This is a genomic window from Aliiroseovarius sp. ABM4_368, from assembly GCF_056161205.1.
In genome coordinates this window covers 449511-505411 of record NZ_JBSWYR010000003.1, presented here as the reverse complement: position 1 = coordinate 505411, position 55901 = coordinate 449511, and the positions used below count along the sequence as shown (strand labels likewise).

The following is a 55901-nucleotide window of genomic DNA, read 5'->3' as shown; positions in this document are numbered from 1 at the left end:
TCGGATCACCGGTTTAGATGACGTTTCTGTGAGGCGTGCGTGAGGCTATAGATCCAGTGCAATCTCTCCATCCGGGTCTTTCGCACGGCTTTGGCATAGGATCATTGCACCTTCGCGCTGGGCGTTTGATAGAACGAAATCGCGGTGCTCGACCTCGCCTGATACAACGCCACATTTGCAAACGCCGCAGATCCCGTCCGAGCATTTGACGTCCACATGGAGCCCAGCCGCGTTCAGCGCATCTGCTGCCGTTTCTTCGGCCGAAACCGTGATCTGGCGACCGTCCTTCAGGCGCAGGGTGAAGGGGTGGTTTTCATAATCCGGCTGATCGGGCACATTGAAATATTCCAAGTGTCGCGCGTCCTCGGGGATGCCTTGACGTTCTGCTGCTTCCATCACCGACGACATGTAACGATCCGCGCCGCAGGCATAGACATGCGCGCCATTGGGGGCACCCGCCAGCACCGCGTCGAAGTCTGCGCGGGTGCCTTCGTCCGAGAAATGCAGATGCACGCGGTCCGCCCATGGCATCGCGGCCAAGTCGTCCAAATACCCTGCATCCGCACGACGGCTGGCGGAATAGTGCAAGGCGAAATCTGCACCAATTGCGTGCAGCCGATGGGCAAAGGCGATCATCGGCGTGACGCCAATACCGCCACCCATCAGGAAGGTCTTGGAAGAATCCTCGACCAGTTCGAAATGGTTTATGGGCTTTGCGACAAAGACCTTGCGACCCTCGGTGAAAATCCGGTGCATCAGGGCCGAGCCACCGCGCCCTTCGTCCTCGCGCAGCACCCCGATTTGATAGCGCATCCGATCTGACGGGTCGCCTGACAGCGAATACTGCCGCGGGAAATCGGGCGACACCAACACATCCAGATGCGCACCCGCTGTCCAAGCAGGTAACTCAGACCCATCAAGACTGCTGAGTTCGTATTTGGTGACGTCTGACGTCATCCGCTCGACTTTGGACAGTTGAAGTTGCAGGACGGGCGCGTCTTTGGGCACCGAATACGTGTGCAGCATGGATAGGTCGCCCTCGGACAGGCGGGCTTGGTACTCGGTCGCTGGGATCATCGCCTGATAGGCGGCAATCCCGGCCTCGCGATCCATCGGGAACGGATAGGGATACGGCGGCGGGGCTAAGGGGGCGGGATAAACCGCAAGGGTCTGATCTTCGTATTTCAGGTCCAAATCCCGCGATAAACCGCGCGTATTAACGGGTTCGTCAGTCGGGTGGTATCCGCCATCCTCGCCCAGCTTCAGATCCCACCACCATTTTTTGATCGGATTGATCTCGCCATTCCCGACGGCGTCGTCCAGTCGCGCCAGCACCGGAGCCGCGCCGGGCAGGTTCGAGGCCGCCCAGCGGAATGGTGTCTGCGCAAACAGCCCTTCAAGGTTCCACGGGCATGTCTTCATACAACGCCCGCACATCGCACCACCCGGTTGGGTCACGCGATAGGTGGTGCATTTCTGGCTGTCGGACTTCCAGATCTCGTAGCCGTTGAACATCAGCTTCGGTCCGGCGGTGATCGCCCCCGAAGGGCATTCCCGCGCGCATTTGTTGCAGGCTTCGCAGAACCGTTGCAGACCGAAATCAATCGGCTTGTCATGCGCCAAGGGCATGTCGGTTGTGACCACGCCCGATTTCAGCCGAGGTCCGAGATAGGGGTTCAGGATCACCTCGCCGATGCGGCTGACTTCGCCCAACCCAGCCAGCAACAGCAGCGGGGGTTGCAGCACCGTGCCGTCCATCACCGTATGCGCCTTCGCGGAATAGCCAAGATTGCGGATCTGCTGGGCGATGACGCCCCCAAGCAGGGAAAAGCGCAAGTAGGCGCGCATGGATTGGCTGACCGCGATCCAGTCGTCGCCGGATGCGCCCTCCATCGTTTCAAATCCCTGATCGACGATCATGGACAGCGCTTGGTCGTGGGGGGGGGTGATCTCTGCTCCGGTCGCGTCGTGGCTGTACCATGTCCAGTCGGGGCAGCGGCTGGTGCCTGCCGCGTCGATGCCAAGAAAATAGCTGGCGGCCTTTAGGGTTACGGCGTTTTCAGCTGGGTCCGAGGGGCGCGGACCATCAAGCGACGGTCCGTCTTGCAGCGGTGTAAACAGCCCAAGGGCGCGTCGCTGGGCATAGCTGGGCGCAGATTTACGGACGTAGAACCCTCCTGATGCGCTTTCCTGCAAAGGTTTGCCCATGTCTCCGAATTGCGCGCGGGCGAACATGTCGGCGCGTTTGGGGACGCGGGCAACGTTGGCTTCGTCAATATAAGTTGTGGGGGTGTCGACACGTTTCAACCGTTCGAACGGGTGTGGGCCCATTACATAGTCACGCTTGGCATAGGGATCGCCATTCAGCCCGGATTTGACGCTGTCTTTGCCCAGCCACCAGCGCAGGCCGGTTAGGTTGGGCTGGTCAGCTTTTGGGGCAAGGGGGCGGTCGGTGGTCAGTTCCATCGCGGTCGTGACGACGGCCAAACCGAACCTGTCCCCAAGCCACGGGGTCTTGATGCCGTCGGGCGTGGCCCATGTCAGCCCGGCCTGCACAGAAAGGCGTTCAAGAGAGACATCCGAAGATGTTCCCGTATGCGCCTTGGCGTCGAACCCAAGCAGACGCAGATAATTGGCGATAACCACGGCCGTTTCGGTCGACAGCAAGCAAGCCCGCTGATCCTGCGCGTCCATGATCCAGCTTGCGCCGGGTTCGTCCGGGCGAGGATCGCGGTGGTGTTCATACAGGAACACAATCGCATGGCTGTGGTCGGTGACGGCACGTTCACCAGCGGCGAGGCTATCCTTCAGCTCGGCCATCAAGACGTCGATCCCAGCGGCCAGCGTTTTGACCTCGCGGGTGGTCAGGTCTTCGACCAGCTCCGTGATGCCGGGGTTTGAAATGGGGACATCGCGCCGTGATCCGTCGTCAATCCGTGTGATGCCAACCATTGAGGCATCAAGGTAATAGCCAAACGCCTTTAGATGCCGCGCACGGTCCTGTGGATCGTCAGGAATTGTCGAAACGCTCGGGTTCACAAAGCCGTCGCGGATCGCGTCCATCGCGGCTTGAAACGGGGCCATCGCGTTCACAAGGCTTTCAGGATGGTCGGGGCGGTTGAACGGCACGGGCTGTTCAAGAGCGAGATGCTCAAGCCCCGAGGGCCTGTCCGCGCGGGCCAAACGTTCAAGTGGGTAAGGTCCAAGATCAACAGATCGATTGCGGGTCGAGAATATGCGCATGTCCGTCTTTCAATGGGCCAGCAGCCGGAGGATGCAATCCGGTCGTGTCAGAGGTTGTCGTCAGCTTAGCCGCAAGGGCTCAGCCTTGCGCATAGATGAACATGTCTGGACAGGCGGCGCTAGAAGAAATTGGATTCAATATCCGTTCCGGGCGCGAAAACGGCGAACCTCGCTGTCCGAGGGCGTTTGGCCCGTGAAAAGCTCGACATACAATGGTACGCGGTCGATGCGACCAATAGGATCTTCTTTGATCTCCATCGCGATATATCCAACCTGCGTATAAAGGATCGCCATCGTGCGGACCTCGGCGCTTTCGGGGGAATAGTCGAAGCGTTCAAACATGGCTTTGATCGCGGCTTTGCGCTGGGCGTCGGCGTCATCAAGCCGGGCTTTCAGCGCCGCATCATGATCGGCCCAATTGCGGATGGCCCGGTCCAATTGCGCGTCGAACAGATCGGTCTGAAACCAGCAATCCTGAAGGTTGAACATCGCCTCGCATATGGTTTCTGCATAAAGCGCACATTGGGCGACCAGATTGCCGGTATTCTTATCCTCCCACCGTTTGATCATCGCGTCCAGCAGTGCCTCGCGGTCGCGGAAGTGGTGGTAAAACCCGGTCCGCGTCAGGCCTAGGCGCTGCGCCAGCGGCATGATTTTCACCCCGTCCACACCAACCGTGACCAACAGCTCAAGCGCTGCATCAAGCCACATGCGTTCCGAGGCGCGAGGGCGCTGTATGTCGTTTTTAGTCATAAGCCCGCATCATAGGTGACTTGACATATGTGTCAAATCAGTCGTCACCTATGTCAAGTAAGCGACTCATGACCAAGGAGGATGTGATGGGCGAGCTAAGCACAGGACGGCGGCGCAGCCGTGGTAAGCGGCAGGCACGAGACGGCTCGCCCGGCCAAAACCCGCATCTGGAACGGCCCTATATCAAACGCGGCATTCCCACCTATGACATTCTGGGCGAAGAGGCGCTGAGCCAGATCGAGGCCACCGCCGACCGTATTATGGCCGAGATCGGCATCGAGTTTCGTGATGATCCTGAGACCGTCGAAATGTTCCGCAAAGCAGGCGGCGAGGTCACGCAGCTGGACGGCACTCGCTGGAACATCAAGTTCGCGCCGGGCATGATCCGCGAGATCCTGAAGGCCGCTCCCAGTGTTTTTACCCAGCACGCCCGCAACCCGGATAATAATGTCCAGATCGGAGGGGAAAACGTGGTCTTTGCGCCATCCTATGGCAGCCCCTTTGTCATGGATCTGGATAAAGGCCGCCGCTATGGCACGCTTGAGGATTTCCAGAATTTCGTGAAGCTGGGACAGTCCAGCCCGTGGCTGCACCATTCTGGCGGGACGGTGTGCGAACCCACAGACGTCCCGGTGAATAAGCGCCATCTGGATATGGTCTATGCCCATATGCGCTATTCCGACCGCCCGTTCCTTGGCTCGATCACCGCGTCCGAGCGCGCCGCCGATAGTGTCGAGATGTGCCGCGTGCTGTTCGGAGCGGAGTTCGTCGATCAGAACTGCGTCATCATGGGCAATTTCAACACCACCAGCCCCTTGGTGCTGGACGGCGTTACCACGCAGGGCATTCGCGAATATGCCCGCGCGGGGCAGGGCTCCATTCATTTGCCGTTCCTTCTGGGCGGCGCAGTGTCGCCCCTGACAATGGCCGGGTCCATCGCGCAATGTCTGGCGGAAAGCATGGTGTCATGTGCCGTTGCACAATTGGAACGCCCCGGCGCTCCTGTGGTGTTGGCAAGTTTCCTAAGCTCTATGTCTCTGCGCTCGGGCTCGCCTACTTTTGGGACGGCCGAGCCCGCGGTGGGCAGTCTGGTCTATGGCCAACTCGCGCGCCGGCTGAACCTGCCATTGCGCTGTGCGGGCAACTTCTCGACCTCGAAACTGCCGGATGCGCAGGCGATGCAGCAGGCGATGATGTCGATGATGTCTGCGGTGCAGTGCGGGGCGAATTTCCTGCTGCACTCGGCGGGGTTCTTGGATGGGCTTTTGTCCATGTCCTATGAGAAATTCATGCTAGATCTGGACCTGTGTGGCGCGCTGCATTCCTATTACGACGGGGTTGTAGTGAACGAGGACACGATGGGCTTTGACGCCTTGGCTGAACAAGGGCCGGGCGAGCATCTGTTTTCGACCGCGCACACGATGCGGCACTACAAAACGGCCTATTACGACAGCGCACTGGACGACAATCAACCGTGGGAGACATGGGACGAACAGGGCGAGATTGACATGGCGACCCGTGCGAACCAGCGCTGGAAGGCGCAGCTTGCCGCCTATGAAGCACCAGGGATGGATCTAAGCGTCGATGAAGCGCTGAAGGATTTCGTGGCGCGTAAAAAGGCGTCGATGGAGGATGCTTGGTACTGAGGGCAGAGGGGGCATTGTCCCCGCGTCTTCGACGCTCCCCCAAGGTATTTAAGACAAGAAAATGAGGGTGCAGTTGCCCTAAGCCGAGAAGGATGGATGATGTCAAGCGATCCACTTTTGCAGCCGTATCAATTGGGGCATCTGACCCTAAGAAACCGGATCATGACCACAAGTCACGAGCCCGCCTACCCCGAGGATGGGATGCCGAAAGAGCGCTATGCGGCCTATCACGCCGAGCGCGCCAAGGCGGGTATCGCGATGGCGATGACGGCAGGATCGGCTGCAGTGTCGAAAGACAGCCCGCCGGTTTTTAACAACATCCTTGCCTATAAGGACGAGGTTGTTCCGTGGATTCGACAGCTGACGGATGCGGTGCACGAACATGGTGCGGCCTGCATGATCCAGCTGACCCATTTGGGGCGACGCACGGGGTGGAACAAAGGCGACTGGTTGCCGCCGGTGTGCTCGACCCCGCACCGCGAACCCGCCCACCGTGCCTTCCCGAAAATGGCCGAGGATTGGGATATCTCGCGGATTATCTCGGACTTTGCGGACGCGGCCGAACGGATGAAAGAGGGTGGCATGGACGGGGTCGAGGTAATGACCCACGGGCACCTGTTGGATCAGTTCATTTCGCCCCTGACCAACCGGTTGGACGGCCCCTATGGTGGCGATCTGGCCGGGCGGATGAAGCTGACGATGGATATTATCGAGGCTGTGCGCGCACGCGTGGGGCGCGAGTTTATCGTGGGTGTACGCTTTGCCCCGGACGAGGTTGAGACGGGCGGCATTGATCCAGAAATGGGGTTAGAGATCGCTCGGATGCTGCGTGATTGCAGCCAGGTGGATTACTTGAATATCAACCGGGGCCGCATTCATACGGATCCCGCGATGACGGACATGATCCCCATTCAGGGCGCACCGGCCTCGCCGCACTTGGATTTTGCCGGGCGGGTCCGCAAAGAGATCGGGATGCCCACGTTCCATGCGGCCCGTATTCCAGACGTGGCGACGGCGCGCCACGCGGTGGCCTCGGGTCAGCTGGATATGGTTGGCATGACGCGGGCGCATATGGCCGATCCACATATCGTGAAGAAGATTATCGAAGGCCGTGAAGAAGACATTCGCCCATGCGTCGGTGCCACATATTGTCTGGACCGGATCTATCAGGCGGGTGATGCGCTGTGTGTTCACAACGCGGCCACCGGGCGCGAACTGACCATGCCGCACGAAATCAGCCCGGCAGAGAGCCCGCGCAAGGTCGTCATCGTGGGCGCTGGACCGGGGGGGCTGGAAGCGGCACGTGTGGCGGCTGAGCGCGGCCATGACGTGACAGTCTTTGAGGCGCAACCAGACCCCGGTGGACAAGTTCGCCTGACGGCACAAACCCCACGTCGGCGCGAGATGATTGGCATCATCGATTGGCGCATGGCGCAATGCGCGGCGCGTGATGTGACGTTTCATTTCAACACATGGGCTGAGGCGGACGACGTTACTGCCCTGAACCCGGATGTGGTGATCATCGCCACAGGTGGGATGCCGAACCTTGAGCTCTTTGAGACCAAGGGCGAGCAAGATCTGGCCGTCAGCGCCTGGGACGTGATTGCGGGCGATGTAAAGTGCGCGGGTGACGTGCTAATCTATGACGAAAGCGGCGACCACCCGGCGTTGCAGGCGGCCGAGATCGCGGCAGAGGCTGGCGCAAGTGTCGAAGTGATGACGCCCGATCGCGTTTTCGCCCCAGACATCATGGCCATGAACCTGGTGCCCTATATGCGGTCACTTCAACCCAAGGGCGTGCGGTTCACTGTGACCGAACGCCTGAAAGATATCGCGCGCGACGGTAATCGACTGACGGTCACGCTGGGCACGGATTACTCGGACTTCACCCGTCAGGCGACATACGACCAAGTGGTGGTGAACTATGGTACCATGCCGATGGATGATCTGTATTTCGATCTGAAAGAGCACTCATCGAACCGGGGCGAGGTCGATCACGACGCGCTGATCGAAGGGCAGCCGCAAACCATCCGCACCAATCCCGAGGGGCAGTTCCAACTGTTTCGCATCGGAGACGCCGTGACGGCACGCAATACACATGCCGCAATTTATGACGCGCTTCGGTTGGTGAAAGACTTGTAGGATTAAGCCTGCTGCGTGCGTTCGATATACGCGCGCAGCTCTTCCGCTTCGTGGCGGGCGTCGCGCAGGCCGTCCATGGCGGCGCGCAACTCGGCTTCGGTCTGGTGCAGCTGGTTGGCCATTTCAGCCTCGCGCGATTGCAGATAGGTGATTGCCTCGTCGCGGGTTTCTTCTGCGTCGTGAAGCGCTTGCGCCATCTTGTCTAGCTCACTCATTTCGCTGCCTTGTACCTGCACAAAGCGGTGGATCAACCAGTGGGCAAACCAGCCAAGCACGAAGGCCACAAAAAGAATAATGGCGGTGACGATGATAAACTCGGTTCTGTTCATCGGGGTGGTCCTTCGGTGTCTATCAGCGTTCCGGGCGCGGGGCAGGGCGCTTGTCGGTATCTTGGGGGGTCAAAATCTCGGGGCCACTATAGGGAAGCGGATCCGGTTCTTCACTTGATTCGGTGGAAGCGGCGGTAGGCGCGTCCTCGGCAGGGGTGACTGCGTCGGGGGGTGCTGCGTCGGTCTCGTCCTCGGCATCTTCGGGTTCTGCGGGTGCTTCAGGTGTTTCGGCGGCATCCGCCTCGGTTCCTGCATCGGGCGCATCTGTTGTGGTATCTGCCGCATCCTCGGTTGGCGTTCCTTCTGCTTCTTCGGCAGTCTCGTCGGGAACGGCGGCCCCATCGTCATCCTGCGTCACGCCATTCAGCAGGCGGAACTCGATCCGGCGGTTGGCTTCACGGCCCTCGTCGGTACCGTTATCGGCAATTGGGTTTTCTTCGCCATACCCTACCGCTGACAAGTTCGAGGTCAGGATCCGGCGCGACAGAAGTGCGGACAGAACGGCCTGTGCGCGGTTTTGCGACAGGGCAAGATTCATTTCCTCGCGGCCTTGGCTGTCGGTGAAGCCAGCGATCTCCATCCGCACGTCCGAACATTGGCGCATGATCTCGGCGATTTTGTCGATGGTATCTGCGGCAGAGGCTTCGATATTGGCCGAGCCCGGCGCGAAAGTGATTTTCTTTTCGGCCAAAACTGCGTTGATGTCTGCGGCACATTGTTCTGGGCTGGGCAGGTTTAGGGTCGGGTTCAAGCGTTCTTCATAGGTGACGTTGACCTGAAAGTTTTCGGACTCGCCCAGTTTGTCGCCCAACAGGCGCGAAATCTCGGCACTGGCTTCCGGGTCGCCGGTGTTGCCGCGAATGTCCACGATGTCAGGCTGCACCACGATCACGCCATTTGCGACCAGCGACAGAGCCTCGAGCGCGGCCAGAACGCGGGTGGGCCAGTCTCCGGGCAGATCAGGGTCAAGACGCGTGGCCGGATAGACCGATTGCGAGCCGAACTTGGCGCGCGCGAAGCTTTCCGCAGCGCTGCGCAGGGCTTCGTCCGACAGGCGGCCACGCAGTTGCACCTGACCTTCGGGGCTAAGTGTCGCGACAAATTCGGGTGTGGCGTTGCCTTCGCCGGTGCCGTCGATTTTGACAGGTTCAGGCAGGGTAGAATGCAGCGAATAGAGGTCGGGCAAGTTGCTTTCCAGCTCGCCCACCACGCGGTCGAAGGTGGCTTGCGGGGTGGTGTCTTGGGCGATCAATGTGACGTCTGCATCCGAGAACGTGACCGATCCACCGCCAAGAGCTGCAACGGCGTTGATGCCCATCACGGCGGCCTCGGCCCAATCGGGGGACGGAACGCCCAAACCAATGATGCAGTTTGCCACGCCCTCAAGCCCAGCCTCGGTCGCAGCCGAGATAATGCGGGCGCGTCCGATGGTGTCATGGGCGGAACATGCGTCAAACCGCGCGCCGCTGTCATCAATCTTGAAGCGCAGGGTGAAGGGGGTAATCACCGGGCGCGGGGCGGAAATGTCAATGGACAGAAGGATCGAGCGCGGCGCCTTGCGTTTCAGGCTGCGCGCCCATTCTTGCTGCTCTTCAGCGCTGTCAGCTACTGCGGTGATCGCCACCTTGTCCGCATCCATCGAGATCTTCGAGCGCGGAAGCTGCGCGAGCGCATAAAGCGCGAAGTCCAGTGTGCTATCCCAGTTGGCGGGAACCGGATAGTCCGCGACCTCGAGCAGGTCGGTCACATGGGTGTTGCCCGCAATGTCGCCCACTTCTTCGATCAAACTGTCGCGGTCGGACTCGGCCGGGATCAAGCCGATCATCGAGATGCCGGCGTTGTTGCGCAGCACCTCAATCGAAAAGCGCGGCGGCTGGACGGCCTCGGCGGCGGGGATGGTCATGTTGTCAATGACACGGGCGGCGTCGACCTCGGTTCCCGCAATAGAAAGCGCGCGAAACCGCACGGCTTCACTGGGCGCTGCTCCGGACAGGACAACTTGCAATCCGTCGGATTGAACCTCGACCCATTCGTGCCCACGCAGGGTCAGCGCATCATGCACCGCGTCTTCCGAGCTGCTTTCGATGACATTGACCGAAAGGATGGCCGCAAATAGGGCCAGAAAAGCGCCGACCACAAGCGAGGCCGGGACCAGAAGAATTTGCGATGGGCGCATACGAAATTGGTTCCGTTATCTCTTTGGTTTCATGCTTATTATGAGGTCACGGGACGGGGTGCAATCAAACGATTTGGCTGGCGGCAAGAAACAGCACAAAAATAAGCCCCGCGTCGCGGTTGGAACGAAACAGCATCAGGCAGTTTTCAGGGCTGTCCGTGTCGAGTTTTCGCATCTGCCACGCAAGGTGCCAGCCCATGAACCAAGCGCCACCCAATGCAATGACCAGTGACAGCACATTCGCGCCGGGAATAAGCGCTAGAATGACTGCCAACGCTGCCAGTGCGACTGTCGCAAGCAGAAACATTCGAAGCCATTTTCGGCTGTTGTCTCCAAACAGCCGGGCGGTGGATTTTACCCCGATCAGCGCATCGTCTTCCGTGTCCTGATAGGCATAGATCGTGTCGTAAAACAGGGTCCAAGCAATCCCGGCGACATAAAGCGCGATGGGGGCCGCGCCAAGCGACCCGGTATGCGCAACCCACCCGACCAATGCGCCCCAGTTGAAGGCGATGCCAAGGAAGACCTGCGGCCACCATGTAAAGCGTTTGGCGAAAGGATAAACCGCGACCGGGGCCAGCGACAGAACGCCCAGAAGGATCGTAGCCCAGTTGAAGGTCAACAGGATGCCAAAGGAAATCAGCGCCTGTAGGCCCATCCAGATCGCAGCCTGTTTGGAGGTCACCTGACCCGATGGGATCGGGCGGCTTTTGGTGCGCTCGACTTGCGCATCGATGTCACGGTCGGTGATGTCGTTCCACGTGCAGCCCGCCCCGCGCATCAGGAATGATCCGATGGCGCAACCCAGCATGATCCAGGCATCATACCAGCCAAAGCGCCCTGTGCTGGCGGTGGCCAGAAGCAGCCCCCACCAGCAGGGGATCAACAGAAGCCATGTTCCAATGGGCCGGTCTGCGCGGCTGAGGCGCAGATAAGGCCGCGACCACGCCGGTGCACGGTGATCCACCCAATTGCCCCTATAGGCATCAGAAACCTGCCCCTTAGGGTCTGGCAAATCGGCGTTGGGGGTCATAGGTTTCCCTCATGAAACAGGCAAAAGTCAGGCTCTATGTAGATCACCCCTTGGGTCAGGGGCAAACCGTTTCGCTGGATCGCGATCAGGCGCACTATCTTTTTGGGGTGATGCGGCTGGGCGAAGGCGATGTTGTTGCCCTGTTTAACGGGCGCGAGGGCGAGTTTCCCGCCCGCGTGATCGAGGCGGGCAAACGCCGGGGCGTGTTGGAGTGCCTTGAGCAATCCCGCTCTTTGCACATGCCGCCCGACCTGTGGCTGTGCTTTGCCCCAATCAAGAAGGCGCGGACTGATTTTATTGTCGAGAAAGCTGCCGAAATGGGCGCCGCCCTGATCCAGCCCATGTCGACCGAGTTCACCAACTCAGAACGCATCCGTCGCGACCGTCTGCAAGCCCATGCCATCGAAGCCGCCGAACAATGCGGCGGCACCTATGTGCCCGAGGTCGTGGACCTGATGCGCATGGACAAGCTGCTGGACGCTTGGCCCGATGATCGTCAAATCATGTTCTGTGACGAGGCTTTGGTGGGTGCAGCTGAAACCCTTTCCGCCGCCAGCGGCCACCGCTGGGCCATCTTCATCGGCCCTGAAGGTGGGTTTTCAGATCGCGAACGCGCGCGGCTGCACGCCATGGAGAACGCCCACCCCGTCAGCCTCGGTCCCCGCATCCTGCGCGCCGACACCGCAGCTGTCGCTGCCATGACCATGTGGCAGCAAGTGCTGGGGGATTGGGGATGATACGTCCCGAGCTTCAACTGGAGCTTACCCGCTATCGCGAGGCGCTGATCGGGGCTGTCGTCATCCTTCTCGGCCTTTGGTGGGCTTGGGGGTCTCTTGGGTGGATTAAATGGATGGGGCTTGCGCTGGCATTCATGGGTGCGTTGGTCCTGATGTCGGGATTGCGCCGCGCGCGCATTTACTCGGCCCATGGGGGCGTGGGTGTGGTGCAGATTGATGAACGCCAAGTGACCTATCTGGCACCCATTGGCGGCGGCTTTGCCTCGCTTGACGATGTGGTGCGGATCGAGATCGGGCGCGATCTGGCGGGCCTTCCCGTATGGCGGTTTCAGCAATTGGGTGCTGTTCTGACCATCCCCGCCCGCGCCGAAGGGGCCGAAGCGATCTTTGACGCTCTAACCGCGCTGTCCGGCGCCAATATCGATGCCGCGATCCGGGCGGTGAACGCCCCACCCAATGACACTGTCGTGATATGGTCGCGCGCCGTCGCAAAGCTGCATTGACACTGGCCGCCGCTTGCCCCACGACTGAAGCCCCTTAAGGGCGTTTTCTATAGGAGCCGAACATGTCCATTCCTCAGTCCGGTGGTGGTCCGATCACCCATCACGATCAGCTGGCGCAGTTTCTGGAAAGTGGCTGCAAACCGCGCGAGACATGGAAGATCGGCACCGAGCACGAGAAGTTCGGCTATTGCAAAGACACACTGAAGCCGTTGCCCTATGACGGGCCGCGCTCGATCCTGAAGATGCTGGAAGGGCTGCGTGATCGGTACAATTGGACCGAGGTGCGTGAAGCGGGCAACCTGATCGGGTTGGAACGCGAGGGCGCGAATATCTCTCTGGAACCCGGTGGGCAGTTCGAACTGTCGGGCGCGCCCTTGGACAACATCCACCAAACCTGTGACGAGGTGAACGAACACCTGCGGGAGGTGCAGGACATCGCGGACGAGATGGGCGCGAGGTTCATTGGTCTGGGTGCCGCCCCTGAGTGGACGCATGACCAAATGCCGGTGATGCCCAAGGGGCGTTACAAGCTGATGACCGATTATATGGACAAGGTCGGCACGCACGGAAAACAGATGATGTACCGGACCTGCACGGTGCAGGTGAACCTCGACTTCGCGGACGAGGCCGACATGGTTCAGAAGTTCCGTGTGGCACTGGCGTTGCAGCCGGTGGCGACCGCGTTGTTTGCAAATTCGCCCTTCTTCGAAGGCAAGCCCAACGGTCACAAAAGCTGGCGCTCGCGCATCTGGCGGGATTTGGACGGCGCACGCACCGGCATGCTGCCCTTTGTGTTCGAAGATGGCATGGGGTTCGAGCGTTACGTACAATACGCGCTCGATGTACCAATGTATTTCGTCTATCGCGACGGGCAATATATCGACGCGCTGGGTCAGTCTTTCCGCGACTTCATGCAGGGTAAATTGCCCGCGCTGCCGGGCGAGACCCCTACGCTGAGCGACTGGGCCGACCACCTGACCACGATCTTCCCCGAAGCGCGGATCAAGCAATATATGGAAATGCGCGGCGCTGATGGCGGCCCGTGGCGTCGCCTTTGCGCGTTGCCTGCACTCTGGGTCGGGTTGATGTACGACCAGACAAGCCTCGATGCCGCGTGGGATCTGGCAAAAGGCTGGGACGCGGAAACCCGCGAGGCACTGCGCGTTGCGGCATCGGTCGAAGGGTTGCAGGCCGAGGTAAACGGCATTCGCATGATCGACCTTGCGCGCGATGTGGTGAAGATCGCCGAAACTGGCCTGAAAGCCCGCGCCCGCGTCGGCAGCGGCGGTATGGTGCCCGACGAAACCCATTTCCTGAACGCACTGCAAGAAAGCGTCGAAGAAGGCCGTTCGCCGGCGTGTGAATTGCTGGGCAAGTATCAAGGCGAATGGGACGGGGATCTGTCGCGGATCTATGACGAGTATAGTTACTAGGCGCGATATCCGAAGGCGGTGAAGGCATCGCAACGGAAGCCATTGTGTCGGCAAACAGATTTCGGATCCGGCGGGGTGTGTCTGACGGATTGCGATGAATTACCGTTTGCTGTTTTGGGTTCAGTCGTGACAAGGCTCACATCAGATGTTAGCGATACCTTCCAGACCGACCGGGAGGCCAGCATGACACATATTCTTGCCATTGATCAGGGCACTACATCATCTCGCGCGATCTTGTTTGATGGGGATATGTGCCCCTCGCGTACTGCGCAGAAGGAATTTACGCAGCACTTCCCGGCCTCGGGTTGGGTCGAGCATGACCCGGAGGAAATTTGGGAAACTGTCTGCGCCACCTGCCTTGAGGTCGCCGAAGGGCAGGACATCGCAGCCATCGGCATCACCAACCAACGCGAGACCACATTGGTCTGGGATCGGACGACGGGGGCACCTGTTTATAACGCGATCGTCTGGCAGGACCGCCGGACTGCACAGACTTGTACCGAGCTGAAAAGCGCTGGGCATGAGGCGTTGGTGACGGAACGCACGGGCCTGTTGCTGGACCCGTATTTCTCGGCCACGAAACTGGCGTGGGTCTTGGATAATGTGGACGGCGCACGAGCGAAAGCCGATGCCGGAGAGCTGGCCTTTGGCACCGTGGATACCTTCCTGATCTGGCGGTTGACGGATGGCGCGTCGCATGTGACTGACGCGACCAACGCTGCACGCACGATGTTGTATAACATCAAGCGGGGGGAATGGGACGCGGATATTTGCGCGTTTTTGAACATCCCGATGAGCATGTTGCCCGAGGTGCGCGATTGTGCGTCCGAGTTCGGTGTAACAGATCTGTTGGGTGCGCCGGTCCCTATATTGGGCGTGGCGGGGGATCAACAGGCGGCCACCATCGGGCAGGCGTGTTTCCAGCCGGGGATGCTGAAATCTACCTATGGCACGGGCTGTTTTGCGCTCTTGAACACAGGCGACGCACCGGTGGCGTCGAAAAACCGTCTGCTGACGACGATTGCGTATCAACTGGATGGCAAGCCGACCTATGCACTGGAAGGCTCGATCTTTATCGCGGGCGCGGCGGTCCAATGGCTGCGCGACGGGCTGGGCATCATCGACAACGCGGCCGAGACGACAGCATTGGCGGATGCTGCCGACCCCGAGCAAGAGGTGATCTTGGTCCCGGCCTTCACAGGCATGGGCGCGCCTTATTGGGATGCCGAGTGTCGGGGGGCGGTGTTCGGCCTGACACGCGGATCCGGCCCGAAAGAATTCGCCCGTGCCGCGCTTGAAGCCGTGGGCTTTCAGACCCGCGATCTGCTTGAGGCCATGCAGGCCGATATGGGCAATACGGGCGACACCGTGCTGCGCGTTGATGGTGGCATGGCCGCGTCCGACTGGGCGATGCAATTTCTGGCCGATATCAACGGGGCGGCTGTGGACCGTCCGACCGTTCTGGAAACCACCGCGCTGGGGGCGGCGTGGTTGGCGGGCATGAAGGCTGGGATATATCCCGACCAAGTCGGCTTTGCCGAGACTTGGGCGCTGGAACGCAGTTTTGCGCCGCAGATGGCTGATGCCACGCGCACCCGCCGCTATGCGGGTTGGAAAGACGCCGTGTCGCGGACCCTTAGTCGCCCTTGACCTCAGAACGGTAAATCCCTTCGGGCAGGTTCAGCGCGGCCGTCAGGTCGCGTAACTGCGCTGGCGACAGCGTGATCTTATGTACCTGATCGGTGCGTGGATCCCATTGCTCCAACGTCACGCAGCCAGCAAAAGCGTTGATGATCACATCCTCGTTCAGATGAGGGGCGTCGGTATTTTCCCCCTCGTCCACAAGGGTGACGACGGTCGAGTCAAATTCGTGTTCGATGGTAAACATGTCTTAAGTTTATCCGCTTGGACGACAAAGACCAGAGCGATCTGGCGAAGCCGTGTCGCGGCAGCTATACATTTTCCATGGGCAAGACAGACATGCAGCAATTCAGTGGGTTCCTGACGGACCGGGGATCAAAATACGCGGTCTCGGGTGGGAAGGTCGGCAGCCGTGCGGATGTGAAGGCGTTTCTAAAGACTCTGACCCGCGACAAACGCTATGCCAAGGCGACGCACAACACTTGGGCTGCCATCTTGCCGGAAGAAGGCGGCGTAAAGGGCGATGACGGCGAGGCCGGTGCAGGCATGGTCATTCTGCGGATGCTGGAACGCGAGGGCGTTAAGGGACATATCATCGTGGTAACCCGCTGGTTCGGTGGCACCAAGCTGGGCGGCGATAGGTTTCGTCGGGTGCAGGACGCCGTGCAGCACTATTTGCAGAATGCAGAACTAGGGGGCGATGGGTGCTGAAGGCGCAGCTGCATCGATTCTGGATGACCTGTGTCTGGTCATAGACGGGATGGCGCGCCGCATGGCGGACAGAAGCGTCGCTGCGGCAGTGGACAATCCTCTGCGTGATCTCGTGCATTCTGGCATTGTGGCTGGATCTAAGTCGTGGGGAAACTGCGCTGCTTTTTGCGCTTAGCCTGCTGGTCGTCGCATCTGAACTGATCAACACAGCAATCGAACGCACGCTCGATCTGGTCACAAGCGAGGAGCACGAGCTTGCGCGCGAAGCGAAGGATGCGGGCAGCGCCTTCGTCGCCGTGACAGCAATTACAGCCGGAGTTGCGTGGGCCGCGATTTTGATCGGGTGATCAGGCTTGGCCGTTCCCGGCTTCTTCTTCCAGATGCAGTTTCATGTCGATCAACACATGTTGAAGCGCCAGCGTTTCACGCAGAAGGCGCTTGGCTTCGTTGATCGTAATGATCCCGTCCTCGATGGATTGCTGGTATTCCGCCATCAACATCGCAAAACGCTGCGACAGGGCAATCACGTCGCTGTTCACCCCACCCTCGGGCGAGTTCTTGCGCTCGGCATCATAGGAAATGGTAATCCCCTGAAGCTCGGACAAGGCGCTGGTGATGTGGGGATAGCGTGCGGCCTCTTCCAATGCGGCGACGGCGTCGATCGGCATAAAGCGATCTGCGTGCTCTTCACTGTCAGAATAATAGCGCCCCAAAGTGGCTTTGGATTTGCCCGTAGCAGCACAGGCAGCTTCCAAACCGACGTCTTTGACAAGCGCCTCGGTATGCTTTTTCAGGTAACTTCCAACACCGGCCATATTCAATTCCTTTTGTCTTCCCCTCGCTTGTGGGGAATTCCACACCTCTTTTCCCATTATTTTTCCGCTAAGGGAATGGCTTATTTCATAACTGTAGCGAGTTATCTTTTGCTGTTTGCGAGTGGAAGAATTTTTACAAGTGCCCGATGCCACATGCATCGGATTGAAAAGCCCCGCGATGGGAACGTTGCGGGATGCAGGTGGGACGCCTGCATGAGAAAGCAGGACGTGATTGGCTTACGAGTGTGACGGTCATATCCATCCCCGGGCGAAAGCCCACTGACCGCGTGTTGTGTGTGCGACTGCTTTCTCCTTTTCTATGCCTTTGGCTGCCATCCCCCAAGGTTCCTGAAACGAGTGGTTGAACCCGCCCCTGTGGGCGCGTAATTCAAGGGTATGGCAAAGCTCTATTTTCACTATTCGACCATGAATGCGGGGAAATCGACCCTGCTTTTGCAGGCCAGTTACAATTATCACGAACGCGGGATGAAGACATATCTGATCACCGCCCAGTTCGATAATCGCGCTGGCGACGCGCGGATTGGCAGTCGGATCGGGATCGGGGCGAAGGCAGATACGTTTGCCGAGGGCGAGGATCTTTATGACAAGATCGCGCGGCGGCAGGCCGATGGTCCCTGTGCCTGCGTTTTCATTGACGAAGCGCAGTTTCTAAGCCGAGATCAAGTCTGGCAACTGGCCCGGGCGGTGGATGATCTGGGGGTGCCAGTGATGTGCTACGGGCTGCGCGTCGATTTTCAGGGCAACCTGTTTCCGGGATCCGCGGCGCTGTTGGCGCTGGCCGATGAAATGCGCGAAGTGCGTACGATCTGCCATTGCGGCAAGAAGGCGACAATGGTGGTTCGGCAGGACGATCAGGGACGCGTGCTGACGGATGGCGATCAGGTGCAGATCGGCGGGAACGAGACCTATGTTTCCCTCTGCCGCCGTCATTGGCGGGAAGAAACCGGGAACTGAGAGACCCGATTGTGCGCCTTCGGCGCGCTTGATGACCTGTCGCGATGCGACAGGTGGTGAAGGCATTGATTGGCAAAAGTAAGATCAGACCGGAGTCGGCAGCGGTTGGCCGTTGGCGAACGCCTCGATGTTGTCCATCGCCAACATTCCCATATCTGTACGCACTTCCAGCGTCGCGGTGCCCAGATGGGGCAGCAGGGTCACATCCTCGCGGTCGGTGAGCGCTTTGGGCACTTTGGGTTCGAACTCGTAGACGTCCAGCCCTGCGCCCGCGATCTGACCTTGTTCGAGGGCGTCAATCAGGGCGGCTTCGCTGACGACTTCTCCGCGTGCGATGTTTATCAGAAGCGCATGGGACGGCATGGCATCAAATGTGTTCTTGTCGATCAGGTGGAGGGTCTCGCCCCCGCCCGGAACGGCGACGACAAGGATGTCCGCGGTGTTTGCAACGGTCTCGATGCTGGGCAATTGCTGCGCGGGCAGGTCAGGCGTTTTTGGAGAGCGGTTGTAGAACACGACATTCATGCCGAAACCGAAATGGCAACGTTTGGCGATGGCTTCGCCAATACGGCCCATGCCGATAATGCCGACGGTTTTGCCCGAGACATGCATCCCTAACAGCTGCGTTGGGTGCCAGCCCTCCCACGCGCCTTTGCGCAACATCCGTTGACCTTCCCCGGCCCGACGCGCGGTCATCAAGATCAGCGTCATGGCGGTGTCGGCAGTGGCATCAGTGACGGCGCCGGGCGTGTTTGTTACCTGAAGCCCATGCGCCTTGGCTGCCTCCACGTCGATGTGGTTGTAGCCTACGCCGAAATTCGCGAGCAGACGAGCGCGGATCGTGTCAGTACTTTCGAAGATGTCAGCAGAGTAGAGATCGCCCAGCGTCGGCAGGACGACGTCATAGTCGCGAAGGCTTGCCATCATCTCGTCCCGGCTCATCGGGGTCGTGATGTCGCGCACCGTGGTGTCGAAGGCACCTCGGGCGCGGGACAGAACCGCGTCGGGCAGAGGGCGGGAGACGAAGAGTTTCATCAGCACATCCGCGCGCCGTTGGGGACATCGTGATCGGGGCTTAGCAGTACCACACCGTCATCGGCGTCATGCAGGCCCAGAACCAAAACTTCGCTGCGCATCGGGCCGATCTGGCGGGGTGGAAAGTTCACGACAGCGATGACCGATTTGCCGATAAGCGTGTCGGGTGTGTAATGCGCAGTGATTTGGGCCGAGCTTTTCTTCTCGCCGATCTCATCCCCGAAATCGACCCATAGCTTGATGGCGGGCTTGCGGGCTTCTGGGAAGGGTTCGGCACGCACGATTGTACCTTTTCGGACGTCAACTTTCATGAAGTCGTCGAATGTGATCTCAGCCATTGGCAAGCTCCTTGGAACGGTCGGCGGCGGCTTTCACCGCGCGGGTCAGAAGGTTGGGAAAACCGGTGGCTTCGTCCATCAGGACGGACAAAGCGGCGGCAGTGGTACCACCGGGGCTGGTGACATTGACGCGCAGCTGGGCGGGGTCGTCGTCAGCTTCTTCCGCAAGCGCACCTGCGCCGCCCACGGTGGCCTTAGCCAATTGCATGGCAAGGTCTTCGGACAGGCCTTGTTTGACGCCGGCGGCGGCCAACGCCTCGACCAAGTGGAACACATAGGCGGGGCCGGACCCTGACACGGCAGTAACGGCATCCATCTGGTGTTCGCCGTCCAGCCGGACCACTTGCCCAACAGCTGATAAAAGTGATTGAGCAAGATCCAGATCAGCGGCAGATGCTTGATCATTGCCGCAAATCGCCGTGATCCCGCGCCCGATGGCTGCGGGCGTGTTGGGCATGGCGCGGATGATCGGGGTCTGGTTGCCCAGCATGGTTTCATAGGTCGAAATAGGCGTGCCGGCAGCGACCGACAGGAATAGCGTTGTGCCGTTTCCAAGCGCTTTCAGCGACGGTAGTGCATCTGCCATCATCTGCGGCTTCACCGCGATCAGCACGATGGCGGGATTGTCGGGCAGGGTCGTGTTCAGGTTCAACCCGTCCAGAGATTGCAGCCAATCCGAAGGGTAGGGATCATTCACCCAGACCGAGCTGGCGGGCAGCCCATCCGACAGCCAGCCTTCCAGCATGGCCGATCCCATCTTGCCGCAACCCAACAGCACCAGCCCGCGCGATTTTACCTGATCCATCATCATGTTGCCCTGTCTCGTTTCCAGCTTGGGTGCGAGATTAGAGCGCAACGCGGGCGGCGCAAGCCGAAACCGCGCCCGAGGGCGCGGCCGGGGAGGTAAGCAATAAAGTTATGCGCGGCCGTAAGCCTCGGCGATGGCGACCTGAAGGGCGTCGTCAACGCTGCGATCCGTCCATGCGACCAGCTGGAAGGCTGGATAGAAGCGCTCGGATGCGGACACGGCCGAAGCGATCAGCCGGTCGATCTGTTCGGGGCCCGCAAACTGTCCGCCGGTCAAAGGCAGACCGTAACGCCAGACCATCAGGCGCTGCTCTTCCCAATAGGTGAACGCGCCGGTCCAGCACTGGTCGTTGATCCGGTTCAACGCATCGTAGATGCGCGGCAAGCTGTCCTCGGGCGGCTCCATTTCGAAGGTGCAGATCAGGCGCAGAGTTTCGTCATAGGGCGACCACGCCAAGGTGATCGAATAGGTGCGCCACTGTCCCTCGACAGCCATGGCAATTTGATCTTCCGCGACGCGGTCGAACTCCCACGCGTGATGTTCCGCGATGGTTTCGACGATGTCGATCGGGTGAAGATCTTCGCTTTCGATATACTGCTCGGTTGCGGCCATGTTATGCCCCCTTGGTTTCAGCATTTGTGACGGGGTCGTGGCAGTGACCGCAAGTGGCCACAAATGCTTGATGCCTGTACAAGGTTCGGCGTTCTTTGCGCCTTACCTTACTAGATATGGTGTCACCCGCATTCCTCGCTGTAAAGTGAAACTTTGCCTGTTAAGCGAGTTGTCCACAGAAAACTTTTGTTTCTCCACAGGTTAGCGGATTGTGGGCGGGGCGGCGGTTTCAGGCCACATTGGGGGCATCTGCTTGACCTTGCCGCCCATTAGCCGCAGTTTGGCGCAAATCTTTTCCCGTCAGGAGCCTGAGTTGCCCAAGCGAACAGCCCCGTTTTCCCGTTTCGAATGGCAGATCGCGTGGCGGTATCTGCGCGCGCGCCGTGCCGAGGGTGGCGTCAGCACCATGACATGGATCAGCCTGATCGGTATCACGCTGGCCGTAGCGGCCTTGATCATCACGCTTGCTGTGCGCACCGGGTTCCGCGACGAATTTGTCGACACCATTCTGGGCGCCAATGCCCATGTCGAGGTCTATGCCCAAAGCCGGATCACCGCGAACGGGGATTTGGACCGGACGATCACGAATTACGAGGACTGGGCGGACCGCATTATGACCGTTCCGGGCGTGGTCCGTGCTGCGCCTTTGGTCAAAGGGCAGGTCATGGCGAACCGGGGGCAGCATAATGCCGGGGTCGAAGTCTTCGGGATCGCCTATGAAGACATCCTGACCATCCCACGCATCGCCAGCCCTGAAAGCTCGGCCGGGGATCTGGCGGATTTCGAGCGCGGCGTGGCCATTGGGTCTGGCGTGGCGGCCGAGTTGAACGTCGGGATCGGTGACAAGATCAAGATCATCTCGCCCAATGGGGTGAAGACCGCTTTCGGCACCAGCCCGCGGGTGAATGCTTATGACGTGACCTATATCTTCACCGCAGGCCGTTGGGACATCGACCGCACCCGCGTCTATCTGCCCATCGCCGAGGCGCAGAGCTTCTTTAACCGCGAAGGGTTGGCAGATGAGATCGAGGTGATGGTGGACGACCCGGAAGGTATCGACAAACTGCTGATGCCCATCATGGAAGCCGTCGAAGACCCCAGCGGCGTCTGGACGTGGCGCGACCGGTCCGGAGCCTTCCTGCGCGCCTTAGATATGGAAGACAACGTCATGTTCATCATCCTGTCCGTGCTGGTGCTGATTGCGTCGATGAATATCACATCCGGCCTAATCATGCTGGTAAAGAACAAGGGGCGTGACATTGGTATTCTGCGCACAATGGGTCTGAGCGAGGGATCCATCCTGCGGGTCTTCTTTCTATGCGGTTCGCTGACGGGGATCGTCGGGACGATTGCCGGGGTAATCCTTGGCTGTCTGTTTGCGCTGAACATCGACAGCGTATTCGCGCTGGTGAACTACATCTCTGGCGGCGGAGTTTGGGACCCGTCGATCCGCGGCATCTATCACTTGCCTGCAAAGCTGGAGCTCGCGGATGTCGCATCGGCGGTGGCTCTGTCGCTGACTTTGTCCTTCGTTGTGACCCTATTCCCAGCGCGCAAGGCCGCGCGGATGAACCCGGTGGAGGCGCTGCGCTATGAGTGACACGGTTCTAACCCTGTCGGGCATCACCAAGACCTATAACGAAGGCACGCCGGGCGAAATCCGCGTGCTTCGCGGGGCGGACCTGACGATTGCCAAGGGCGAGGTTGTGGCGCTGGTAGCGCCTTCGGGCTCGGGCAAATCGACGCTTTTGCACATTGCGGGGCTGTTGGATGCGGCTGATGCGGGCGAGGTCTCGATCAACGGGCAGAAGATGGGCGCGCAGTCCGACCGTCGCCGGACGGCCACCCGCCGAAACGAGGTTGGGTTTGTCTATCAGTTCCACCACTTGCTGCCGGAATTCACCGCTCTGGAAAACATCGTGCTGCCGCAACTGGCGAATGGCGTCGGCGAACGCGCCGCGCGCGATCACGCGATGGAGCTGATGGCCCGTGTGGGCGTCGACACCCGTGCCACCCACCGCCCCGCCGAGCTGTCGGGCGGCGAGCAACAGCGCGTTGCCTTTTGTCGGGCGCTGGCCAACCGCCCTGCGCTTTTGCTGGCGGATGAACCCACCGGGAACCTGGACCCGGACACCTCGGACACGGTGTTCGCCGCATTGATGGAGCTTGTGCGAGACACGGGCCTGTCGGCGCTGATCGCCACGCATAACCTTGAACTGGCCGCCCGCATGGATCGGACCTTGCGCTTGGAAGGTGGCGAGATCCTCTGACCGCTCGCGATCCCTGACAATCGCGTGAGACCCGATTGCTTGGACGCGCGGGATCGGCATTCTGGCAGGCGTAATCATGACCTTCCGGAGTTCCCATGCGTATCTTGCCCCCGATCCTTGCCCTGACCCTGTCAGCCTCGATGGCCGTGGCGGGCCCGGTGAACTTCAATTCGTGGCGCACACATCTGTTCGCCATCTTTTCGAAAGTGACGTTTTCTGCATCCGGCGGAACGATGGGGGTTAAGGCGGATGGGGCGGTGTCGATCACATATGACCGGCTGCCCCCTGCGGATTGGGATGTGCGTAAGGCCAGTTGGCGTTGGTCGGTGGACAGCTCGGTCCCCGCAACGGATCTGCGCCAGAAGGGCGGGGATGACCGCAACCTTGCGCTCTATTTCGCCTTCTTGCCCAAAGCCGAGGCCGAACGCCTGCAAGGATCAAACAGCCTGCGCAAGCTTTTGAACCATCCAGACGGTCGTGTGCTGGTCTATGTTTGGGGCGGCGATCACAAACGCGGTGCCGTGCTGGGCTCGCCCTATCTGGGTGCACGAGGCAAGACCATCGTGTTGCGCCCGTCCGGCACCGGGGCGCATTCCGAAAGCGTCGATCTGGCCGCAGATTATCGTCGCGCGTTTGGGGCAGACCCCGACGCGCTGGTTGCTTTGGCTCTGTCTGCGGACAGTGATGATACGAAAGTGGTCATGCAGGGCAAAATCAGCAATTTCAGTTTAAAGTGACCTAGGGTTGCATGCGCGCACAGTCGTGATAGAATCACGTTAAAGCAAGCCCTTAGAAAGGCACACAGGTTTCACAATGCTTCGCGCAGCCCCCTTATTCCTGATCCTTCTGGCCGCCTGTCAGCCAGAAGACGTCTTCAACACTCAGGCCGAGCCCGAGGCCGAAGATGTCTCGGACCTGTCCGGGGCCGAAATCTATGCCGAGAACTGCGCCGCCTGCCACGGCGATGACGCCAAGGGCGGCGTCTATCCCAGCGCACCGGGCCTGACCAAACTGACCGCCAAACACGGCGGCACCTTCCCGACCCGCTATGTCATGTCGACCATCGACGGCTATGCCAAAGGCACTCAACGCGGCCCCATGCCCGAGTTCGGCGCGCTTCTGGAAAGCGAGATGGAGGTCTGGGTGGACGAAAAAGGTGTGATGACCCCGACGCCCGCTGCGCTGGTAAGGCTGGCGGAGTATTTGGAGTCTGTGCAGGACTGATCTGCGCGGCTTCGCCCCAACACGCACCCTTTCTTAGGTCATGTGAAACAGAGGGCCGCGCCCGACCCTGGGTGGGCGTCGTAGGCATCTCAGTTTCTTAAGCCCTCACCACACCCGCAGCGTTTCGTTCGGCGATCCGTCGCAATACGCCCTCCCGGGGGGAGGGTCGGGCGTGGCCCGTGCGGTGCACGGGCTATGAACAAGTTTCGGCGATAACATGTTTACATCGTGCCGACATACCGCCTGATCTGTAGTGAGGTTATTGAGGCATCCTCATCGTGGAGGATCATATTAAATCGAATCTCACCTAGGCGCGCTGTCGCAGCTATGACGCTAATGGTTTGCCGCCCATCTTCCGTAGCAAAGCAATCGTGGTGACTGATGTAGTTGATCCTGTCACCATCGCGTAGATCTTGGAGAAACGGTTCTTTCCACGGATTAATCTCACTGCGTACTCCAGAGAGAAGCGTTTCCCATTCAGTTTTGATTACTGGCGTATTGAGCAGTCTCTTGCTGAGTTCCAATGCGCCTTTGCAGCGTGGGTCCTGAGAATTCAGAGAGCCACTGGCTGGCTGCGGTCCACAGTTTGCTAGAAGAAAAGGTGCGATAGTGGCAAACAAAAGTGCTTTGAAGTTCACCGACGAGGCAGCCTCAAACATCCAACTCCTCCACGAACTTCGCGTTCTCCTGAATATATTGGAAACGAAGTTCGGGTTTTTTGCCCATCAACTGCTCGACCAGAGACGCGGTTTCGCCGGGTTCGTCCTCGTCAATCGTCACGCGGATCAGAGTGCGCGAGGCCGGGTCCATCGTGGTTTCTTTCAGGTCTTTTGCGTCCATCTCGCCCAGACCTTTAAAGCGGCTGACGTCGATTTTGCCTTTGCCGCCCAGACCTTTCTCCAGCCATTCGTCCCGTTCGGCCTCGTCCACGCAATAGACGCGTTTGGCCCCCTGGGTCAGGCGGAACAGCGGCGGGCAGGCCAGATACAGGTGGCCTGTGTCGATCATGGGCCGCATTTGAGTGAAGAAGAATGTCATCAGAAGCGACGCAATATGCGCCCCGTCCACATCCGCGTCGGTCATGATGATGATCTTGTCATAGCGCAGATCGTCGACATTGAACTTGGTGCCCAGTCCGACACCAAGGGCTTGGGTCAGGTCGCTGATCTCGGCGTTGGTACCCAGCTTGGATGACGCCGCGCCCAGCACGTTCAGGATCTTACCACGCAGGGGCAGAAGGGCCTGTGTTTTGCGGTTGCGCGCCATCTTGGCGGACCCACCAGCCGAGTCGCCCTCGACAATGAACAGCTCGGTGCCTTCGCGGTTGGTGGCGGAACAATCCACCAGTTTGCCGGGCAGGCGCAGTTTCTTGGTCGCCGTCTTGCGCGCGGTCTCTTTTTCCTGACGGCGGCGCATGCGTTCCTCGGCCCGCAGGACAAGGAAATCAAGGATCGCGCCCGCGGATTTCGTGTCTGCCGCCAGCCAGTTGTCAAAGTGGTCACGCACCGATTGCTCGACCATCTTGTTGGCGGATTCGGTCGACAAGCGGTCCTTGGTCTGGCCCACGAAGGCCGGATCCGAGATGAAGCAGGACACCAGCGCGCAGCCGCCCGTCAGCAGGTCGTCGCGGGTGATGTTGGCGGCCTTCTTGTTGCCCACAAGCTCGCCGTAAGCCTTGATGCCCTTAAGGATCGCGGCCCAGAACCCGGTGACATGGGTGCCGCCCTCGGGCGTCGGCACGGTGTTACAATAGGACTGGATGTAGCCATCGCGCGAGGGCGTCCAGTTGATCGCCCATTCGACATAGCCCGGCTCGCCAAAACGTTCTTGGAAGGTGACTTTTCCGGCGAAGGGTTGCTCGGCATAGATGGACGCACTGCCCAGCGTTTCCTTTAGGTAATCGGCCAGTCCGCCGGGGAAATGGAACGTGGCCTCGGTCGGGGTTTCACCGTCTTCGATGGCGGATTTCCAGCGGATTTCAACGCCCGAGAACAGATAGGCTTTCGAGCGGACCATGGTGAACAGCCGCTTGGGCTTAAAGCGGTGCTTGCCGAAGATCTCTTCATCAGCGTGGAACGTGACTTCGGTTCCACGCCGGTTGGGGGCCGCGCCGATTTTCTCGAGCTTTCCTTGCGGCCGCCCGCGCGAGAACTCCAGCGAAAACAGCTCTTTGTTTTTCGCAACTTTCACCAGCAGGCGATCAGACAGCGCATTCACAACGGTCGAGCCAACCCCGTGCAAACCGCCTGATGTTTGGTAAGCCTTGCCCGAGAACTTCCCGCCCGCATGAAGTTCGGTAAAGATCACCTCGAGCGCGGATTTGTCTGGGAATTTGGGGTGCGGGTCGATTGGAATACCGCGCCCGTTGTCAACAACCGTCAACGAGTAATCGGCGTTCAGCGTAACCTCGATCCGGTTGGCAAAACCTGCCACCGCTTCGTCCATCGAGTTGTCGATGATCTCGGCCGCCATATGATGCAGCGCGCGTTCGTCTGTGCCGCCGATATACATCCCGGGGCGCTTGCGCACTGCTTCCATGCCGTCGAGATGCTCGATCGACGAGGCGTCATAATCGTCGTGGCCCTGTGCGGGGGTATGCTCGGCCAGAAGGTCGTTGCTCATGTATTCGGTCGCCTTGAACGCTGCTCGTTTGTTTTGTTGGAGCATTATGTCAGAGCCGCAGGCAAGGGGAAAGAGCACGCTTTCCATTCAGGTGGATTTGGCTAGGGTGAGGGCGTTGATGGAAGGAGCGAACCATGACCAAACCTGCATTGGACCCCGGTGATTGGGAAGATCTGCGCAAGGATCTGCATCATCTGTTGGATCGCTGCGTGGATCAGATGCGCGATGCGGGCGCGCATCCGTGGCAGGCGCCTCCTGTCGATCTGGCAGATCGATATGCCATCGGGGCTGGGGGCGATGTGGTGGCGCGTGTGATGGATCAGGTGCTGCCCTATCACGGCGGCAACACGCATCCCAAGTTCTGGGGCTGGGTGCAGGGCAGTGGGATGGCCTCGGACTTTGTGGCAGGGATTGCGGCGGCTGCAATGAACACCAATGGCGGCGGACGACATCACGGGATCAATGAAATGGAACGCGCGGTCATTGATTGGACCCGCCGCAAGATGGGCTTTGGCGAAGGCGCAAGTGGCGTGTTGGTCGCGGGCACGTCACAAGCCACGGTCATCGCATTTCAGGCCGCACGGGTACGGGCCTGCCCGGATGCGCGGGCAAACGGGGCTGCGGACCTGACTGTCTATGCCGCCGAAGGTGTGCACAACGCGACGCGAAAAGCGGTCGAGCTGTTGGGGCTTGGGCATAACCAGCTGCGCTTGGTTTCAGCGACGAATGGCGCGATGGATCTGGACGCATTGAAGCAAGCGATTGATCTTGACCGCGCACATGGTCTGACCCCTTTGGCTATCGTGGGCACCGCCGGGTCTGTCGATCTGGGCGGGTATGATGATCTGAACAGACTGGCGGATTTGGCCGCCTCCGAAGATATTTGGTTGCACGTGGACGGAGCTTTTGGTGCTTGGGCTCGATTGGCGGACGACCCGTGGCGCAGCCTGACCGATGGGATTGAACGTGCCGACAGCATCGCCTTGGATTTTCACAAATGGATGTATGTGGGTTACGACTGCGGTCTTGCCCTGATCGCGGATGAAACCGCTCACCGCGCCGCATTCGCCGCCCGCCCGTCATATTTGAAAGGCAGCGCTGAAGGGCTGGCGGGCGGAGAGCCGTGGTTTTGCGACTATGGCATCGACCTGTCGCGCGGCAACCGTGCGCTGAAGGTTTGGTGTGCACTGGAAATGTTCGGGGAGGATGCGTTCGCCGCCGCGATCACGCGCAACTGTCAGCAAGCATTGGACATGTCGGAACTTGCGCAAAAGCAGGGCATGGCCCTTTGCGCCCCTGTGGTGTCCAACATTTGCGTGTTCACCGCCGCCCCAGACCTGCCCGCCGACCAGCAATCCGCGTTGAACGCGCAAATTGCAACGCATCTGCAACTTCACAACGCCACCGTGTTTTCGACCACAGATGTGGGTGGTGTAACGTGCCTGCGCGCGGCGATCACCAATCACCGCACCCGCGATCATCACATCGCCGAGGCGATTGAGGACGTCGCCAAAACGGCTCAGGAATTGCGAGCAGCGCTGGCGTGATCCGCCCTAGGCACCTTGCCGCATCATGCGCCAATGAACGCCGAATTGCGGGAAGAACAGAAGCAGGAAGCCTCCGCTTGTGACGCCAAGGATCAACACGCCCAGCCACAGCCCGCAAGCCAGAAGGCCCACGCCACCAGCGATGCGGGTCGCAAGAATGGGGTTCAAAAAGCGTGCAAGGATCAGACGAAACAACCGCCCGCCATCCAAGGGCATCATTGGGAAAAGGTTGAAGATCGCCAGGAAGATGTTGATCTGTGCCACCAGATACAAAACATAGCTGACCTCGCCCGAAGGCACGACATTCATCAACAGCGACGATATTGCCCACAGCGCTAGGTTCACGATGGGGCCCATGGCGGTCACGAACTCGTCCTCGCGCCGGGTCATGGATCGCGCGGGCAGGCAATAGCCGCCGCCCCCATGGATCACGACCTCACGGATTGGAATGCCTTGTACTTTGCAGGCCCAGGCGTGGCCGATCTCGTGCAGATAGATGGACCCGATCAGGATCGCGGGCCAAGCCAGAGACCCCAAAAGGTTTGAGCTGCTAAAGCCCAAAAACAGGATAAGCCCCAAAAGAAACAGGACGGATTGGCGAAACTGGACAATGATGCCAAATGGGCCGCGATGTTCGAAAAGTGTCTGGTCAGATGACATGACGTGCTCGGTAATTAAGGATCTGGTGTGAAAATTTGCAGTTTGCTGGCGAAAGGTCCAGCGTATTCAGTGCTCAAACGGATCCGTTGGATAGCCGACGCCGGCCAGATACAACCCCTCGGGCGGGCAGACCGGGCCACAGGCCGCGCGGTCACGTGCCTCAAGCGCTTGCGTGACATCTTCCGGGGCCCATGATCCGGCCCCAACCCGCTCCAAAGTCCCCACGAAACTGCGCACCTGATTGTGCAAAAACGACCGGGCGCGCACATGGAAACGGTACTCGATTTCACTTTCGCGGCGGTGCTCTTCCACGCGCAGTGCGTCCAATGTCCGTACCGGGCTGTCCGCCTGACAGATCGAGGATCGGAAGGTGGTGAAGTCATGCCGCCCAATCAGCCGATCCGCTCCTGCCTGCATCGCGACCGCATCCAACGGGTGCTTCACATGCCAAGCCAACCCCCGGTCGTGGGTCAGCGGCGCACGCCGCGCGATCAGACGAAACAAGTACCGCCGCTCGACCGCAGAAAACCGCGCATGAAAGTCGTCATCCACCGCCGCGCAATCTACTATCGCCACGCGCTGTTCTTTCAGGTGAAAATTCAACGCCTCAGACAGACGAAACGGATCCCAATCCTTTACCAAATCGCAATGCGCCACCTGCGCCAACCCGTGCACCCCCGCATCGGTGCGCCCTGCTGCCGCAATCGTATGCTCACCCGGTTCCAGCTTCGCCAAAGCAGACTCGATCGCGCCCTGAACGGACGGGTGTTCTTTCTGGCGCTGCCATCCAGCAAAGCCAGCTCCGTGGTAATCTACTTTCAACGCGTATCTGGGCATGACCCCGCATAACTTGCCGCGCGCGCGCAGACAAGTTCCCGCAACCCGCATTTTCTTGGTTTAAATATCCTGGGGTGAGGCCGCAGGCCGAGGGGCAACGCCCCTTCCCACGGGGAGTAGACGCATGAACCTCCCCTCTGGTGAAACGCCGCCGGTGAACCTATCTTTAAGGCGAGCAGTGAAGGAGACCGCCGTGGGCCTTGGTGACATCGCAGATAGCATCACCCGCCAGATCGAATCGATCGGCGACGCTACAAGCGAGGCGTTGTTTGAACCGGTGATCCGGTTGGGCGTGACGGGCCTGTCACGGGCGGGCAAGACTGTGTTTATCACATCCCTTGTCGCCAACCTGATGGATCGCGCACGGATGCCGGGTTTGGTCGCGGCCTCGGAAGGACGCATTCAAAGCGCGTTTTTGCAGCCTCAGCCTGACGACACGGTGCCGCGTTTCGACTATGAAACACACTTGTCCGCCATGACGGGCCCCGCGCCACATTGGCCCGACAGCACCCGCGCCATTTCCGAGCTGCGCCTTTCTTTCCGAGTCCAGCCATCGGGCCTGTTGGGGGGGCTTCGGTCCGCGCGGACCGTACATCTAGACATCGTGGATTACCCCGGCGAGTGGCTTTTGGATTTGGCGCTGATGGATCTCAGCTATTCCGACTGGGCCGCACAGGTTTTGGAACGTGTCGAGACTCGCAAGCAAGCGCAGGATTTTCTTAAGAAAGCCCGCGCCGTGGACCCGACCGAGAAGCTGGACGAGGTGCAGGCCAAGGATTTGGCGACCTCGTTCGCTGACTATCTGAAAGCCGCGCGCGAGGACGGCTACAGCGATTGCACCCCCGGGCGGTTCTTACTGCCCGGCGATCTTGAAGGCAGCCCGGCCCTGACCTTTGCGCCATTACCAAAACCAGATACAACCCCCCGCCGCAGCCTGTGGCGCGAGATGGAACGTCGGTTTGAAGCCTATAAATCCCGCGTGGTGAAACCTTTCTTTCGCGACCACTTCTCGCGCATTGACCGGCAGGTCGTGCTGGTGGATGTAATGGGCGCGATCCATTCCGGTCCAGCTGCGTTGGAGGACCTGCGTCGCGCCATGGCCGAGATCCTGACCGCGTTCCGCCCTGGTACAAACGGGTTTCTGTCCACACTTTTTCTGGGGCGTCGGATCGAACGGATCCTGTTTGCGGCCACTAAGGCGGATCACCTGCATCACAGCCAGCACCCCCGCCTAACCGCCATCACCGAGGCGTTGTTGCGCGACGCACGCGACCGCGCTGACTTTGCGGGTGCCAAGACGGCTGCGATGTCGCTTTCTGCGTTGCGCACCACCACCGAAGAGCGTTTGGACCATGATGGCCAAAGCCTCGATTGCGTGCGCGGGCAGCTTTTGGACAGCGGCAAGGCTGCGGCGTTTTATCCCGGAGCACTTCCCGAAGATCCCGCTCAGCTTCTGAAACCTGCACGCAGCGGCGATACGAAGTGGCTCGACGCTGATTACCAGATCATGCGCTTTGCCCCGGCAGCGATTTCGTTGAAACCCGGTGAAGGCCCGCCTCATATCCGATTGGACAAGGTGGCCGAGTTCCTACTGGGGGATCGATTGTGAACGTTGTGCCAGCCAATCGGGCGGATGTACCCGGCATCGCCAATATTTTGACGGCGTGGAATGCCTCGACGCGCTGGATGCCACGCGTCCATTCGCGCGCCAGCGAAAAGGGGTTTGCGCAGATGCTGGTCGACAATGGCTGGACAACGGTCGCGCGCAAGGAAGACCGTATTCTTGGTTTTCTGTCGCGCGACAAGCGCAAGGTTCATGCGCTTTACGTGTCGCACTACGCGCGGGGGCAGGGTGTGGGTAAGGCGCTTCTGGATCACGCAAAAACGGCCAGCGACAGCCTGTCGCTGTATACGTTCCAGAACAATACTGGCGCACAACGGTTTTACCTGCGCGAAGGTTTCGCCGAGATCTTTCGCACAGATGGCGCGGGCAATGATGAAGGCCTGCCCGACATTTGCTATGAATGGAGACGCGCGTGACAGGCGACCGCAAACAAGGCCCCGTTTTGATCGAGCTTGAGGACGCGCCGGCGACCTCGCCCGCCGAAGTCCCGCCCGTGCCTGATGTGACCGGCCCGGATCCGACTGGCGCGGCAATGCAGGGTGTAATCGCAATGGCCGGGCGCAGACCGTCACGCTTGGTGCGCTGGTTTTGGTCCCTTCTTCTGTCGATCCTTGGTTTCGTGTTGTCCGTTGCGGCGTATGACTTTGTTACCGGCTTGATCACGCGCAATCCCTATTTAGGCTATACTGCGCTGGGCCTGACCGGAGCCTTCCTTTTGGTGCTTGTGATCATCGCCCTGCGCGAATGGATCGCCTTTGCGCGGATGCGCCGCGTTGATGCTCTGCACCATGCCGCCGAGCAAGCCCGTACCCATGACGATCTAAACGAAGCGCGCGACGTCATGGCCCGTTTGAAGCGGCTTTATCAGGGGCGCGACGACATGCGCTGGGCGATGGAACGGTTCCGTGAACGCGAGGCCGAGGTTTTTGACACCGACACCCTGTTCACCTTGGCCGAAGCCGAGCTGATGGCCCCGCTGGACCAAGCCGCGTTGAAAGAGGTGGAAGCCGCTGCTCGTCAGGTCGCCACTGTCACCGCCATCGTGCCACTGGCCCTTGCAGACGTGGCCACCGCCCTGACCGCGAACATCCGTATGATCCGCTGTGTGGCCGAGATTTATGGCGGACGCTCTGGCACATTGGGCAGTTGGCGTCTGACGCGCGCGGTGATGACCCATCTGGTTGCGACCGGGGCTGTTGCGGTCGGGGATGACATGCTGGGATCACTGGCAGGGGGCGGGATGCTGTCCAAACTCTCGCGCCGCTTTGGCGAAGGTGTGGTGAATGGTGCACTCACCGCCCGCGTCGGCGTTGCCGCGTTGGAAGTCTGCCGCCCGTTGCCCTTTAGTGACGGAAAGCGGCCCGGCGTTACGGGGATCGTAAAGCGCGCGCTGGCGGGGTTGTTTGGGTCAAAGACCTGATCGGTGCCGTCATGGTGCCGCAGACCAGTGATGTTAGCAGTTTCGACATTGGTGGGATTTGCGACAGTGGAAACAGCGCGCGGTCCCGTAAGAACGGCAGAAGGCGGCTGTTGGATTGGTACATGGGCGTGAACGCCCAGCTCATCATCTGATAGATCGCCACATGCAACCGCCGTGCTTTCGCATAGGCGGCAGGGCCGATGTCTGGCCCAAATTCAACCAGCGCCCGCGCCAATGCGGCCGCATCCAGAAGCGCCATGTTTGCCCCTTGTCCCAACTGGGGGCTGGCACGGTGGGCGGCGTCTCCGATAAAGGCGATGCCTTCTTGATACGGACGGCGTAGCGTTCCATGGCTATAGCGCGCCATTGTGAATTGGTCCGGGTCATTGATCTGGGCGATGAAAGGCTCGATTTCGGGCCAAAGCACCAGCGCCTCAGAACGCCATGCGTCCAGCCTGGCGTTGCGCCATGTCTCGTAACTGTCCGCCGGAAGCGACCAGAAGAATGCGGCCGAGGGTTTGTGCTCGTTCGGCATGACGCCTGTCTGCATGACGCCGATCATTTTATGTGCACCATCATAGCGCTGACTAAGTTTCGACGTGTCGAGTTCTACTCCATCCACCCAGTCCAACTTCGCCCAAAGCGCTCCAAATGGCAGATGTTTGCTGTTCAAACGCGAAAGCTTCGAGCGCGCTCCGCTGGCATCCACCAAAAGGTCAAATGGGTCCGAGCGGGTTTCGTCGCTGAACGTGAACCGTTTGTCGGCATAGCCCGCAATTGCACAAGAGGTATGGATGGGAATGGCCCGCTGTTGGGCGCCACGATAAAGCGCGTCAAAAATACTGGCGCGCTGGATGGATAGGCCAAAGCTGGCTCCGGTCTGCTTTGGGTCATAGGAAACGTCCAGAACGCGGCGGCCGCTACGAACCTGTTTGCCCAGCATTCGCGTGATTTTGTTGCCGTGTGAAAGCACATCTTCAAGACAACCCATCTGTGCCAAGATGTCTTGTCCTACGGGCTGGATCACCAAGCCGGATCCAAGGGGTTTGGGGGCGTCAAACCGTTCGAAGATCTCGGGGTGAAGGCCTGCATCACGTAGCAAAATTGCCAGACTAAGACCTCCGATCCCGGCACCTGCAATCCCAATGCGCATTTCTAAAACCCAGTCACCTGAAATATCGTTAGAGTTTCGTAGGGCGCGTGGGTGCGCCTGTCAAATCTGGTCGTATAGCGCGCGTTCTCAAAAACTTACCCCAAACTCGGCACAGAACTCGCAGGCCGCACCATATCCTCGACCCCCATACGCAGGCCGCGTCCGATCCGGTGCACCAGAGCGATCCAAGCGCGGGCTGTGTCGGCGGGCAGGGTGTCTGTCGCGATTTCCTCGAACAGGGCAATCCACGGGTCGAAATGTTCGGGCCGAACGTTTCCTGCTTGCATATGGGCGCGCATTGGGTTGCCCTCGTAACCCGGTTCGCGCAGGATCGCGCCGCGCCAAAAGCGGGTGATGGTGGCAATATGCACATCCCACTCGGCGTCGCTTGTGCCTACATGTCCGTTGAAGATTGGCCCCAGCTGCGGATGCACCCGGATACGCGCGTAAAACCGTGCCAAAACCCTGTCGATCTGGGCCGGTGTGATGTCGAAAAGTTGCAGCGGATTGGGGGCGTGGGACATGGGAACCTCTTACCAATGGACGCTAGCGGCTCGCCCGCTTCGCGCCAAGTGCAAACCCATGGACAAATCAACGCAGCCCACCGGCCCTTCATGGCTTTACGCCACGCCCTCGCAGGCCTATAACGCGCCCATGATGCACGTCAAAGCGATCATTATTCGAATTATATGCCCGGCGCTCTAAGACCAACGAGCCGCCGGGACAAGGCGCATGGACGACCCGCGCCGCCCATCTTCGACATTGACGACTTATCCTGAAAAGGACCGGACACATGTGTGCCGACACACCCGAATACAAAGATACGCTGACCCTTCCAGTAACCGATTTCCCGATGCGCGCTGGCCTGCCCAAGCGCGAGCCTGAATGGCTGGCCCGGTGGGAAAAAATCGGCGTCTATGACCGCCTGCGTGAAACCGCTGGCGACCGCGAACCGTTCATCCTGCACGACGGCCCTCCTTACGCCAACGGCCACCTGCATATCGGCCACGCGCTGAACAAGACCATCAAGGACATGATCGTGCGCTCGCACCAGATGATGGGCCATGACGCGCGTTACGTACCCGGCTGGGACTGCCACGGTCTGCCGATCGAATGGAAGATCGAGGAACAGTACCGCAAGAAGGGCAAGAACAAGGACGACGTGGACGTTGTCGACTTCCGTCAGGAATGCCGCAAGTTCGCCGAGGGCTGGGTGGATATCCAGCGCGACGAGTTCAAGCGTCTGGGCATCACCGGTAAATGGGAAAACCCCTATCTAACGATGGACTTCCACGCCGAACGCGTGATCGCCGAGGAGTTTATGAAGTTCTTGATGAACGGCACGCTCTATCAGGGCTCGAAACCCGTGATGTGGTCGCCGGTCGAAAAGACCGCGCTGGCCGAGGCCGAGATCGAGTATCACGACCACAAATCGCACACGATCTGGGTGCCGTTTAGCTTCGCCAACGCCGAAGGTGATCTGGCCGAGGCGCGCGTCGTGATCTGGACCACAACGCCTTGGACGATCCCGTCGAACAAGGCCGTCGCGTATAACGACAAGATTGCCTATGGCCTTTACCGTGTTGACGCGACCGAGGAAGAAAGCTGGACTAAACCCGGTGACCTGTATGTTTTCGCCGATGCACTGGCCGAGGACGCGCTGGGCAAATCCCGCGTGACCGACTTCACCCGCGTGCGCGACGTAGCAGCAGATGAGCTGGCTGGTCTGATCTGTAAGCACCCGTTTAACGGTGCCGACGGTGCGGACGGCTTCTGGGATTACGACGTTCCGATGATCGACGGCGATCACGTGACTGACGATGCAGGTACAGGTTTCGTGCACACCGCGCCCAGCCACGGTGCTGACGACTATGAAGCCTTTGTCGCCCGCAACTGGATTGACCGCATGACCCACAACGTGGGCGAGGAAAGCGAATTCCTGCCGCACGTGCCGTTCTTCGCGGGCCTTCAGGTCTTTGACCGCAAGGGCAAGGAAGGCAAAGCCAACAACGCCGTGATCGCCAAACTGGTCGAGGCTGGCGGCATCATCGCGCGTGGCCGCGTGACGCACAGCTATCCACATTCTTGGCGCTCGAAGGCGCCGATCGTGTTCCGCAACACGCCGCAGTGGTTTGCATCCGTCGATAAAGAGGTTGGCGACGGGCAGGATGAGATGGGCAAGACCATCCGCGAACGTGCCCTGAACTCGATTGACCAACTGGTGAAGTGGTGGCCGCAGACCGGTCGCAACCGCTTGTACTCGATGATCGAGGCGCGTCCAGATTGGGTGCTGTCGCGTCAGCGTGCTTGGGGCGTTCCGCTGACCTGCTTTACCAAGAAAGGTCTTCTGCCAACCGACGAAGGTTTCCTTCTGCGTGACCCTGCCGTGAACGCCCGCATTGCCGAGGCATTCGAGGCAGAAGGCGCTGATGCGTGGTACGCCGACGGCGCGAAAGAACGCTTCCTTGGCGGTGATCACAATGCCGACGAATGGGAGCAGGTCTTCGACGTGCTCGACGTGTGGTTCGACTCGGGGTCGACCCACTCATTCGTTCTGCGTGACCGTGAAGACGGGACGCCGGATGGCATCGCGGATGTCTATATGGAAGGCACCGACCAGCACCGCGGGTGGTTCCACTCGTCGCTGCTGCAAGCTTGTGGCACCAAGGGTCGCGCGCCCTATAAGAACGTTGTGACCCACGGCTTCACGCTGGACGAAAAGGGCATGAAGATGTCCAAATCCTTGGGCAATACCATCGTGCCCGAGCAGGTTGTGAAACAGTACGGCGCCGACATTCTGCGTCTGTGGGTGGCCCAGACGGACTACACGGTAGATCAGCGGATCGGGCCGGAGATCCTGAAAGGTGTGGCCGACAGCTATCGCCGTTTGCGCAACACAATGCGCTTCATGCTGGGCAACCTGCATGGGTTTGACGAGGCCGAGCGTGTGGACGTGGCTGACATGCCCGAGCTGGAGCGCTGGGTGCTGCACCGTCTGGCTGAGCTGGATCACGTGGTGCGTGAAGGTTACAGAACCTTTGACTTCCAAGGTGTGTTCTCGGCCGTGTTCAACTTCGCAACCGTGGACTTGTCGAGCTTCTATTTCGACATCCGTAAGGACGCGCTCTATTGCGATGGCAAGGACAGCCTGAACCGTCGTGCCGCGCGCACCGTTCTGGACATCCTGTTCCATCGCCTGACCACGTGGCTGGCACCGGTTCTGGTTTTCACCATGGAAGATGTGTGGCTTGAGCGTTTCCCGGGCGACGACAGCTCGGTCCACTTGGTGGACTTCCCCGACACGCCCGCCGATTGGCTGGACGAACCCCTGGCCGCGAAATGGGCGGGTATCCGTCAGGTGCGCCGCGTGGTCACCGCCGCATTGGAAATCCAGCGTCGCGACAAGGTGATCGGAGCATCGCTTGAGGCTGCGCCGGTGGTGCATGTGCGTGACGAGGACGTTCTGGGATCGCTGAAATCGGTGAACTTTGCGGATGTATCGATTACTTCGCAGATCGTGCTGACGGGTGATCCGCTCCCGGCCGAGGCTTTCCGCGTGCCGGAAGTCGAAGGCGTCGGCGTGGTTTTCGAAAAGGCCTCGGGCGAGAAATGCCAGCGCTGCTGGAAGATTTTGCCAGATGTGGGCAGCCACGCACATGCGGGTGTTTGTGGACGCTGTGATGAGGCGCTGAGCTAAGGACGTTCGGCGGCTCACGTCGTGAGCCTGAGGGGCGCTGCCCCTCGGCCTGCGGCCCTACCCCGAGGTATTTTTGCAAGAGGAAGAGGGGCGCTTTGGTGCCACTTTTGTCATGAACCGGATTGCAGGTCGCGTGGGGCGGGGGCAAACTGGGGACATGAATATTGCTGTTGTCGATAGCCCGGTGGGGAAATTGGGTGTCGTGGAAGAGGGCGGCAAAATCACGCGCCTTCGGTGGGGTGTGGATCCGGTTGGTGATGTGACCTCAGTGCTGATCGAAGCGCAGGCGCAGTTGCGAGCCTATTTCGACGGAACACTGACCACATTCGATCTTCCCACCCATGTGGACGGCAGCGATTTTCAACGCGCCGTTTGTAGCGCCATGTCCGCGATCCCCTTTGGCGAGACCATGACCTATGGCGAGATTGCAAAGCTGACGGGGAACTCGGCTCAGGCTGTTGGGAATGCCTGCGGTGCGAACCCAATTCCCATCATTATCCCGTGTCATCGGGTGATGGGAGCCGGAAACAAACTGGTCGGGTTTTCCGGCGCGGGCGGGGTTGAGACGAAAGTTCACCTGTTGCGTCTTGAAGGGGCCGCTGGATTGCTTATCTGACAAGTTCGGTCCAAAAGGAACGCCCGGGCGACGGGCGCATTGGCCAGACAAGGGGACAGCAATGGCGACAATTCTAGACGTCAAAGGCGTGACCAAGACCTATGAGGGTGGTCACCAAGCGCTGAAAGGCGTGGACCTTCAGATTGACGAGGGCGAAATTCTGGCCCTGCTTGGTCCGAATGGCGCGGGTAAAACCACTTTGATTTCAATCATCTGCGGGATTGCAACGGCGACGTCAGGTGTCATCACTGTAGCTGGGTTTGATCACGCGCGCGACTATCGCGCGGCCCGCAACTTGATTGGGCTTGTCCCTCAAGAAATCAATCTGGAACCGTTCGAGACCGTGATGAACTCGGTCCGGTTTTCGCGCGGGCTGTTTGGCAAACCGCGTGATGATGCGCGGATCGAAGAAATCCTGAAGCTGCTTAGTCTGCATGACAAAAAAGACAACCGGATCATGACGCTTTCGGGTGGGATGAAGCGGCGTGTCCTGATTGCCAAAGCGCTGTGCCACGACCCTAAAATCCTGTTTCTAGACGAACCTACAGCGGGTGTGGATGTCGAGCTGCGCAAGGATATGTGGGAAATCGTCGGTCAGCTGAAAGAGGCTGGCGTCACGGTGATCTTGACCACGCACTATATCGAGGAAGCCGAGGCGATGGCGGATCGGATCGGTGTGATCTCGAACGGGGAAATCCTGTTGGCCGAGGAAAAAGACGCATTGATTAAACGGCTTGGGCAAAAGGAGTTGTTGATCGAGTTGGACGCACCGATTGATGCGGTACCTCAGGCGCTTTCGCATTACCCGCTGACCGTCTCGGACCAGGGTGGGTTGATCTATACCTATGACGCCCAAGCAGGCAGCACCGGGATCACCGGGCTGTTGGCGGATCTGCGCGAGGCGGGGCTCCATCTGGCGGATCTGTCGACGCGCCAAAGCTCTTTGGAAGATATCTTTGTTGACCTCGTGAAGGAGGATGCAGCATGAACTGGAATGCAGTTGCAGCGATATATCGCTTTGAAATGGCACGCACTTTCCGTACGTTGGTGCAGTCGGTTATCTCGCCTGTTCTTTCGACCTCGCTTTACTTCATTGTGTTCGGAGCGGCCATTGGGTCGCGCATTGATCAAGTCGAGGGCGTCAGCTATGGCGCGTTCATTGTACCGGGTTTGATCATGCTTACGGTGCTAACGCAGAGCACGTCGAATGCATCATTCGGGATCTATTTCCCGAAGTTTATTGGCACAGTGTATGAGCTGCTCTCGGCCCCGATCTCGTTCTTTGAGATCGTGATTGGCTATGTTGGCGCGGCGGCCACGAAGGCGTTTATGATCGGGATTATCATCCTTATCACGGCGCATTTCTTTGTGGATTTGACCATCGCGCACCCGGTCTGGATGCTGCTGTTCCTTGTCCTTACCTGCATCAGTTTCGCGCTTCTGGGTTTCATCATTGGCATCTGGGCCGGTAATTTCGAGCAGTTGCAACTGGTGCCCATGTTGGTGATCACGCCGCTCGTCTTTCTTGGGGGATCGTTCTATTCGATCTCGATGCTGCCGCCAGTGTGGCAGACGATCACGTTGTTCAACCCGGTGGTTTACCTGATCTCGGGCTTCCGTTGGGCCTTCTTCGGACAGGCGGATGTGGCGTTGGGATGGTCCTTTGCGGCAATCATATTGTTCATGTCGGCTTGCCTGTTCATCATCGGATGGATGTTTCGAACGGGGTATAAATTGCGCGATTGACGCGCAGACATGACACAGGTGGGAAAAAGCGTGAGTGCCTCACCCTTGTTTGAACCCCGAGAGCCATCTACATGACAGCCATGATCGAACGTCTTCCCTTTGTAAAAAAGCCGCCAATGGTGGCGATCGTGCGCCTGTCGGGCGTGATTGCTACTGGTACGCGCGGGCAGTTGAATGACGCGGCAATGGCCTCGGCCATCGAGCGGGCCTTTCGCAAAGGGAAGCCAGCAGCTGTGGCATTGGTTATCAATTCGCCGGGCGGAAGCCCGGTGCAATCCAGCCTGATTGCTGCGCGCATTCGCCGTCTGGCCACCGAAAAAGAGATCCCTGTTTATGCCTTTGTCGAAGACGTGGCCGCGTCGGGTGGCTATTGGCTGGCGACTGCCGCGGACGAGATTTATGCGGATGAAAGCTCGATCCTTGGGTCGATCGGTGTGATCTCAGCCGGGTTCGGTCTGACTGGTTTGATCGAGAAGATCGGGGTCGAGCGCCGGGTTCATACGGCGGGCAAGTCAAAATCCATGATGGATCCGTTCCAGCCCGAAAAGCCCGAGGACGTGAAACGACTGAAGGCGCTTCAGGAAGACATCCATACTGCGTTCAAGACGCAGGTCGAAACGCGGCGTGCGGGTAAGCTTCCCGAAGGGGAAGACCTGTTCACGGGCGATATCTGGCTGGGGCGCGCTGCCATTGAAAAAGGGCTTGCGGATGGGATTGGTCACGTTGTGCCGACCATGAAAGACAAATACGGCGACAAAGTACGCTTCCGTGTTTATGGCCCACGTCGCGGGTTTCTGAGCCGGTTCGGAATGCGGTTGGTCTCGGACACTCTGCTAGGCATCGAGGAGCGCGCGGAATACGCCCGTTTTGGTCTTTAGATGCTTGTAAAAATTGTAGCTCTCTTTCTGGTCGCGATGGCTGTGCTGGCCATGTTTGGCAAGTTGCGCTATCCCGGCCAACAGCGTATCGAAGCTATGAAATGCTCCCGTTGCGGGCGCTATAAACTGGGGAAATCTCCCTGTGACTGCAAGGGAAAGGGCTGAGCCTTGGATCTGATATTTGCCTCGCTTGGTCTTGTGATCCTATTGCTTGCGGGCGACAGCCTTGTGCGCGGTGCGGTAAACATGTCGCTGCGTCTTGGTGTGCCCGCGATGATCGTGTCGCTGACCATCGTGGCCTTTGGCACCTCAGCGCCCGAGCTTCTGATCTCGGTCAGTTCGATTATTGAAGGTGTGCCGGGGCTGGCGATGGGGAATGTCGTGGGATCGAACACCGCGAATATCCTGTTGGTGCTGGGTGTTCCCGCGCTGATTGCTGGGCTATCGACTAAGACTTGCGACAGTCGCAAAAGCTATCTGCAGATGATGGCGGCGACGGTCCTATTCATCGTTTTGACTTGCGGGGGCGAAATCGCGTGGCCGCAGGGCTTGGTGTTGCTGGCGGCGCTGGCGTTGATCCTTGGCTCTGCCTTCAAAGAGGCTGTGCGCCACCGTCGCGCTGTATGCGCGGGCGAAGAGGAAGAGTGCGACGAAGACGAAGATGTCGAGGGCGCCGATCCCGATATGCCATGGTGGAAGGTCATCATGTTCCTGATGCTCGGCCTGATTGGTCTGCCGCTTGGGGCGGATCTTCTGGTGGACAGCGCGACCAACATTGCGCGGGAATTTGGCGTGTCCGAAACTGTGATCGGCCTGACACTGGTCGCGCTTGGCACCTCGCTGCCCGAGCTGGCGACCACCGTGATGGCTGCTTTGCGTAAGCAGGCCGATGTGGCGTTGGGCAACGTGATCGGGTCGAACATGTTCAACCTTTTGGCCATCATCGGCATTGCGTCGCTGGTTGGCCCCATACCGGTCGAGCCGGGCATCCTGAAATTTGATCTATGGGTCATGTTGGGAGCCTCGCTTCTTCTGGCTCCGTTTGTCTTCTTGAAATGGCATATGGGCCGCGTCTGGGGTGTGCTTCTGTCGGTGCTCTATATCGCTTATGTGCTGATCGTTCTGGGGAACGCTTGATGCAAGTGAAGCGCGCATTGGTAACGGGGGCAGGGGCGCGACTTGGGCGTGCGTTGGCCGTCGAACTTGCGCGCCATGGCTATGACGTTGCTGTGCATTACAGCAGTTCGTCTGATGGAGCCGCCGAGACCGTTGCGCAGGTTGAGGCGTTGGGCCAAAGAGCGGTTGCCTTATCAGCGGACTTTCTGGATTTAGATGCGGTACACACGCTGGTGCCCCGCGCCGCCGAGGCCCTTGGCGGCCCCTTGTCGGTATTGATCAACAACGCCTCGATCTTCGAATATGACCGCATCGACACTGTGACCGCTGATAGTTGGGATCGCCACATGGCGTCCAACTTGCGCGCGCCTTTGTTCCTGACGCAAGCTTTCGCCGCGCAGGCCCCGGCCCCCTCGACCGACGATAATGACGAGCAATTGGCGCAAGCGCTTGTGATCAATATGCTGGATCAGCGGGTGCAAAAGCTGACGCCCGAGTTCATGACTTATAGCCTGGCAAAGCACGGGTTGTGGACGCTGACGCAAACTGCGGCGCAGGCGCTGGCCCCAAAGGTGCGGGTGAACGGGATTGCGCCGGGATCCACGATGATCGGAGCACGGCAATCGCAGGACCATTTTGATGCACAGCGTCAGGGCTCGATCCTGAAACGGGGGCCAAACCCCGACGACATCACTGCGGCCTTGGCGTATTTGCTGACCGCGCCCGCTGTAACCGGGCAGATGATCGCCGTGGATGGAGGCCAGCACCTTGGTTGGCAGACCCCGGATGTGATCGGAAATCCCAGCTAATTCTGACCTTTCGAAGGAAAAATGGCCTGCCGCAAGGGAAGTTGTGCACCTGTGAAATAGTTTCGCGCCTATTTCTTTGTTTTTCGCAATGATTTCACGTATTTACACAGGCGTCATATTTCTTTTGTTTAAAATCAAAGTCTTACAAAACTGCCCAAAAGTTAGGCAGTTTGACGAAAGGGGCCGAAAACAACGGAAATTTCGCCAAGCAGCCAACATGTCCTCAGACTTATCCACAGTTTCTGTGGGCATGTTTCCTCTTGTAACTGGAACGATAAGATTGCAGCGGAAAGTAGAATCAAGAAAGATGCCCCATGACTCGCGATAAGCAGGACAATTCGCAGGAAACTATGCCGGTCCCGACTGGTCATGGGGTGGTTCAGTCCTATTTGAAAACCCTCGACAACTCGCCCGGCGTGTACCGGATGCTCGATGCCAAGGGGCGGGTGCTTTATGTGGGTAAAGCGCGCAGTTTAAAAAAACGCGTATCGAACTATGCCAAGCCGACAGGGCACAGCGCGCGGATCGCGCGGATGATCAGCCAGACGGCCTCGATGATGTTTCTGACCACGCGGACAGAAACCGAGGCGCTGCTGCTTGAGCAGAACCTAATCAAACAACTGAAGCCGCATTTCAACGTGCTTTTGCGCGACGATAAGAGCTTTCCGAACATTCTTCTGACGGGGCACGAGTTTCCGCAAATCAAGAAACATCGGGGAGCGCGGAAGGAAAAGGGCCAGTATTTCGGCCCTTTCGCCAGTGCGGACGCGGTGAACCGGACGCTGAACCAGCTGCAAAAGGTATTCCTGCTGCGAAATTGCACGGATGCCACATTTGATGCGCGCACGCGGCCTTGCCTTCTCTACCAGATCAAGCGGTGCTCGGGACCTTGTGTGGGCAAGATAGACGAAGCCGGTTATGGCGCGTTGGTACAGGATGCGGCGGACTTTCTGTCTGGGCGCACGACCAAGATGCAAGAAAGTCTGGCGGCGGAAATGCAGACGGCATCCGAAGCGATGGAGTTCGAGAAAGCCGCCGTCTTGCGCGACCGGATCCGTGCGCTGACGCAGGTTCAGCAAAGCCAAGGCATCAACCCACGCGGCGTGGCCGAGGCGGACGTCATCGCGTTGCATATGGAAGGCGGGCAAGCCTGCGTTCAGGTCTTCTTCATTCGCGCCAACCAGAACTGGGGCAACCGCGATTTCTATCCGCGCACGGGTGCGGGCGCTGGGCCGGGCGAAGTTCTGCAAGCCTTCGTTGGTCAGTTCTATGACCAAAAGGACCCGCCCCGCTTGATCCTGTTGTCGGACCCGTTGGACGAGCAGGAACTGATGGCTGAAGCGCTGACCGAAAAGCTGGGCCGCAAGGTCGAGCTGTTGGTGCCTCAGCGTGGCGAGAAATCCGAGCTTGTTGCCAATGCGCAGAGAAACGCCCGCGAAAGTCTGGGCCGCAAGATGGCGGAAACGGCAACGCAGGCGAAGCTGCTGGACGGCATGGCCGAGGCGTTCGATATGGACGGCCCTCCCCACCGGATTGAGGTCTATGATAACTCGCATATTCAAGGGGCGCATGCTGTGGGGGCGATGATCGTGGCGGGGCCAGAAGGCTATATGAAAAGCCAGTATCGCAAGTTCAACATTAAGGGTGATGACCTGACGCCGGGCGACGATTTCGGCATGATGAAAGAGGTTCTGACCCGCCGATTCAAACGTCTTCTGAAAGAAGATCCTGATCGTGAAGGCGAGCACTGGCCGGGGCTTTTGTTGATCGACGGCGGGGCCGGGCAGGTCAGCGCGGTGCATGAAATCATGGAAGAGCTGGGCGTCACTGACATCCCGATGATCGGTGTGGCCAAAGGCGTGGACCGCGACCACGGTAAAGAGGAATTCCACCGTCGTGGTCAGCGCCCATTTGCGCTGAAGCGCAATGATCCCGTGCTCTATTTCATCCAGCGTCTGCGCGACGAAGCGCACCGCTTTGCCATCGGCACCCACCGCGCCAAACGCGCCAAGGCGCAGGGAGCGACGCCGCTGGACGAGGTTCCTGGCGTCGGCGCCAGCCGTAAACGCGCGCTTTTGCAGCACTTCGGATCGGCCAAAGCGGTCAGCCGCGCGGGGCTTGAGGATCTAAAAGCGGTAGATGGCATTTCAGAAACACTTGCAGAAACCATCTATGGCTTCTTCCATGACCGGGCCTGACACGGTATTGAAAAGCTTATGAAATGGTCTTTGCCCAATATCCTGACCCTGTCGCGGCTGATTGCAGCCCCGGCCGTGGCGATCATGTTCCTGTATTTCTCGCGTCCTTTGGCAGATTGGCTTGCGCTGATCTTGTTCCTGACAGCGGCGGCGACCGATTGGCTGGACGGCTATCTGGCGCGCAAATGGAAGCAGGAAAGCAAGATGGGCGCGATGTTGGACCCTATTGCCGACAAGGCGATGGTGGTTATCGCGCTGATGGTGATCGTGGGATATTCGGACGTTTACTGGACCCCTTGGTTGGTGCTGCCCGCAACAGTTATCTTGTTCCGCGAGGTGTTCGTCTCGGGACTGCGCGAGTTTTTGGGCGACACGGCAGGCACGCTGAAAGTCACCAAGCTGGCCAAGTGGAAGACCACTGCGCAGATGGTCGCCATTGCGGTTCTGTTCTCGCGCGGGATTTTCGAGCACCATTTCGGCATGGGATCCTTCGGGATGGACGACGCGATGGTCGAACAGATTCTAGCGGGCGACATAGAAGACGTGAACGGCTTGCGTGGTTACTTCCACGCAACGATCTGGTCCGGCCGAGTTGGGCTTGTGCTGTTGTGGATCGCGGGTTTGCTGACCGTGATCACCGGTTGGGATTACTTCCGCAAGGCACTGCCCCATCTGAAAGAGGATGACGCATGATCGACGTGATGTATTTTGCTTGGGTTCGTGAACGGATCGGAGAGCCGCGTGAACGGGTCGAAACCTCGGCTTTAACGGTGGCCGAGCTGGTCGATGAACTGCGTGCCCGCGAGCCGCGCTATGCTGCGGCGTTTGAAGATTTGTCGGCTTTGCGCGTGGCTCTGGATCAAGAGCTTTCGGATTTCGATGCCCCTCTTGAGGGTGTGCGCGAGGTGGCATTTTTCCCTCCGATGACGGGTGGCTAAGATGACGGTTCGTGTCCAGACAGAAAGCTTCGATCAGGGGGGCGAACTTTCGGGTTTTGCTCAAGGTCGCAGCGATCTGGGCGCGGTGGTCAGCTTCACCGGCATCGTTAGGGACGAAGCAGGCACACTGGATCGGATGGAGATCGAGCACTATCCCGGCATGACGGAAAAGGCGATTGCAGCAATAGTGGACGAGGCCACGCGCCGTTGGTCACTGGCCGATTGTCTGGTGATTCACCGCCATGGGCCGCTGCGGCCCGGGGACCAGATCATGATGGTTGCGACGGCCTCGGCGCATCGGGTGGCGGCGTTTGAAGCGGCCGAGTTTCTGATGGATTATCTGAAGTCCCGTGCGCCCTTTTGGAAGAAGGAATTCACCAAGGACGGCCATACCGATTGGGTGGATGCCAAGGTGAACGACGAGGATGCGTTGAAGCGGTGGGAAGAGTGAAGCGCAGCTTCGCTCCCGGTAGGGTATTGCGCCAGCAATGCCCGAGAGGTCGAAGAGTGAAGCTTGTTTCACCTCCGGCAGGGTACTGCATCGGTATTGTCCGCGAGGTGTTGGGCTAAGCCCGTTCCGGTACAATTTGTTGTGCGATCCCTGCACCAAGCAGGTAGATGGACGTTACAACCAACCCCCAATGTGCCCAGCTTTCAGGGTGAAAATCGACCCAAGCAGCCCAGCCCGCAAAGAAGGTCCACGCCAAAGCCATCGGTAGGCTGACAGGGCGCCAACGCTCGGTGCGAACCGGGTGAATGAACTTCAGTGGCAGGAACATCGCCACAGCGATGGCGGCGACCAGTGCGGTCATGACCCAGAAATTCGGCTCGGTCGCGAAAAGTACCAAGATGACCATGTTCCAGCATCCGGGGAAGCCGGAAAAGCTGTTATCTTTGGTCTTCATTCGCGTGTCGGCGAAGTAAACGACGCTGGTAAAGGTGATCACGATGATCGCGAACCAGCCGGTCCAACCGTGCATCAACCCCGATTTGAACAACGCATAGGCCGGGATGAACACATAGGTCAGATAGTCGATGATCAGATCCATCAACACGCCGTCATACTGAGGCGCGTTAACCTTGACGTTGTATTTGCGCGCCAAGGGGCCGTCGATCCCATCCACGATAAAAGCGACGACCAACCACAAGAACATCAGCCCCCACTTTTCATTGGAAGCTGCTAACATTGCCAGCATGGCAAAGACCGCTCCTGTTGCGGTTAGCAGGTGGACGAAAAGGGCTTTGGACTGAATGTTCATCCGCGCTTTGTGCCGGAAAATCGCTGAGGTGGAAAGCGAAAACCTAAATGCGCTCAAGCACGGGGATGCGCGGCGTTGTACACTTCAACCAGCTTGGTGGTGTCCAGCGCGGTATAGCCCTGCGTGGTCGACAGGCTGGCATGACCCAGAAGCTCTTGAATCGCCCGCAGATCCCCGCCTGACGCCAGAAGGTGCGTGGCAAAGCTGTGGCGCAGGGCGTGGGGTGTGGCTGTCGCGGGCAGACCCAGTTGCAGGCGCACTTGCTGCATTAACAATTGCACCTGTCGCGGGTTCAATGCCCCACCGCGTACGCCACGAAACAGGGGGGCGTCCGGCGTTTCTGGATGCGGGCATAGCGCACGATAAGCCTCGACCGCGTCGCGGGCGGCGGGCAGGACCGGCACCAGCCGTTCCTTATTGCCCTTGCCGCGAATGCGCAGGACCTCTTTCAATGGAGCGTCATCGGCAGTCAGGCCAAGTGCCTCGGAAATACGCAGCCCGCAGCCGTATAGAAGTGTTACCACCGCCAGATCGCGCGCGCCGACCCAATCATGTTTCGATTGCAAAGGCGCAATGTCGCGCACCGCTTGTGCTGCGTCCGTGGACAAGGGGCGGGGCAGTTTCTTAGCGAATTTCGGGCTGCGGGTGGACAGAACGGCGGTTGCGTCAAACCCGTCCTGTTCGCTGAGCCAATTGTAGAAACTTTTTACAGCCGATAACGCTCGCGCCAGACTGCGTGCGCTGATGCCTCTGCCTCGTTCCGAGGCCATCCATGCGCGCATATCGCTGATCGTGACACGCGCCAAGGCACCGCGCCCGGCCTCGCCGCCCAGATGGGTGGCCATGAAGGCCAGAAAACCTCCGACGTCGGTTTGATAGGCCTTGATCGTATTCTCAGACGCCGCATTCAGCGCGCGCTTATGGTCCAGGAACAGTGCCAGTGCATCCCGCGTTCCGGGGGGGATATGCAAAGATCCCTCAGCGCTCATGACAACCAGCGGCGCATCGCGCGTTCAAAGACGCCTCCGAAGAACTCCAGCAAATCGGTGCCTTGGCCGGGACGGAATTGTGTCAGATCCTCGGTGCCCATGACCAGCATGCCGGGCAGGCGGCCTTCACCAAGGTCCAGTACGATGCAGGCCTCGGACCGAATCCAAAAGTCGCATTCACCATAGATATCGGGGTCACGTTCCTGAACCTGTCGCAAGAAGACCTTGCGCCGTTCCGGTCCGGCGGGTTGCCCAAGATAGTCGTCGATGAACCCGGCAGGCGTGGTGGACAGCACAGCGCCCAGCCGGTCAACCTTGGCTTCTTCCTCGTCCTGAATGGTTTCCAGCACAAGACGGATGCAGTCGACTTTCAGGGTCTTTGCGACCTCGCCATCCAGATCTTGCATGAAGGTGGCAAAATCGGCGGGGTCGAGCATCCGCAGCACCGCACGATGGATCAGCGCCACGCCCGAGACGTTTTCATAGGCCGCCGCCACAACCGAACGATGTGTGTCTTCTAATTGGTCCAGTCGAATGCACAGCCGATCCATAGCCGCGCCGCGCAGATCCACGATATTCTTGCCCAACTGGTGCTCGTGCGCGTTGACCAAGGCATTCATGATGTCTTGGTCGTTCAAAATAGTCTCTGGCTGCGCGATCAAATGCGCGCGCAGCTCATCATCCAGTGCCGGGGAACTGCTCATAGTCGCCTCGAAGTTTTTTGTCGTTTTGGGGATAATACACCAACCATGTGCCCGATGGGTTAAAATTGGGCATCGGGCATAAATAGAAAAGGGGGCCGTGGCCCCCTCGTCACAATTATTAAAACAAGACCTTTTTACAGGATCTTGATGTCTGCCGCTTTGATATCGGCCAAGAATGCATCCAGACCGTTGTCGGTCAGCACGTGTTTCGCCATCGCCTGAATCACCGAGGGCGGAGCCGTCGCAACGTCAGCGCCAACCAGTGCAGCGTCTTTCATGTGGTTCACATTGCGGATCGAGGCGGCCAGGATCTGCGTTTCGAACAGGTAATTGTCATAGATGGTGCGGATGTCTTCGATCAGCTCCATCCCATCCAGATTGATGTCGTCCAGACGGCCGATGAAGGGCGAGATGAAGGTCGCACCCGCCTTGGCCGCCAGCAGCGCTTGGTTGGCCGAGAAGCACAGGGTAACGTTCACCATCGTGCCTTCGTCCGACAGGGTCTTACAGGCTTTCAGACCATCCCATGTCAGCGGCACTTTTACGGCGATGTTGTCGGCGATTTTGGCCAGCTTGCGGCCTTCGGCAATCATCGTGTCGGCGTCAATGGCGGTGACCTCGGCCGAGACGGGTCCGTCCACGATGTCACAGATCTCTTTCGTGACGTCGATGATGTCGCGGCCCGATTTCTTGATGATCGAGGGGTTGGTGGTCACACCGTCCACCATGCCAAGGTCGTTCAGTTCCTTGATGGCTTCGATGTCGGCTGTATCTGCAAAGAATTTCATGTGCGCGTATCCTGCGGAAGTTTGCGTTTGCGCTCTCATACCCCATGGGCGCGCGCGCAGAAAGCCCTTATGGTGTTTTTGATGACGGGGAATCTGGCAATATGAGCGACATCGAGCAGTTTCCGGCAGGCGCAAGGGTCGGCGTGTTGACCGCCCAGCCTCTGGATCGAATCCTGACCTACCGCGCACCCGAAGGGGGTTGCGTGCAGGGCGATTTCGTCGAGGTTCCGCTTGGACCGCGCAAAGTGCTGGGTGTTGTTTGGGGGCCGGGCGAAGGCGGCTTTGATGCGTCTAAGCTGCGCGCGGTGATCCGTGTTCTGGACGTGGCGCCGATGCGCCGCGAGATGGCCGAGTTTTTGACCCGCGTTGGAGATTATACCCTGACCCCGATGAGCCAGATGTTGCGCCTAGCCACACGCGCGCCGGGGCTGTCCGATCCACCGTCGATGCGGAAGGTGTTGAAAGCGTCGGGCCATCGTCCTAATCGCCTGACCGATGCACGCGCCAAGGTGATGAACGTGCTGATGGACCAGCCCGGCGTTGGCTTTACGCAAAAGGAATTGGGCGATCTGGCGGGCGTTAGCGGGTCCGTGGTGAAGGGTCTGGTCAAGCTCGGCGCGATCCGGGAAGAGGACACCCCGCGCGATATGCCTTATCCGCGGCTTGACCCATCACTCCCCGGCAAAGAGCTGACCGAAGATCAGGCCGCCGCTGCAAAACAGCTGACCGACGGGGTGCGCTCGGGCCGCTACGGCACCACGCTTCTTCGCGGCGTGACAGGGGCCGGCAAGACCGAGGTCTATCTGGAAGCCGTTGCCGCCTGTCTACGCAAGGGTCGTCAGGCGTTGGTGCTGCTGCCGGAAATCGCCCTAACCGCTGAGTTTCTGAAACGGGTCGAAGAGCGCTTTGGCGCGCGCCCCGCCGAATGGCATTCGGGCGTTACCATGACCGAACGCCGCCGGTGTTGGCGCATGGTCGGACAGGGGGATGCGCAGTTGGTCGTTGGCGCGCGATCGGCGCTTTATCTGCCGTTCCGCGATCTGGGTCTGATCATCGTGGATGAGGAACATGACAGTTCCTATAAACAGGAAGACGGAGTGCTGTACTCGGCCCGTGACATGGCCGTGATGCGGGCGTCGATTTGTGATGCTCAGGTGGTGCTAGCGTCCGCCACGCCGTCGTTGGAAACATGGGCCAATTGCGAAGCCGGGAAATACAAGCGCATTGAACTCACCAGCCGTTATGGCCCAGCCGTCATGCCGGACATGCGCGCGATAGATATGCGACAGGAAGACCTGCCCGCGCAAAGCTGGATTTCTCCTACTTTGAAAGCGGCCGTGCGGTTGCGCATCGAACGTGGCGAGCAATCGCTTCTGTTCATCAACCGCCGCGGCTATGCGCCCGTCACCATCTGCCGTGCCTGTGGGCACCAGATCGGCTGCGATCATTGCGACGCGCGGATGGTCGAACACCGCTTCCAAAAACGCCTTGTCTGCCATCAATGCGGCGAAACAAAACCGATGCCGGACGCCTGCCCGGAATGCGAAGTTGAAGGCAAGCTGGCTCCGGTCGGGCCGGGTGTCGAACGTCTGGCCGAGGAAGTGACCGCAGCCTTCCCTGACGCGCGCATTGCGGTGCTGTCCTCGGACCTGTTCGGGTCGGCGCGGGCGTTGAAAGAACAGATCGAGCTGATTGCGGACGGTGGCGCCGACATCATCATCGGTACGCAATTGGTCGCCAAGGGGCACAACTTCCCCAAGCTAACACTCGTGGGGGTGATCGATGCCGATCTTGGCCTGCAAGGCTCTGACCTGCGCGCCGCTGAACGCACGTTCCAACTTATCCGACAAGTCGCCGGTCGGGCAGGGCGGGCGGAAACGCCGGGCGTCGCATTGCTGCAAACCTTCCAGCCCGAACATCCCGTGATCCGCGCCATCTTGGCGGGCGAGGAAGAGCGGTTTTGGAAAGCCGAGGCCAGCGAACGCCAAGCCGCAGGCGTGCCGCCCTATGGGCGTCTGGTGGGGATCGTCCTGTCCTCGCCCGACCTTCAAGCTGTGTTCGATCTGGGGGCCGAGATGGCCCGAAGGTCCGAGCCGCTTCATCAAATCGGCGCACAGCTGTTTGGCCCTGCCCCCGCGCCGATTGCGCGCGTACGCGGACGTCATCGTGTGCGACTTCTGGTGAAGGCCGAGAAAACAGCCCCCATCCAAGCCGCGCTAAAACGCTGGCTGGCGCAGTTTCAGATCAAAGGGGATATGCGGGTGTCTGTGGATATCGATCCGCAGAGTTTTTATTGAGGGCCTCTAAGACGTGAAGCCCAGAAAACGGGGCTTCACAGAGTTAGCTGTCTATCGGTTAGTTTGTTTTTTCGAGGGTGTAATGCGTTGCGCTACTGTAGAAGAAGCCAGTCAAGGCCAGTCGGGATGCTCCCTTCTCGAATATAAATTTACTGCCGCCGATGTTGGTGGTGTATTTATAACCGTGTGCCTTCAGCAACTCGCGCAGAACGGTGCCGCCTTCTTGGACGCTGGCATAGTTGCCCAGCCCAAAACTACAACGATCCTTGTGAAGCACAAGGGTAGTGTTTTTCATATTGACGCGATCTGAGAAGTTAGAGCCGCGGGGTTTTACGTAGTTCTCTTTGCCAACAAGCGAAACCGACTGTTTCTTGTATCCGAGTTTGGCCAACTGTGCTGGATTGGAAGCCACGCCGCGCTCAAGCTTGTTTAGGCAGATCGGCAACAACGGGCTGAACTCGGCCTTCGCCAGATTTGAGGATTCTTTGGAGTATTCGGCGCGCTGCCTTGCCTTTTCCGCTTTGTACTCAGGATCACTATCGACGCAGCCAAACGCGAATAGCGTGCAGCCCAGAACCATAGACTTGGACAGAAACTTCATGGTCTTCCTTTAATAACTAGCTCAACTTTGGTGTAAGAACCTACTCGTGATGAAGGTGAGGTTTCCACCTTGGGTGGTGATAGCGATGTGCCAAGTGCGTTGCAACAGGAACGATCCAACATAACTTCTGGTAAGCTACTCCGCCGCCACCCCAACGGCCCCGCGCTGATCCACCAGCGCATCCGTCACCACCGCCCCGATCCACATGCACAAAAGCGCAAGCCATGCAGTGCCGACGAAGATCGAGCCTCCAGTGACACCTGCGCCAATCGCACAGCCGCCGGCCAGCATGGCGCCGAAGCCCATCAGGACCGCGCCGGTCATGGAACGGCGCATGTTGGCCTCGCCCTCGAACCCTTGGAATTTGAACTCTCCGGCCAGCCAGCTTGCGACGAAGGCTCCGATGACGACGCCCGGCACAAGGCCCACGTCGAACTCCAGCACCGGGTCTGAGACAAGGAAGAACATCAGCGTGTTTGCAGATGGCCCCGAGAAGGTGGCCGAAGTGACGGACACAGGTTCGAACGCGGCAAGGGACAGTTGATAGGTCTGAACCCAGCCAAGCGCGACCGCGAAGCCAACGCCTGAGCCGAAGATCAAACGGCGCGGGCCAAGTCCGGCCTTGCGCGCGATGACAAGCGCTAGGACGGCGGTCATCAGGCCAAGCGCCAGGCCAGACCATTCGGGCAGGCCGATCACGTTCAGAAGGTTCACGTTCACGCCGCCTTCGGTCATCCAAATGCGGGCCAGCTTGTCGCGGGTGGGGGCAAGCCAGCCATGCAGGCTCATCTGTGCGACCACAGCAAAGATCAGACCCGAGACGACGGATCGCAAGTTGCCGGTGGCCGCCAAGACCAGAAGCCGCCCCGAGCAGCCCCGCGCCAGCACCATGCCGATCCCGAACAAAAGTCCGCCGATGATCGCACCGGACCAGCTGCCCGTCACCGCCATCATCCGCGCGTCCTCGGGCCGCATCATGCCCAAAAGGGACGCGCCCTGCACCCAGACCACGGCGGTCGAGAAGGTCAGAAGCCACACCGCGACCGAAGCGTCCATCATCCGCCGTGCGAACTCGACCGCGGCGGCGCGCAGGCAAAAGCGCGAGCGCTGGGCCGAGACACCGAAGACAATGCCAGTGATCAGGCCGAACAGCGCGGCGGTCGGGTTCTCTCCGATGCGGTCAATCAGGGGGACAATGTCCATGTTGGGCTCCTTGGATTTGACGCTTTATCCCCGCATGACGCCCGGGGGGCCTTGATCTGAGTCAGAAACGTATCTGTATCATTGAATGCGTTTACCCCTCGCCAACGGGTGAAAACGGGCGTATGGCAGGCTCATGAGACACGTGATTATGCCCCTTGCTGACGCCCGCGATCTGCCGTTTTGGCGTCGTCCTATCTTCCTGCTGATGCTGATGGCGGCAGGGATGCCGATTGCATTTTTCACTTGGTCGGCGCTGTTAAACAACTTCGTCATTGAGGCTGCGGATTTTACCGGGGTCGAGATCGGCTGGCTGCATACGGTGCGCGAGATCCCGGGCTTTCTGGCCATTGGCGTCATCGCACTGCTGATGCTGTTTCGCGAGCAGGTGTTGGGCGTCGTATCGCTGGCTTTGCTGGGCGCGGCCACAGCAATCACCGCGTGGTTCCCCAGTTTTGGCGGCATTCTGACCGTCACCATGCTCAGCTCGATCGGGTTTCATTACTTCGAGACGGTGAACCAATCGCTTCAGCTGCAATGGATCGATAAGAAGAAAGCCCCGCAAATGCTGGGCTGGATCATGTCCATTGGGTCTGCGGCCGCGTTGGTCAGCTATGGCCTTTTGGTTCTGACATGGAAGAGCTTCGATCTGACCTATAATCTTGTTTATATGATCGCGGGCGGCGTAACCCTTGCCATCGCGGTCTTCGCCTATTTCGCCTATCCGCAATTCGAAAGCCCCGAGCCGCAGCTGAAGCAATTCGTGCTGCGTCGCCGGTATTGGCTGTATTATGCGCTGCAGTTCATGGCAGGCGCACGGCGTCAGATTTTCGTGGTTTTCGCGGCCTTCATGATGGTCGAGCGCTTTGGCTTCGAAGTGCACGAGGTCACGGCCCTGTTCCTGATCAACTATATCGCAAACATCTTTTTCGCGCCCTTGATGGGCAAAGCTGTCGCCATCTGGGGCGAGCGGCGCGCGCTGGCGTTTGAATATGTGGGCTTGATCGGCGTGTTTCTGGCCTATGGCGGGATTTATTATTTCGGCTGGGGCGTCATGCTGGCCGCAGCACTTTACGTGCTGGATCACCTGTTCTTCGCTTTGGCCTTTGCGCTGAAAACCTATTTCCAGAAGATCGCGGATCCGCAAGACATTGCCCCCACGGCGGCAGTTGCCTTCACGATCAACCATATCGCGGCGGTCTTCCTGCCGGCGCTTCTGGGTTACCTCTGGGTGGTCTCGCCGGGTGCGGTGTTCGGACTGGCCGCAGCGATGGCTGGCGTGTCGCTGGGATTGGCCCTGTTGATCCCGCGCCATCCGGAAAAAGGCAACGAAACAATCCTATCCCAAAGGTTAGCCCGCGTGCCCGGATAAGCGGGAAGCTGCGCGCCCGGATAGGGTCGGATTTTCCTTACTCGCCCGATCCTTTGCAATCTGGCACACTGACGGCGTTCGTCCTAAGGTGGACTTGTTTTCTAAGCTGATCTATTCAAGAGACTCGTTTTGAGCACCAATTTTGAGTTCTATTCGCGGTTCGATGCGATTGACTTCGACTATGCCCAACGTGCTTTGGTCGCCGAAAGACGGCGGCATGCAAAGGGGTGGGGCGGCGAGACTCGGACCATGATTCTGATTGCCGCCTTCATGTGTGTCGCGGCCATCGTTGCCTTTGCCAGCGATGCCGGGATTTGGGGCTTTCTGTCCTTCATGTTGTTGTTGGGGGCGGGGCTGCTTGTCTGGCGACAAAGCAGGCGCTCGTATCAGGCGACGCGCAGCAACT

The 55901-nt window shown here is 59.4% G+C and carries 53 protein-coding genes and 1 pseudogene (1 of these 54 only partly in view); 31 read left to right on the top strand and 23 right to left on the bottom strand.

What is annotated here, in order from left to right:
* Window positions 1-45: 45 nt before the first annotated feature.
* Together ACXAH3_RS11810 and ACXAH3_RS11805 are read right to left on the bottom strand one after the other, a co-directional pair.
* Window positions 46-3243 carry a 2Fe-2S iron-sulfur cluster-binding protein gene (locus ACXAH3_RS11810; RefSeq protein ID WP_474862280.1) on the bottom strand — a complete coding sequence of 1066 codons (3198 nt, stop codon included), beginning with the start codon at window positions 3241-3243 and terminating at the stop codon, window positions 46-48.
* A gap of 135 nt (window positions 3244-3378) precedes the next feature.
* Window positions 3379-3996, bottom strand: a complete 618-nt coding sequence (locus ACXAH3_RS11805; protein ID WP_474862279.1) for a TetR/AcrR family transcriptional regulator — start codon at window positions 3994-3996, stop codon at window positions 3379-3381.
* Window positions 3997-4064: 68 nt separating this feature from the next.
* Here ACXAH3_RS11805 and ACXAH3_RS11800 point away from each other — a divergent pair, with 68 nt between their 5' ends.
* Both ACXAH3_RS11800 and ACXAH3_RS11795 read left to right on the top strand, forming a co-directional pair.
* Window positions 4065-5642 carry a trimethylamine methyltransferase family protein gene (locus ACXAH3_RS11800; protein ID WP_474862278.1) on the top strand — a complete coding sequence of 526 codons (1578 nt, stop codon included), beginning with the start codon at window positions 4065-4067 and terminating at the stop codon, window positions 5640-5642.
* Between the two features lie 99 nt (window positions 5643-5741).
* On the top strand, window positions 5742-7784 hold the full coding sequence (locus tag ACXAH3_RS11795) for an oxidoreductase (RefSeq protein WP_474862277.1): 2043 nt from the start codon (window positions 5742-5744) through the stop codon (window positions 7782-7784).
* A 2-nt stretch (window positions 7785-7786) separates the two neighbouring features.
* Here the strand turns inward: ACXAH3_RS11795 and ACXAH3_RS11790 are convergent, their stop codons facing one another.
* From ACXAH3_RS11790 to ubiA, 3 genes are all read right to left on the bottom strand, one after another.
* Window positions 7787-8113, bottom strand: coding sequence for a hypothetical protein (locus ACXAH3_RS11790; RefSeq protein WP_474862276.1), 327 nt, complete (start codon window positions 8111-8113; stop codon window positions 7787-7789).
* A 22-nt stretch (window positions 8114-8135) separates the two neighbouring features.
* Window positions 8136-10289, bottom strand: coding sequence for an OmpA family protein (locus tag ACXAH3_RS11785; protein WP_474862274.1), 2154 nt, complete (start codon window positions 10287-10289; stop codon window positions 8136-8138).
* A gap of 64 nt (window positions 10290-10353) precedes the next feature.
* The gene (ubiA, locus tag ACXAH3_RS11780) at window positions 10354-11322 is read right to left on the bottom strand and encodes a 4-hydroxybenzoate octaprenyltransferase (RefSeq protein ID WP_474862273.1); all 969 of its coding nucleotides are present in this window, start codon (window positions 11320-11322) and stop codon (window positions 10354-10356) included.
* A gap of 11 nt (window positions 11323-11333) precedes the next feature.
* Between ubiA and ACXAH3_RS11775 the strand changes: the two genes are divergently transcribed.
* From ACXAH3_RS11775 to glpK, 4 genes are all read left to right on the top strand, one after another.
* Window positions 11334-12059 carry a 16S rRNA (uracil(1498)-N(3))-methyltransferase gene (locus ACXAH3_RS11775; RefSeq protein WP_474862272.1) on the top strand — a complete coding sequence of 242 codons (726 nt, stop codon included), beginning with the start codon at window positions 11334-11336 and terminating at the stop codon, window positions 12057-12059.
* On the top strand, window positions 12056-12562 hold the full coding sequence (locus ACXAH3_RS11770; RefSeq protein WP_474862271.1) for a hypothetical protein: 507 nt from the start codon (window positions 12056-12058) through the stop codon (window positions 12560-12562). The genes ACXAH3_RS11775 and ACXAH3_RS11770 overlap by 4 nt, the downstream gene beginning before the upstream one ends.
* A 62-nt stretch (window positions 12563-12624) precedes the next feature.
* A complete protein-coding gene (locus ACXAH3_RS11765; protein ID WP_474862270.1) occupies window positions 12625-13995 on the top strand; it encodes a glutamate--cysteine ligase in 1371 nt (456 codons plus the stop codon).
* A 183-nt stretch (window positions 13996-14178) separates the two neighbouring features.
* Window positions 14179-15645 (top strand): glycerol kinase GlpK, encoded by a 1467-nt coding sequence (gene glpK / locus ACXAH3_RS11760; protein WP_474862269.1) that lies wholly within the window; start codon window positions 14179-14181, stop codon window positions 15643-15645.
* On the opposite strand, the gene ACXAH3_RS11755 is transcribed toward glpK, so the two are convergent.
* Complete coding sequence (locus ACXAH3_RS11755) at window positions 15632-15883, bottom strand: hypothetical protein (RefSeq protein WP_474862268.1); 252 nt, start codon at window positions 15881-15883, stop codon at window positions 15632-15634. The genes glpK and ACXAH3_RS11755 overlap by 14 nt on opposite strands.
* A 92-nt stretch (window positions 15884-15975) precedes the next feature.
* Here ACXAH3_RS11755 and ACXAH3_RS11750 point away from each other — a divergent pair, with 92 nt between their 5' ends.
* Together ACXAH3_RS11750 and ACXAH3_RS11745 are read left to right on the top strand one after the other, a co-directional pair.
* Window positions 15976-16347 carry a YigZ family protein gene (locus tag ACXAH3_RS11750; RefSeq protein WP_474862329.1) on the top strand — a complete coding sequence of 124 codons (372 nt, stop codon included), beginning with the start codon at window positions 15976-15978 and terminating at the stop codon, window positions 16345-16347.
* A 59-nt stretch (window positions 16348-16406) separates the two neighbouring features.
* Window positions 16407-16694: pseudogene (locus ACXAH3_RS11745) on the top strand (diacylglycerol kinase); the annotation flags it as partial.
* On the opposite strand, the gene ACXAH3_RS11740 reads toward ACXAH3_RS11745, so the two are convergent.
* On the bottom strand, window positions 16695-17162 hold the full coding sequence (locus ACXAH3_RS11740) for a hypothetical protein (RefSeq protein ID WP_474862267.1): 468 nt from the start codon (window positions 17160-17162) through the stop codon (window positions 16695-16697).
* A gap of 396 nt (window positions 17163-17558) precedes the next feature.
* Between ACXAH3_RS11740 and ACXAH3_RS11735 the strand changes: the two genes are divergently transcribed.
* A complete protein-coding gene (locus ACXAH3_RS11735) occupies window positions 17559-18137 on the top strand; it encodes a thymidine kinase (protein WP_474862266.1) in 579 nt (192 codons plus the stop codon).
* A gap of 84 nt (window positions 18138-18221) precedes the next feature.
* Here ACXAH3_RS11735 and ACXAH3_RS11730 read toward each other — a convergent pair whose 3' ends face one another.
* The 4 genes from ACXAH3_RS11730 to ACXAH3_RS11715 all read right to left on the bottom strand — a co-directional run bounded on the left by ACXAH3_RS11730 (window position 18222) and on the right by ACXAH3_RS11715 (window position 20930).
* Window positions 18222-19172: a 2-hydroxyacid dehydrogenase gene (locus tag ACXAH3_RS11730; RefSeq protein WP_474862265.1), complete on the bottom strand. Its 951-nt coding sequence runs from the start codon at window positions 19170-19172 to the stop codon at window positions 18222-18224.
* A complete protein-coding gene (locus ACXAH3_RS11725) occupies window positions 19172-19510 on the bottom strand; it encodes a tRNA-binding protein (protein WP_474862264.1) in 339 nt (112 codons plus the stop codon). The genes ACXAH3_RS11730 and ACXAH3_RS11725 overlap by 1 nt, the downstream gene beginning before the upstream one ends.
* Window positions 19503-20321, bottom strand: a complete 819-nt coding sequence (proC, locus tag ACXAH3_RS11720; protein WP_474862263.1) for a pyrroline-5-carboxylate reductase — start codon at window positions 20319-20321, stop codon at window positions 19503-19505. Before proC ends, ACXAH3_RS11725 begins: the two co-directional genes overlap by 8 nt.
* A gap of 105 nt (window positions 20322-20426) precedes the next feature.
* A complete protein-coding gene (locus ACXAH3_RS11715; protein WP_474862262.1) occupies window positions 20427-20930 on the bottom strand; it encodes a type III secretion system chaperone family protein in 504 nt (167 codons plus the stop codon).
* Between the two features lie 313 nt (window positions 20931-21243).
* Here ACXAH3_RS11715 and ACXAH3_RS11710 point away from each other — a divergent pair, with 313 nt between their 5' ends.
* The 4 genes from ACXAH3_RS11710 (at window position 21244) to ACXAH3_RS11695 (ending at window position 24424) form a co-directional block, all read left to right on the top strand.
* Window positions 21244-22530 (top strand): lipoprotein-releasing ABC transporter permease subunit, encoded by a 1287-nt coding sequence (locus ACXAH3_RS11710; RefSeq protein WP_474862261.1) that lies wholly within the window; start codon window positions 21244-21246, stop codon window positions 22528-22530.
* On the top strand, window positions 22523-23200 hold the full coding sequence (locus ACXAH3_RS11705; RefSeq protein WP_474862260.1) for an ABC transporter ATP-binding protein: 678 nt from the start codon (window positions 22523-22525) through the stop codon (window positions 23198-23200). The genes ACXAH3_RS11710 and ACXAH3_RS11705 overlap by 8 nt, the downstream gene beginning before the upstream one ends.
* A 95-nt stretch (window positions 23201-23295) precedes the next feature.
* Entirely contained in the window at window positions 23296-23937 is a 642-nt protein-coding gene (locus tag ACXAH3_RS11700) for a DUF3047 domain-containing protein (protein ID WP_474862259.1), read from the top strand.
* A 76-nt stretch (window positions 23938-24013) separates the two neighbouring features.
* Window positions 24014-24424 (top strand): c-type cytochrome, encoded by a 411-nt coding sequence (locus ACXAH3_RS11695; protein WP_474862258.1) that lies wholly within the window; start codon window positions 24014-24016, stop codon window positions 24422-24424.
* Window positions 24425-24645: 221 nt separating this feature from the next.
* On the opposite strand, the gene ACXAH3_RS11690 is transcribed toward ACXAH3_RS11695, so the two are convergent.
* On the bottom strand, window positions 24646-25083 hold the full coding sequence (locus tag ACXAH3_RS11690; protein ID WP_474862257.1) for a hypothetical protein: 438 nt from the start codon (window positions 25081-25083) through the stop codon (window positions 24646-24648).
* Complete coding sequence (parE, locus tag ACXAH3_RS11685) at window positions 25076-27046, bottom strand: DNA topoisomerase IV subunit B (RefSeq protein ID WP_474862256.1); 1971 nt, start codon at window positions 27044-27046, stop codon at window positions 25076-25078. The genes ACXAH3_RS11690 and parE overlap by 8 nt, the downstream gene beginning before the upstream one ends.
* Before the next feature lie 134 nt (window positions 27047-27180).
* Between parE and ACXAH3_RS11680 the strand changes: the two genes are divergently transcribed.
* Window positions 27181-28593, top strand: a complete 1413-nt coding sequence (locus ACXAH3_RS11680) for a pyridoxal phosphate-dependent decarboxylase family protein (RefSeq protein WP_474862255.1) — start codon at window positions 27181-27183, stop codon at window positions 28591-28593.
* A gap of 6 nt (window positions 28594-28599) precedes the next feature.
* Here ACXAH3_RS11680 and ACXAH3_RS11675 read toward each other — a convergent pair whose 3' ends face one another.
* On the bottom strand, window positions 28600-29253 hold the full coding sequence (locus tag ACXAH3_RS11675; protein WP_474862254.1) for a site-2 protease family protein: 654 nt from the start codon (window positions 29251-29253) through the stop codon (window positions 28600-28602).
* Window positions 29254-29319: 66 nt separating this feature from the next.
* On the bottom strand, window positions 29320-30090 hold the full coding sequence (truA, locus tag ACXAH3_RS11670; protein WP_474862253.1) for a tRNA pseudouridine(38-40) synthase TruA: 771 nt from the start codon (window positions 30088-30090) through the stop codon (window positions 29320-29322).
* A gap of 193 nt (window positions 30091-30283) precedes the next feature.
* Here truA and ACXAH3_RS11665 point away from each other — a divergent pair, with 193 nt between their 5' ends.
* From ACXAH3_RS11665 to ACXAH3_RS11655, 3 genes are read left to right on the top strand one after another with little or no spacing between them, the layout of a single operon-like run.
* A complete protein-coding gene (locus ACXAH3_RS11665) occupies window positions 30284-31699 on the top strand; it encodes a YcjX family GTP-binding protein (RefSeq protein ID WP_474862252.1) in 1416 nt (471 codons plus the stop codon).
* On the top strand, window positions 31696-32130 hold the full coding sequence (locus ACXAH3_RS11660) for an N-acetyltransferase family protein (RefSeq protein ID WP_474862251.1): 435 nt from the start codon (window positions 31696-31698) through the stop codon (window positions 32128-32130). Before ACXAH3_RS11665 ends, ACXAH3_RS11660 begins: the two co-directional genes overlap by 4 nt.
* Window positions 32115-33134 carry a YcjF family protein gene (locus ACXAH3_RS11655; protein ID WP_474862250.1) on the top strand — a complete coding sequence of 340 codons (1020 nt, stop codon included), beginning with the start codon at window positions 32115-32117 and terminating at the stop codon, window positions 33132-33134. Before ACXAH3_RS11660 ends, ACXAH3_RS11655 begins: the two co-directional genes overlap by 16 nt.
* On the opposite strand, the gene ACXAH3_RS11650 is transcribed toward ACXAH3_RS11655, so the two are convergent.
* On the bottom strand, window positions 33082-34287 hold the full coding sequence (locus tag ACXAH3_RS11650) for an FAD-dependent oxidoreductase (RefSeq protein ID WP_474862249.1): 1206 nt from the start codon (window positions 34285-34287) through the stop codon (window positions 33082-33084). The genes ACXAH3_RS11655 and ACXAH3_RS11650 overlap by 53 nt on opposite strands.
* Window positions 34288-34382: 95 nt before the next feature.
* A complete protein-coding gene (locus ACXAH3_RS11645; protein WP_474862248.1) occupies window positions 34383-34811 on the bottom strand; it encodes a group III truncated hemoglobin in 429 nt (142 codons plus the stop codon).
* 269 nt (window positions 34812-35080) lie between these two features.
* On the opposite strand from ACXAH3_RS11645, the gene ileS reads away from it, so the two are divergent.
* The 11 genes from ileS (at window position 35081) to ACXAH3_RS11590 (ending at window position 46736) form a co-directional block, all read left to right on the top strand.
* A complete protein-coding gene (gene ileS / locus ACXAH3_RS11640) occupies window positions 35081-37984 on the top strand; it encodes an isoleucine--tRNA ligase (protein ID WP_474862247.1) in 2904 nt (967 codons plus the stop codon).
* A 157-nt stretch (window positions 37985-38141) separates the two neighbouring features.
* The gene (locus ACXAH3_RS11635; RefSeq protein WP_474862246.1) at window positions 38142-38600 is read left to right on the top strand and encodes a methylated-DNA--[protein]-cysteine S-methyltransferase; all 459 of its coding nucleotides are present in this window, start codon (window positions 38142-38144) and stop codon (window positions 38598-38600) included.
* Between the two features lie 61 nt (window positions 38601-38661).
* Window positions 38662-39588, top strand: coding sequence for an ABC transporter ATP-binding protein (locus ACXAH3_RS11630; protein WP_474862245.1), 927 nt, complete (start codon window positions 38662-38664; stop codon window positions 39586-39588).
* The gene (locus ACXAH3_RS11625) at window positions 39585-40346 is read left to right on the top strand and encodes an ABC transporter permease (RefSeq protein WP_474862244.1); all 762 of its coding nucleotides are present in this window, start codon (window positions 39585-39587) and stop codon (window positions 40344-40346) included. Before ACXAH3_RS11630 ends, ACXAH3_RS11625 begins: the two co-directional genes overlap by 4 nt.
* An 80-nt stretch (window positions 40347-40426) precedes the next feature.
* The gene (locus ACXAH3_RS11620; protein WP_474862328.1) at window positions 40427-41224 is read left to right on the top strand and encodes a S49 family peptidase; all 798 of its coding nucleotides are present in this window, start codon (window positions 40427-40429) and stop codon (window positions 41222-41224) included.
* A gap of 168 nt (window positions 41225-41392) precedes the next feature.
* Window positions 41393-42361: a calcium/sodium antiporter gene (locus ACXAH3_RS11615; RefSeq protein ID WP_474862243.1), complete on the top strand. Its 969-nt coding sequence runs from the start codon at window positions 41393-41395 to the stop codon at window positions 42359-42361.
* A complete protein-coding gene (locus ACXAH3_RS11610; protein ID WP_474862242.1) occupies window positions 42361-43149 on the top strand; it encodes an SDR family oxidoreductase in 789 nt (262 codons plus the stop codon). Before ACXAH3_RS11615 ends, ACXAH3_RS11610 begins: the two co-directional genes overlap by 1 nt.
* A 350-nt stretch (window positions 43150-43499) precedes the next feature.
* A complete protein-coding gene (gene uvrC, locus ACXAH3_RS11605) occupies window positions 43500-45347 on the top strand; it encodes an excinuclease ABC subunit UvrC (protein WP_474862327.1) in 1848 nt (615 codons plus the stop codon).
* Between the two features lie 18 nt (window positions 45348-45365).
* Window positions 45366-46040, top strand: a complete 675-nt coding sequence (gene pgsA, locus ACXAH3_RS11600) for a CDP-diacylglycerol--glycerol-3-phosphate 3-phosphatidyltransferase (RefSeq protein ID WP_474862241.1) — start codon at window positions 45366-45368, stop codon at window positions 46038-46040.
* Window positions 46037-46285, top strand: coding sequence for a molybdopterin converting factor subunit 1 (gene moaD / locus ACXAH3_RS11595; RefSeq protein WP_474862240.1), 249 nt, complete (start codon window positions 46037-46039; stop codon window positions 46283-46285). Before pgsA ends, moaD begins: the two co-directional genes overlap by 4 nt.
* A 1-nt stretch (window position 46286) precedes the next feature.
* Complete coding sequence (locus ACXAH3_RS11590; RefSeq protein ID WP_474862238.1) at window positions 46287-46736, top strand: molybdenum cofactor biosynthesis protein MoaE; 450 nt, start codon at window positions 46287-46289, stop codon at window positions 46734-46736.
* 115 nt (window positions 46737-46851) lie between these two features.
* Here the strand turns inward: ACXAH3_RS11590 and ACXAH3_RS11585 are convergent, their stop codons facing one another.
* The 4 genes from ACXAH3_RS11585 to fsa all read right to left on the bottom strand — a co-directional run bounded on the left by ACXAH3_RS11585 (window position 46852) and on the right by fsa (window position 50025).
* Window positions 46852-47544, bottom strand: coding sequence for a CDP-alcohol phosphatidyltransferase family protein (locus ACXAH3_RS11585; RefSeq protein ID WP_474862237.1), 693 nt, complete (start codon window positions 47542-47544; stop codon window positions 46852-46854).
* Between the two features lie 53 nt (window positions 47545-47597).
* Complete coding sequence (locus ACXAH3_RS11580) at window positions 47598-48533, bottom strand: tyrosine recombinase XerC (protein ID WP_474862236.1); 936 nt, start codon at window positions 48531-48533, stop codon at window positions 47598-47600.
* Window positions 48530-49237 carry a DUF484 family protein gene (locus tag ACXAH3_RS11575; protein WP_474862235.1) on the bottom strand — a complete coding sequence of 236 codons (708 nt, stop codon included), beginning with the start codon at window positions 49235-49237 and terminating at the stop codon, window positions 48530-48532. Before ACXAH3_RS11575 ends, ACXAH3_RS11580 begins: the two co-directional genes overlap by 4 nt.
* 134 nt (window positions 49238-49371) lie before the next feature.
* Window positions 49372-50025 (bottom strand): fructose-6-phosphate aldolase, encoded by a 654-nt coding sequence (fsa, locus tag ACXAH3_RS11570; RefSeq protein ID WP_474862234.1) that lies wholly within the window; start codon window positions 50023-50025, stop codon window positions 49372-49374.
* 101 nt (window positions 50026-50126) lie between these two features.
* Between fsa and ACXAH3_RS11565 the strand changes: the two genes are divergently transcribed.
* Window positions 50127-52322, top strand: coding sequence for a primosomal protein N' (locus ACXAH3_RS11565; protein WP_474862233.1), 2196 nt, complete (start codon window positions 50127-50129; stop codon window positions 52320-52322).
* Between the two features lie 58 nt (window positions 52323-52380).
* On the opposite strand, the gene ACXAH3_RS11560 is transcribed toward ACXAH3_RS11565, so the two are convergent.
* Both ACXAH3_RS11560 and ACXAH3_RS11555 read right to left on the bottom strand, forming a co-directional pair.
* Window positions 52381-52923, bottom strand: coding sequence for a hypothetical protein (locus ACXAH3_RS11560; protein WP_474862232.1), 543 nt, complete (start codon window positions 52921-52923; stop codon window positions 52381-52383).
* Window positions 52924-53058: 135 nt separating this feature from the next.
* On the bottom strand, window positions 53059-54126 hold the full coding sequence (locus ACXAH3_RS11555; protein ID WP_474862231.1) for a YeeE/YedE family protein: 1068 nt from the start codon (window positions 54124-54126) through the stop codon (window positions 53059-53061).
* A 133-nt stretch (window positions 54127-54259) separates the two neighbouring features.
* Here ACXAH3_RS11555 and ACXAH3_RS11550 point away from each other — a divergent pair, with 133 nt between their 5' ends.
* Both ACXAH3_RS11550 and ACXAH3_RS11545 read left to right on the top strand, forming a co-directional pair.
* Complete coding sequence (locus ACXAH3_RS11550; RefSeq protein ID WP_474862230.1) at window positions 54260-55495, top strand: MFS transporter; 1236 nt, start codon at window positions 54260-54262, stop codon at window positions 55493-55495.
* 129 nt (window positions 55496-55624) lie between these two features.
* On the top strand, window positions 55625-55901 hold the 5' portion of the coding sequence (locus tag ACXAH3_RS11545; RefSeq protein WP_474862229.1) for a YcxB family protein. The gene runs 269 nt beyond the window's last position; the window shows 277 of its 546 coding nt (coding positions 1-277); it begins with the start codon at window positions 55625-55627; the stop codon falls past the right edge of the window.

What these genes read in the sequence shown, in the direction of transcription:
- ACXAH3_RS11810 (WP_474862280.1), bottom strand. Translation starts at nt 3,243, where the DNA reads ATGCGCATATTCTCGACCCGCAATCGATCTGTTGATCTTGGACCTTAC.
- ACXAH3_RS11560 (WP_474862232.1), bottom strand. Translation starts at nt 52,923, where the DNA reads ATGAAGTTTCTGTCCAAGTCTATGGTTCTGGGCTGCACGCTATTCGCG.
- uvrC (WP_474862327.1), top strand. Translation starts at nt 43,500, where the DNA reads ATGCCGGTCCCGACTGGTCATGGGGTGGTTCAGTCCTATTTGAAAACC.
- ACXAH3_RS11705 (WP_474862260.1), top strand. Translation starts at nt 22,523, where the DNA reads ATGAGTGACACGGTTCTAACCCTGTCGGGCATCACCAAGACCTATAAC.
- ACXAH3_RS11675 (WP_474862254.1), bottom strand. Translation starts at nt 29,253, where the DNA reads ATGTCATCTGACCAGACACTTTTCGAACATCGCGGCCCATTTGGCATC.
- ACXAH3_RS11805 (WP_474862279.1), bottom strand. Translation starts at nt 3,996, where the DNA reads ATGACTAAAAACGACATACAGCGCCCTCGCGCCTCGGAACGCATGTGG.
- ACXAH3_RS11755 (WP_474862268.1), bottom strand. Translation starts at nt 15,883, where the DNA reads ATGTTTACCATCGAACACGAATTTGACTCGACCGTCGTCACCCTTGTG.
- ACXAH3_RS11610 (WP_474862242.1), top strand. Translation starts at nt 42,361, where the DNA reads ATGCAAGTGAAGCGCGCATTGGTAACGGGGGCAGGGGCGCGACTTGGG.
- ACXAH3_RS11795 (WP_474862277.1), top strand. Translation starts at nt 5,742, where the DNA reads ATGTCAAGCGATCCACTTTTGCAGCCGTATCAATTGGGGCATCTGACC.
- ACXAH3_RS11550 (WP_474862230.1), top strand. Translation starts at nt 54,260, where the DNA reads ATGAGACACGTGATTATGCCCCTTGCTGACGCCCGCGATCTGCCGTTT.
- ACXAH3_RS11645 (WP_474862248.1), bottom strand. Translation starts at nt 34,811, where the DNA reads ATGTCCCACGCCCCCAATCCGCTGCAACTTTTCGACATCACACCGGCC.
- ACXAH3_RS11580 (WP_474862236.1), bottom strand. Translation starts at nt 48,533, where the DNA reads ATGAGCGCTGAGGGATCTTTGCATATCCCCCCCGGAACGCGGGATGCA.
- ACXAH3_RS11565 (WP_474862233.1), top strand. Translation starts at nt 50,127, where the DNA reads ATGAGCGACATCGAGCAGTTTCCGGCAGGCGCAAGGGTCGGCGTGTTG.
- ACXAH3_RS11690 (WP_474862257.1), bottom strand. Translation starts at nt 25,083, where the DNA reads ATGTTTGAGGCTGCCTCGTCGGTGAACTTCAAAGCACTTTTGTTTGCC.
- fsa (WP_474862234.1), bottom strand. Translation starts at nt 50,025, where the DNA reads ATGAAATTCTTTGCAGATACAGCCGACATCGAAGCCATCAAGGAACTG.
- ACXAH3_RS11775 (WP_474862272.1), top strand. Translation starts at nt 11,334, where the DNA reads ATGAAACAGGCAAAAGTCAGGCTCTATGTAGATCACCCCTTGGGTCAG.
- ACXAH3_RS11590 (WP_474862238.1), top strand. Translation starts at nt 46,287, where the DNA reads ATGACGGTTCGTGTCCAGACAGAAAGCTTCGATCAGGGGGGCGAACTT.
- ACXAH3_RS11700 (WP_474862259.1), top strand. Translation starts at nt 23,296, where the DNA reads ATGCGTATCTTGCCCCCGATCCTTGCCCTGACCCTGTCAGCCTCGATG.
- ACXAH3_RS11630 (WP_474862245.1), top strand. Translation starts at nt 38,662, where the DNA reads ATGGCGACAATTCTAGACGTCAAAGGCGTGACCAAGACCTATGAGGGT.
- ACXAH3_RS11635 (WP_474862246.1), top strand. Translation starts at nt 38,142, where the DNA reads ATGAATATTGCTGTTGTCGATAGCCCGGTGGGGAAATTGGGTGTCGTG.
- truA (WP_474862253.1), bottom strand. Translation starts at nt 30,090, where the DNA reads ATGCCCAGATACGCGTTGAAAGTAGATTACCACGGAGCTGGCTTTGCT.
- moaD (WP_474862240.1), top strand. Translation starts at nt 46,037, where the DNA reads ATGATCGACGTGATGTATTTTGCTTGGGTTCGTGAACGGATCGGAGAG.
- parE (WP_474862256.1), bottom strand. Translation starts at nt 27,046, where the DNA reads ATGAGCAACGACCTTCTGGCCGAGCATACCCCCGCACAGGGCCACGAC.
- ACXAH3_RS11765 (WP_474862270.1), top strand. Translation starts at nt 12,625, where the DNA reads ATGTCCATTCCTCAGTCCGGTGGTGGTCCGATCACCCATCACGATCAG.
- ACXAH3_RS11750 (WP_474862329.1), top strand. Translation starts at nt 15,976, where the DNA reads ATGCAGCAATTCAGTGGGTTCCTGACGGACCGGGGATCAAAATACGCG.
- proC (WP_474862263.1), bottom strand. Translation starts at nt 20,321, where the DNA reads ATGATGATGGATCAGGTAAAATCGCGCGGGCTGGTGCTGTTGGGTTGC.
- ileS (WP_474862247.1), top strand. Translation starts at nt 35,081, where the DNA reads ATGTGTGCCGACACACCCGAATACAAAGATACGCTGACCCTTCCAGTA.
- ACXAH3_RS11585 (WP_474862237.1), bottom strand. Translation starts at nt 47,544, where the DNA reads ATGAACATTCAGTCCAAAGCCCTTTTCGTCCACCTGCTAACCGCAACA.
- ACXAH3_RS11620 (WP_474862328.1), top strand. Translation starts at nt 40,427, where the DNA reads ATGATCGAACGTCTTCCCTTTGTAAAAAAGCCGCCAATGGTGGCGATC.
- ACXAH3_RS11740 (WP_474862267.1), bottom strand. Translation starts at nt 17,162, where the DNA reads ATGGCCGGTGTTGGAAGTTACCTGAAAAAGCATACCGAGGCGCTTGTC.
- ACXAH3_RS11730 (WP_474862265.1), bottom strand. Translation starts at nt 19,172, where the DNA reads ATGAAACTCTTCGTCTCCCGCCCTCTGCCCGACGCGGTTCTGTCCCGC.
- ACXAH3_RS11695 (WP_474862258.1), top strand. Translation starts at nt 24,014, where the DNA reads ATGCTTCGCGCAGCCCCCTTATTCCTGATCCTTCTGGCCGCCTGTCAG.
- ACXAH3_RS11800 (WP_474862278.1), top strand. Translation starts at nt 4,065, where the DNA reads ATGACCAAGGAGGATGTGATGGGCGAGCTAAGCACAGGACGGCGGCGC.
- ACXAH3_RS11785 (WP_474862274.1), bottom strand. Translation starts at nt 10,289, where the DNA reads ATGCGCCCATCGCAAATTCTTCTGGTCCCGGCCTCGCTTGTGGTCGGC.
- ACXAH3_RS11715 (WP_474862262.1), bottom strand. Translation starts at nt 20,930, where the DNA reads ATGGCCGCAACCGAGCAGTATATCGAAAGCGAAGATCTTCACCCGATC.
- ACXAH3_RS11650 (WP_474862249.1), bottom strand. Translation starts at nt 34,287, where the DNA reads ATGCGCATTGGGATTGCAGGTGCCGGGATCGGAGGTCTTAGTCTGGCA.
- ACXAH3_RS11625 (WP_474862244.1), top strand. Translation starts at nt 39,585, where the DNA reads ATGAACTGGAATGCAGTTGCAGCGATATATCGCTTTGAAATGGCACGC.
- ubiA (WP_474862273.1), bottom strand. Translation starts at nt 11,322, where the DNA reads ATGACCCCCAACGCCGATTTGCCAGACCCTAAGGGGCAGGTTTCTGAT.
- ACXAH3_RS11790 (WP_474862276.1), bottom strand. Translation starts at nt 8,113, where the DNA reads ATGAACAGAACCGAGTTTATCATCGTCACCGCCATTATTCTTTTTGTG.
- ACXAH3_RS11575 (WP_474862235.1), bottom strand. Translation starts at nt 49,237, where the DNA reads ATGAGCAGTTCCCCGGCACTGGATGATGAGCTGCGCGCGCATTTGATC.
- ACXAH3_RS11725 (WP_474862264.1), bottom strand. Translation starts at nt 19,510, where the DNA reads ATGGCTGAGATCACATTCGACGACTTCATGAAAGTTGACGTCCGAAAA.
- ACXAH3_RS11555 (WP_474862231.1), bottom strand. Translation starts at nt 54,126, where the DNA reads ATGGACATTGTCCCCCTGATTGACCGCATCGGAGAGAACCCGACCGCC.
- ACXAH3_RS11680 (WP_474862255.1), top strand. Translation starts at nt 27,181, where the DNA reads ATGACCAAACCTGCATTGGACCCCGGTGATTGGGAAGATCTGCGCAAG.
- glpK (WP_474862269.1), top strand. Translation starts at nt 14,179, where the DNA reads ATGACACATATTCTTGCCATTGATCAGGGCACTACATCATCTCGCGCG.
- ACXAH3_RS11655 (WP_474862250.1), top strand. Translation starts at nt 32,115, where the DNA reads ATGGAGACGCGCGTGACAGGCGACCGCAAACAAGGCCCCGTTTTGATC.
- ACXAH3_RS11770 (WP_474862271.1), top strand. Translation starts at nt 12,056, where the DNA reads ATGATACGTCCCGAGCTTCAACTGGAGCTTACCCGCTATCGCGAGGCG.
- pgsA (WP_474862241.1), top strand. Translation starts at nt 45,366, where the DNA reads ATGAAATGGTCTTTGCCCAATATCCTGACCCTGTCGCGGCTGATTGCA.
- ACXAH3_RS11735 (WP_474862266.1), top strand. Translation starts at nt 17,559, where the DNA reads ATGGCAAAGCTCTATTTTCACTATTCGACCATGAATGCGGGGAAATCG.